Source organism: Rhodanobacter sp. K2T2, assembly GCF_013408815.1.
GTDB lineage: Bacteria > Pseudomonadota > Gammaproteobacteria > Xanthomonadales > Rhodanobacteraceae > Rhodanobacter.
Map to the genome: position 1 here is coordinate 1 of NZ_JACCCA010000020.1, position 40,382 is coordinate 40,382.

General features: G+C 61.3%; 34 protein-coding genes and 2 pseudogenes. 12 read left to right on the top strand and 24 right to left on the bottom strand.

What is annotated here, in order from left to right:
- The 13 genes and pseudogenes from HDE78_RS20375 to HDE78_RS20435 form a co-directional block, all read right to left on the bottom strand.
- Nucleotides 1-893, bottom strand: a pseudogene (locus tag HDE78_RS20375) (hypothetical protein); the annotation flags it as partial.
- 59 nt (nt 894-952) lie between these two features.
- The gene (locus tag HDE78_RS20380; RefSeq protein WP_179482972.1) at nt 953-3,802 is read right to left on the bottom strand and encodes an RHS repeat protein; all 2,850 of its coding nucleotides are present in this window, start codon (nt 3,800-3,802) and stop codon (nt 953-955) included.
- Nucleotides 3,803-3,843: 41 nt separating this feature from the next.
- Nucleotides 3,844-5,124: a hypothetical protein gene (locus HDE78_RS20385; RefSeq protein ID WP_179482973.1), complete on the bottom strand. Its 1,281-nt coding sequence runs from the start codon at nt 5,122-5,124 to the stop codon at nt 3,844-3,846.
- Between the two features lie 754 nt (nt 5,125-5,878).
- The gene (locus HDE78_RS20390; RefSeq protein WP_179482975.1) at nt 5,879-7,162 is read right to left on the bottom strand and encodes an RNA polymerase sigma factor; all 1,284 of its coding nucleotides are present in this window, start codon (nt 7,160-7,162) and stop codon (nt 5,879-5,881) included.
- A gap of 43 nt (nt 7,163-7,205) precedes the next feature.
- On the bottom strand, nt 7,206-7,643 hold the full coding sequence (locus HDE78_RS20395; protein WP_179482977.1) for a YciI family protein: 438 nt from the start codon (nt 7,641-7,643) through the stop codon (nt 7,206-7,208).
- 628 nt (nt 7,644-8,271) lie between these two features.
- Entirely contained in the window at nt 8,272-8,550 is a 279-nt protein-coding gene (locus tag HDE78_RS20400; protein WP_179482979.1) for a hypothetical protein, read from the bottom strand.
- Between the two features lie 408 nt (nt 8,551-8,958).
- A complete protein-coding gene (locus HDE78_RS20405; RefSeq protein WP_179482981.1) occupies nt 8,959-9,186 on the bottom strand; it encodes a hypothetical protein in 228 nt (75 codons plus the stop codon).
- Nucleotides 9,187-9,475: 289 nt separating this feature from the next.
- Complete coding sequence (locus HDE78_RS20410; protein WP_179482982.1) at nt 9,476-9,943, bottom strand: hypothetical protein; 468 nt, start codon at nt 9,941-9,943, stop codon at nt 9,476-9,478.
- Nucleotides 9,944-10,002: 59 nt separating this feature from the next.
- On the bottom strand, nt 10,003-10,359 hold the full coding sequence (locus tag HDE78_RS20415) for a hypothetical protein (protein WP_345776087.1): 357 nt from the start codon (nt 10,357-10,359) through the stop codon (nt 10,003-10,005).
- Nucleotides 10,349-10,810, bottom strand: coding sequence for a DUF4265 domain-containing protein (locus tag HDE78_RS20420; protein ID WP_179482986.1), 462 nt, complete (start codon nt 10,808-10,810; stop codon nt 10,349-10,351). Before HDE78_RS20420 ends, HDE78_RS20415 begins: the two co-directional genes overlap by 11 nt.
- Before the next feature lie 189 nt (nt 10,811-10,999).
- A complete protein-coding gene (locus tag HDE78_RS20425; protein WP_179482988.1) occupies nt 11,000-11,194 on the bottom strand; it encodes a hypothetical protein in 195 nt (64 codons plus the stop codon).
- A gap of 153 nt (nt 11,195-11,347) precedes the next feature.
- Nucleotides 11,348-11,779, bottom strand: a complete 432-nt coding sequence (locus HDE78_RS20430; protein ID WP_343205701.1) for a BLUF domain-containing protein — start codon at nt 11,777-11,779, stop codon at nt 11,348-11,350.
- 175 nt (nt 11,780-11,954) lie between these two features.
- Complete coding sequence (locus HDE78_RS20435) at nt 11,955-12,524, bottom strand: TetR/AcrR family transcriptional regulator (protein WP_179482991.1); 570 nt, start codon at nt 12,522-12,524, stop codon at nt 11,955-11,957.
- Between the two features lie 99 nt (nt 12,525-12,623).
- Here HDE78_RS20435 and HDE78_RS20440 point away from each other — a divergent pair, with 99 nt between their 5' ends.
- The 4 genes from HDE78_RS20440 (at nt 12,624) to HDE78_RS20455 (ending at nt 14,509) form a co-directional block, all read left to right on the top strand.
- On the top strand, nt 12,624-13,007 hold the full coding sequence (locus tag HDE78_RS20440) for a DUF4267 domain-containing protein (protein WP_179482993.1): 384 nt from the start codon (nt 12,624-12,626) through the stop codon (nt 13,005-13,007).
- A 41-nt stretch (nt 13,008-13,048) separates the two neighbouring features.
- Nucleotides 13,049-13,483, top strand: a complete 435-nt coding sequence (locus HDE78_RS20445) for an ester cyclase (RefSeq protein WP_218862619.1) — start codon at nt 13,049-13,051, stop codon at nt 13,481-13,483.
- 67 nt (nt 13,484-13,550) lie between these two features.
- On the top strand, nt 13,551-14,030 hold the full coding sequence (locus HDE78_RS20450; protein ID WP_179482995.1) for an NIPSNAP family protein: 480 nt from the start codon (nt 13,551-13,553) through the stop codon (nt 14,028-14,030).
- Nucleotides 14,031-14,218: 188 nt separating this feature from the next.
- Nucleotides 14,219-14,509 (top strand): ferredoxin family protein, encoded by a 291-nt coding sequence (locus HDE78_RS20455; protein WP_179482997.1) that lies wholly within the window; start codon nt 14,219-14,221, stop codon nt 14,507-14,509.
- Between the two features lie 36 nt (nt 14,510-14,545).
- Here HDE78_RS20455 and HDE78_RS21175 read toward each other — a convergent pair whose 3' ends face one another.
- The 6 genes from HDE78_RS21175 to HDE78_RS20485 all read right to left on the bottom strand — a co-directional run bounded on the left by HDE78_RS21175 (nt 14,546) and on the right by HDE78_RS20485 (nt 19,691).
- Nucleotides 14,546-15,073 carry an AAA family ATPase gene (locus tag HDE78_RS21175; RefSeq protein ID WP_179482999.1) on the bottom strand — a complete coding sequence of 176 codons (528 nt, stop codon included), beginning with the start codon at nt 15,071-15,073 and terminating at the stop codon, nt 14,546-14,548.
- Nucleotides 15,074-15,258: 185 nt separating this feature from the next.
- Nucleotides 15,259-15,714 carry a hypothetical protein gene (locus HDE78_RS20465; RefSeq protein WP_218862621.1) on the bottom strand — a complete coding sequence of 152 codons (456 nt, stop codon included), beginning with the start codon at nt 15,712-15,714 and terminating at the stop codon, nt 15,259-15,261.
- A 52-nt stretch (nt 15,715-15,766) separates the two neighbouring features.
- The gene (locus HDE78_RS20470; protein ID WP_179483001.1) at nt 15,767-16,174 is read right to left on the bottom strand and encodes a GFA family protein; all 408 of its coding nucleotides are present in this window, start codon (nt 16,172-16,174) and stop codon (nt 15,767-15,769) included.
- 71 nt (nt 16,175-16,245) lie between these two features.
- A complete protein-coding gene (locus tag HDE78_RS20475) occupies nt 16,246-17,064 on the bottom strand; it encodes a hypothetical protein (RefSeq protein ID WP_179483003.1) in 819 nt (272 codons plus the stop codon).
- 339 nt (nt 17,065-17,403) lie between these two features.
- A complete protein-coding gene (locus HDE78_RS20480) occupies nt 17,404-18,894 on the bottom strand; it encodes a hypothetical protein (protein ID WP_179483005.1) in 1,491 nt (496 codons plus the stop codon).
- A 182-nt stretch (nt 18,895-19,076) separates the two neighbouring features.
- The gene (locus HDE78_RS20485) at nt 19,077-19,691 is read right to left on the bottom strand and encodes a hypothetical protein (RefSeq protein ID WP_179483007.1); all 615 of its coding nucleotides are present in this window, start codon (nt 19,689-19,691) and stop codon (nt 19,077-19,079) included.
- 139 nt (nt 19,692-19,830) lie between these two features.
- Between HDE78_RS20485 and HDE78_RS20490 the strand changes: the two are divergent.
- Nucleotides 19,831-20,016 (top strand): annotated as a pseudogene (locus HDE78_RS20490) (IS4 family transposase); the annotation flags it as partial.
- 295 nt (nt 20,017-20,311) lie between these two features.
- On the opposite strand, the gene HDE78_RS20495 reads toward HDE78_RS20490, so the two are convergent.
- The 5 genes from HDE78_RS20495 to HDE78_RS20515 form a co-directional block, all read right to left on the bottom strand.
- Nucleotides 20,312-20,824, bottom strand: a complete 513-nt coding sequence (locus HDE78_RS20495; protein WP_179483009.1) for a DUF4411 family protein — start codon at nt 20,822-20,824, stop codon at nt 20,312-20,314.
- A 2-nt stretch (nt 20,825-20,826) separates the two neighbouring features.
- Nucleotides 20,827-22,032: an XRE family transcriptional regulator gene (locus HDE78_RS20500; protein ID WP_179483011.1), complete on the bottom strand. Its 1,206-nt coding sequence runs from the start codon at nt 22,030-22,032 to the stop codon at nt 20,827-20,829.
- Nucleotides 22,033-22,245: 213 nt separating this feature from the next.
- Nucleotides 22,246-23,022: an NrdJb gene (locus tag HDE78_RS20505; RefSeq protein ID WP_179483013.1), complete on the bottom strand. Its 777-nt coding sequence runs from the start codon at nt 23,020-23,022 to the stop codon at nt 22,246-22,248.
- Nucleotides 23,023-23,189: 167 nt separating this feature from the next.
- Nucleotides 23,190-23,975, bottom strand: a complete 786-nt coding sequence (locus tag HDE78_RS20510; RefSeq protein WP_179483015.1) for a hypothetical protein — start codon at nt 23,973-23,975, stop codon at nt 23,190-23,192.
- Between the two features lie 59 nt (nt 23,976-24,034).
- Nucleotides 24,035-27,319 (bottom strand): LAGLIDADG family homing endonuclease, encoded by a 3,285-nt coding sequence (locus HDE78_RS20515; protein ID WP_179483017.1) that lies wholly within the window; start codon nt 27,317-27,319, stop codon nt 24,035-24,037.
- 443 nt (nt 27,320-27,762) lie between these two features.
- Between HDE78_RS20515 and HDE78_RS20520 the strand changes: the two genes are divergently transcribed.
- The 7 genes from HDE78_RS20520 (at nt 27,763) to HDE78_RS20550 (ending at nt 40,250) form a co-directional block, all read left to right on the top strand.
- Complete coding sequence (locus tag HDE78_RS20520) at nt 27,763-29,163, top strand: Do family serine endopeptidase (protein WP_179483019.1); 1,401 nt, start codon at nt 27,763-27,765, stop codon at nt 29,161-29,163.
- A 236-nt stretch (nt 29,164-29,399) separates the two neighbouring features.
- On the top strand, nt 29,400-30,821 hold the full coding sequence (locus HDE78_RS20525) for a substrate-binding domain-containing protein (protein ID WP_179483021.1): 1,422 nt from the start codon (nt 29,400-29,402) through the stop codon (nt 30,819-30,821).
- 39 nt (nt 30,822-30,860) lie between these two features.
- Nucleotides 30,861-31,562 (top strand): HAD family hydrolase, encoded by a 702-nt coding sequence (locus HDE78_RS20530; protein ID WP_179483023.1) that lies wholly within the window; start codon nt 30,861-30,863, stop codon nt 31,560-31,562.
- An 86-nt stretch (nt 31,563-31,648) separates the two neighbouring features.
- On the top strand, nt 31,649-33,028 hold the full coding sequence (locus HDE78_RS20535; protein ID WP_179483025.1) for a leucyl aminopeptidase family protein: 1,380 nt from the start codon (nt 31,649-31,651) through the stop codon (nt 33,026-33,028).
- Nucleotides 33,029-33,514: 486 nt separating this feature from the next.
- On the top strand, nt 33,515-36,409 hold the full coding sequence (locus HDE78_RS20540; protein ID WP_179483027.1) for a TonB-dependent receptor: 2,895 nt from the start codon (nt 33,515-33,517) through the stop codon (nt 36,407-36,409).
- 123 nt (nt 36,410-36,532) lie between these two features.
- Nucleotides 36,533-38,395 carry a sulfotransferase family protein gene (locus tag HDE78_RS20545; protein ID WP_179483029.1) on the top strand — a complete coding sequence of 621 codons (1,863 nt, stop codon included), beginning with the start codon at nt 36,533-36,535 and terminating at the stop codon, nt 38,393-38,395.
- A 115-nt stretch (nt 38,396-38,510) separates the two neighbouring features.
- Nucleotides 38,511-40,250, top strand: a complete 1,740-nt coding sequence (locus HDE78_RS20550) for a M1 family metallopeptidase (protein ID WP_179483031.1) — start codon at nt 38,511-38,513, stop codon at nt 40,248-40,250.
- Nucleotides 40,251-40,382: the final 132 nt, after the last annotated feature.

Genomic DNA, 40,382 nt, shown 5'->3' on the forward strand with positions numbered 1-40,382 from the left:
TCGTTTTCTACACTGGAATACACCGACGTCAGACGCGACACGTAGTCGTAGCCGAAATTCTGCGTCAGCGTGTTGTCGATGCCGTTGGTGATCTGTGTGATGCGATCGGCCGCGTCGTAGGTAAAGCCGAGGCTTTGCTTGCCCGGTACGCTGATGCCCGTCAGCCGCCCGTCCGTATCGTAGCTCAGGGTATTGGTGAGGCCATTGCTGGAGGTCCAGGCGGACATCGCCATGTCCATGGGCCGATACGTAATCGCCGATGCGCCATTGATCGGTGAGGCGCTGCCGATCTTCAAGGAAACGCCGGAGACGACGCCATTGGTGTAGGCGTAAACGGCCTGGTTGCTGTCGGGGTAATTCACCACGGTCACGCGACCCATGGCGTCGTAACTAAAGCCCAGCGCGTACGTCGTGCTGCCCATGGTAAAGCCACGCCCGCCGGTCCAGCCTTCCGGCGTATAGCTATACGACGTGGCCCCCGTGGCGTCGCTATCCGAACACAGGCGACCCAGGCCGTTGGTGCAGTTGTCGTAGGCGTAGGTCTGGGTCAGCCCCCCGGCGCTCACGGTGGTAAGGCGGTTGATGCCGTCATAGCCGTAGGTGGTCTGCACTCCGTCCGCGCGCGTCATGCTGGACGGTCGTCCGTATCCGTCGTAGGCGTAATTGACGGTGCCCGTGTCCGGGCTCACTTGTTGCAGCAGGTGGCCCAGACCGTCGTGCGTATAGCTCGTGACCAGACCGCGTGGGTCGGTGACGCTCGTCACGTTACCGCCGACGTCGTAGGTCATCACCGTGGTGACGCTCTGGGCCAGAAGCGCGGGTGAGTAAAGCGTCATCAGCAACGCAGCTGGCAATAGCTTGAGAGCGAGTAGCGATGTCTTCGGGGCGTCCATGGTTTCCTTCCTTGAGCATGCGGTGCCGGGCACGGTCGGTGTGTTGAGACGTCGTTTCATCAGTTCGTCCCCACCACTTTCGCCGTGAGCGTGCAGGTCGAGCTGGACACGTTGGCCCCAGCTGCATTGAAGAAAGTCACCGTGAACTGATATTGCTCACCGTTGCCGTTGGACGACGCGGTGTACAAACTGGTGACATAGTTACTGGAAGGATTGCTCGTAATCGCTACTGGTGAAGCAGCAGGATTGACCAACGTACCTGTGGACGCCGAATCACCCGCAGGCGGCCCTATAAGCGTCCAGACGTACTGGACGGTGACCGCCGTAGCTGGTACGGCGCCCGATATCAGCACGGCATGCGTTGCATTGGGCTTAGATCCCCAAACATCCCATGTGGTACCGCTCACGATTTCGAAACCGATCGACGCACTTCCGCTGGCTTTAGAAATGGCATAGCTCTCGGTGTACGACTGACCGTTGATCGCGAGAGGTACGGGAATGGTCACCACGGTTGTCGCCGTGCCACTGAACGGCCCGCAGCCAACGGCGTCGCAGGCCTGTACCCGATAGCCATAACTGCCATTCGTTTCGCCACTGACCGCCAGACTGGCCGCCGCCGAGTTCTGCAGGGTTGTCCAGCCGCCGCCGTTGACCTGCTGCTGCAGGAGGTAAGAACTCGCGCCGGTCACGCCGCCCCAGCTCACGGTGTAGCTGCCGGTGGCATTGCTGGCTGGCGCGCTCAGACCGGGAGCGGCGGCAGGCGCCGTAACGGTCACCGTACCGGTACCACTCCAGGGGCCGCAACCGCTGACATTGCAGGCCTGTACCCGATAGCCATAACTGCCGGCGCCCCGACTGGCCGTGCTCCAGCTGGCCGATGCGCTCGCTTGCACCGTGCTCCATCCGCCGCCGTTGACCTGCTCCTGCAAGGTGTAGCTGGTCGCCGCGCTCACGCCGCCCCAGCTGATCGTGTAGCCGCCGGTGTAGCTGACGCTTGGTACGCTGAGCGCCGGCGCGCTGGCCGGTATCGGCGGAATGGCGACCGTGACGGAGGCCGTGACACTCCACGCACCACAGCCAGAGCTGTTGCACGCTTGCACGCGGTAGCCATAGGTGTTGTTGCTCTTGCCCGTGGCCGCCCAGCTGGTCGCTGCGCTGTTCTGCACCGTAGCCCACGCGCCACCGTTCACCTGTTCCTGCAAGGTGTAACTGGTGGCGCCGCTCACGGCACTCCAGCTCACGGTGTAGTAGCTCACATTGGCGCTGGCCGGGACACTGAGGGTCGGCGCGCCGGCGGGCTCGTTCACCGGCACTTGGAAACTACCCGCGTTGGCCAGGGCGAGGTTGGCGGCCCCTATCGGCGAAATACCGTAGAGATAGATCGCCTGACCGGCGTATTGGCTGCGGGTAGCGACGGATAGTGGAATGCTGTAGCGGTAGCTGCCGCTGCTCACATCGCAGGCACTGGCGACCGCCGGCTCGCTGGTTTGGTTGGCGGTGTAGCGCCCGATATCGGTACCCGTGCCGGCCGGTCCACCCAGATACAGATCCACGCTGATCGACTGCGCTATCCCTGTGGAACACGCCCAGCCCGTCACGGTGGCATTGCCCGAGCCATCGATGGAGACGCCGTCAATGCTACCGGTCACCTGCGTCACGATCACGCTGCCGACGTTGCTCCATGGACCACAGCCGCTGCTGGTACAGGCTTGGGCGCGGTAACCAAAGGTGGCCGGGCTCTTGCCGCTGAGCGCCACGCTGGTGGCACTGCTGTTCTGGATTGTCGTCCATGCGCCGGCGTTGGCCTGCTCCTGCAGGATATAACTCGTGGCGCCGCTCACGGCCGTCCAGCTGACGGTATAACTGCCGTTGCTGCTGTTCGCTGGCGCACTGAGCGTCGGCGCTGCCGTGGGTATCGAAGGGCTCGCGCCGCCGCTTTCCACGGTCTGCGTGAGGCGATCGAGGTGATCGTACTGGTAGTTGATCACATGCCCAACGGCGTTGGTTGTCGAAAGCACATTGCCGTTGCCGTCATAAGCGTACGTCAGCGTCTGGCCGTTGTTACCGGTCTTTTGATACAGCCGACCCAGAGCGTCGTAGGTGGCAGATTCCTTGAGGCCGACGTCGCTGCCGCGCGTCACGATATGGCTGGTGACATCCCCGTTAGGATCGTACCCAAACGTCTCGGTCGACGTACCGTCCTTATCGTTGTGTGTGATGGTCTGCACCATCATTTCCGCATTGCGATTCCACGTGGTCACCTCATTATCGGGCGTGGTGAGCGTGTAGAGCAGCCCAAAACCGTCGTAGGTATAGGTCCATGTTGCGGCGGTGCCATTGGGATGCGTCGTTTTGGTGCTGATGCGACCACGCGCGTCGTACACGAAATCAGTAGCGTCCCCGTTCGGACCGACGACGTGCTGCGGCTCTCCCAGACCGTTGTAATTGCTATACGTTGTGGTGTGACCTAAGCCATCGGCAAACGAGCTGACGTTACCCAGCGTGTCATAGGTCGTCACATCGGTATCGCTGTTGTTCGGTGACGGGTGGGTCACCGACATCGTTTGCACCATGCCGTTGGCGTAAAGCGTGTAGTTGTACTGCGTCGTGAGCGTCTGATTGGCGGTGCCGTTGGCCGACAGGTTGGTGACCGACACGGAGGCCAAGCGGTTCTGAGCGTTGTAGGTGTAGGCCGTCTTCGACCAGCCTTCGACCGTCGCACTCGTCAGGCGGTTAAGTTGCGCGTTGGGATCCCACACGTAATCGGTGGTCCGCGCCTGCGTCGTACCTGACGCTTCGGTCTCTGTCTGCAGCTGACCGTTCGCCGCGTACGTGTAAGTGTGCACGTTGCCGTTGTTGTCGACCGTCTGCGACAGATTGCCGTTGTTGTCGTACTGGCGCGAGTTCACCGTCGCGCCACAGTCGGCTACCGCATTATTGCTGACCGAACTCAATTGGCCATTATAGAACTCAATTGGCCATTATAGCTGCCGCCCGTGCCATAGGTGCCATCATAGGTTTGCACGGCCTGATGACCTAAAGGATTGGTGACCGTCGCCTGGACGTTGCCGGCGCTGTCGGTCGCATAATTGATGCTGATGTTCTGACTGCTATCCGCGAGATAGGTACTGGTTGCCCATCCATTGAAGGGGCTGTTATCCGTTCGATACGACGTGTACGCGTAGGGCGTGCCGTTGTAGTCGACTTCGCTGAGACCGCCGTAGAAGCTAGTAGCGTTGTACTCAAAGTTTATCGTGGTCGCTGGCGAGCCCGGAAACGCAATGGAATCGTAGTTCGCTTGCGTTTGGTGCAGCGTGTAGGCATTGCCCGCGGGGTCAGTGACTACGACTGGCGACGTAAAAACGGACTTGCCGTTGACGACTGTCGTTGCACCCGGCCCCTGCGCGATCGTCATGGACTGACCGTTGGTGTGTGTAATCGTCAGTGTCGAGATGCCGTTGGCCTGAGCGCGGCTAAACGTCCAACCAATGCCGGAGGCATCCTTCGTCGACATCAGCGCGCCAGTGCTACTAAAAATCTTGGTGGTAGCATCCTCATCCTGCAGTGTGTATGTAGCCGAGGCGCTGTTGTAGGCCAGCGTCGCCAGGTTACCGCCACCGCTCTCGGTAAACGGGCCCTTACCTGCCGTCCCATTGAAAAGGATGGTCGATCCATCGGCACGATAAAACTTGACGCCTGGGCAAGGACCGCCGTTGTAATTGGGGTCATAGGCACAGGCCGTGTCCAGCGAATAGTAGGAATCGTCCGACCAAGGATTGATCCCCCGATTATGATAATAAAGCTCGTATTTCAACCCCATCTCACCAGGCAATGAAAAGAGGGTGTACGTCTCCAGTTTGGTGCCTTTGCTTACATCAATCGGAGCTCCTTGATAATTTCCGCTACAAGGACCGCCATTCGGGTCCTTCTTAGGGTCGGTGGAAGAGTTGCTGGGATTGTTGAAGGAAAATAGGTGGCCATTGGTCCAGCTGATTGGGCCACCGGAGCCTTGCGTTAGGGAAAAACCTTGTCCCCAAGTGGAAGATATATCAAACGGTTTGTAGGCCTGCGCAGTTACAACTACTGGTGGCAAGGGAGTAGCAGTAGGAGGAGGGCCATTAATTTGCTCGGAGGAGTGCGGGCCATCCAATTGTTGCGCCATCGCGATTTGCGACACGCCAATAAATACGCACGCTGTTATCAGGACTGCTTTGAAGCGAGGTTTAAACACGGGGTCCCTCCCATTCGGGGCTTTGAGCATAGAAAGGCGTTGCGTGGTCACACGGCAACGTAAAAAGATGAACTGATCCTTCGCCCACAAACAATTCACCCGGCCAACGACGAGTTACAAACAAGCGATATTCCGTATGAGCCAGATCGGTGGCCGCTGTCGAAGCAACGCAGCAGGGCAAATTCAGCCTGTCGAGTTACGTGCCCCAATGACAACGTCCCTATCATCACGACTCCCTTTGATCCCCTTTGGATGAATCGCTGCTGCAGCGATAAGTCATCGTCCAATTCTGCTCCCGCCAGGCGGGTCGTTGTCAACACCATTTATCCGATGCCACCGCCCCTCGCCCGAATCGAAGATCCCGGCACAGGCTTTTATCGGCTTATCGTTGCGGACCATGGTTCGTGCCGCCGAACCGACCCATAGGCTTAATCCAACGAAACATGACGTCCCGCATCCCTTCTCGTTATTGCCGCGACCAGGTTAGCTAGCTGATCCGCGCCGTTAGCTATGCTCCATATTTCTGCGATGAACCGCAGCGATATCCTCCGGCACATGGCGCACACCGAGATATTCGATCAGTAGAAGCCACCGATCAAGATCAGCACGTCGGCATCCCGTCCAGCGCAGGGCCATCGGCCAGCGACAGCCGGTTGCAAGCAGCCATTGCATGCCGCAAAGCGCTCCCCGAGAGGGACAGCAATGGCAGCGTTGCGACGAAAACGGCCGGGAGGCAGGAGGAATGAACGGTTGGCTATTTTTCCTGAGGGTCGGTTGGTTCCATCTCGCAGGATACGGCGCGGGCGAGCAGAAGGCTGCTTTCGCGGGTGTTGCGGGTAAGGGCGGCGGCGCGTTCAAACTCGACGCGGGCTTCGGACCGGCGGCCTAGTTTGTAGAGCAGATCGGCGCGGACGCTGGGCAAAAGATGGTAGCGCGCCAGTGATGGCTCGCCGGCCAAGGCATCGACGAGTACGAGGCCCGCCTCGGGGCCGTCGGCCATGGAAACGGCGACGGCACGATTGAGTTCGATGACGGGAGAGGGATGGACCTGAGCGAGCTCGGTGTAGAGGACGACAATGCGACGCCAGTCGGTTTCCGCTGGTGCGCGCGCGCGGGCGTGGCAGGCGGCGATCTCGGCTTGAAGCAGATAGCTGCCGCGGTTGGCGTCGATTCGGCGAGCGCGCTGGATGGCGCTCAGTCCTCGACGGATGAGCAACGGATCCCAGTGGCTGCGGTTTTGCTCCAGCAGCAGTACCGCCTCGCCGGTTGCCGTGACGCGGGCGCGCGTCCGCGACGCCTGAATCTCCATCAGGGCGACCAGTCCGTGGACTTCGGGTTCGGCGGGCATGAGTTCGGCGAGGATGCGACCGAGGCGGAGCGCGTCCTCGCAGAGCGAGGGGCGCATGAGGTCGTCGCCGCTGGTGGCCGAGTAGCCCTCGTTGAAGATCAGGTAGATGACTTCGAGCACGGAGGAAAGTCGGGTAGCGAGCTCCGGGCCGTGGGGCACCTCGAACGGGATGTGCTTGTCGGCGAGGGTGCGTTTGGCGCGCACGATGCGCTGGGCGATGGTGGGTTCGGGCGTCAGGAAGGCACGCGCGATTTCCTCGGTGGTGAGACCACCAAGGAGACGCAGCGTGAGTGCTGCACGCGACTCGGCGGGCAGCACGGGATGACAGGCGACGAAGACGAGGCGCAGGAGATCGTCGCCGATGCTGTTGTCGAGCGCGGCGTCGAGATCGGGCGAGGTTTGCTCGAGCACGTCGAGTTCGCGCGCAAGCGCTTCGTGCTTGCACCTGGCGACGGCGTTATGGCGGAAGAGATCGATGGCGCGGCGTTTGGCGGTGGCGGTGAGCCAAGCGCCGGGATTGTCGGGCACGCCGGATTGCGGCCACTGTACGAGTGCGGCGAGAAGCGCCTCCTGCGCAAGGTCTTCGGCCAGACCGACGTCGCGGGTAAAGCGGGTCAGGCCCGCGATGACGCGGGCGGACTCGATGCGCCAGACAGCTTCGACAATGCGATGGTGATCGGTAGCAGACACGGCTACCGATCACATCAGCTTTAAACCGGGCGCGCAAGCGCGGTTACGTGTTCGATGTCTGATCCGGCAGCTCGGCGCGACGATCTACCTTGTACTGAATCTCTTCTTTGGAAAGCAGCGGGGCGAAATCTTCCATCTCGAAAATTTGGCGGATCTCGATTTCGGACTCCCCGTGGTGGGGATTGGGGCAGCGCTTGACCCATTCGATGGCCTCCGCGAGGGACTTCAGCTGCCAGATCCAGAAGCCGGCGACGAGCTCCTTGGTCTCGGCGAACGGGCCGTCGATGACGGTCCGCGATTTACCGGAAAATTTGACGCGCGCCCCTTTGCCGCTGGGGTGGAGTCCATCCATGGCCAGCACGACGCCGGCCTTGATCAGCTCTTCGTTGAACTTGCTCATGTCGGCCATGAGCTGCGGATCGGGCAGTGCGCCTTCTTTTTCGGACTCGGCGGTTGCTTTGACGATAACCATGAATCGCATGGGAAATCTCCTGTGGTTGTTCGTGATAGGGGCGCTCTAGGCGTTGGCCATTTGTTTACAACGGTGAACTCAGATGGATAGCGGCATGGACTGGCTGTCGCTCGCTTTCGAACGGGCTCACTGTTGATACGTCGAACGACGCAGGGGCTAATCGACACGAGATTCGAATTTAAATCGATTATTTTTAGGCAAGGCGGAGCATGGCCCCATTTCGGCGTCGATGGAGGCTGGCTTAACCGCTTAACCAGGTTGGGCACTTCGTCCCCTTTGATCGGCCTCGATTTTGATCGGCCGCGATGCGAGCCATGTCAAAGCGGCCTCTGGCGATACCGGCACGGCACATGCAGCGCCGTGCGGATTACCTGCGAAGGCCAGGCGGCGGCGGCGCGAGAGAATCAGGCAGACAGGCGCGTCACGCCCAGCCCCGACGCAAACAGGCCGACAGCCGCCAACGGCGTGGCTGCGGCGGCAGACACTTGTGCGGCGGACGGCACAACCGCCGCACAAGCAGCGAACAACGCCCGAATCAGTACGCCATGAACAACGTCACGAATCCGCCAAGCCCCGACCGACGTTGCTCAGCCACATAGTCGATTTCGCCAGCCGGTGTTCCATGGCGGGGTGACGACTAGACCGGCTCGAACGTCTCGATGGCACGCGGTCGCATGGGCACGCGTTCCCCGGGCGCCAACGCCGCCGGGGCGGTGGGCTGCGTCGGATGGGTTCGACCCAGCGTGATGTTTTTCCCGGCTCGCACGTAACGGTTGGCGAACGTCCAGATCTCGCCCGTTTCGGTGATCAGCACCACCCAGTAAAGGTCGGATTCCGGGCCGTAGTCCAGCATCACGTGTGCAAAGCCCTCGCCTTTGGGTGTGTTCATGGGCAGGGGCGGATTGAGCTGGATCATTGGAGGGTCTCCCTAATGTGTCCTTACGTTGGCTTTCGGGCGGTGAATGCGCCGAGAAACAATTGCATAGGCTCACTTCATTCTTCTCGCCGGCTGACATGGCAAAACCGAAGAGACCGAACCAGAGAGACCCGGCGCGCGTCGCCTTGGCCTTTTCGTCTTCGTTACCGACCGTTCGACGCCGTGTGCAACCTACGCGGCGATAAGTTCAAGGCGATGGACGCGCATCGATGGCGTGTGTCATTCGCCAAAGCGTGCGCATCCCATCCGGGACGGCGGCAAGGCGTGAGGTGCATTTTCCAGCCGCCGAAAACGTGCATTCGAGCGGACCCGCTTATTGGGGAGCAAGAAACTTGGACCCGGCAAACTCCGTCGCAGCGCCCCGTCAACGAGCGATAAAGGTACTGATCAGCCGACCGGCATCAAATCGGCCGTAAACAGCCGCCAGTGCTTATCGCCACCTTCAACGCAGAGATAGTTGTTTGTGCGTTGGCTTATGGATTCGTCTTTAGCGAGCATTTGAGCGAAAGCGAGGGCATCTGTGCGCGACACGAACCGCTTTTCTCCGTCTCGCGGAATGGGCACAGTCCAACCATGCGCGGCATCCGGATTGAAGGGAATGTCGAAAATCTCCATCGGCGGTTCCTCGGGCAAGTATCTTCGACGCTAGGCTCGCTACGGTGAATAGCCTGTGCAGAGAGACACGTAACGGGTGTCTTCGGGCCAGCGCTCTGCCATGTGCTGCCACGCGTCAGCATCCTCATCGGGGTGTGCGGCACGCAGTCGGTTTCATAGCCTTCGGCGATGCCCGACGTCGTTGCTGCACGCCTCGAGATCGCATCGCAGCAAAACCCTCCATGTCGGCTGTCATAAGGGACAGGTTGCCTTTCAGCTGAAGTCGTCCGCCTGAATGACCAAAAACTTGCTATGACGCAGGCTGACTATGCTCGAACGCTAAAGCCAACGACTGGCCGACCGCAAGGGATTGCCACTGCTGCGTCAGCGCCAGGATTCGCTGGCGCACGGCGTCGACGTCATCCGCGTCCAAGGCCAAAGGCGCGCATTGGCGAGCGCGACAAGTGACCCGATACAAGTCGAGCATGTCGGTCGGGGAGCTGCTCCACCCCGACCAGCCGTCCGCCTGAAATACTTCGACCAGACGCTCCACCCCATCGCTCTCGGCATCGGCCTGCATCTGGAACGAGGCCGCCTCACCGTCGAGCACGCGACCGACAAAGCCCCGCTTGTGCAGTGTGTGCTCGACTGCGTAGTGGACCATGTCATGCGGAATGATGCCTTGCTTGGGGCAAGCCATGCTTTCGACGACAGCGCCATCCCGGATCACGTCCATCGTGTCGTGTTTTCCCGATCCCTTGGTAAAGATGAGTTGCATGATGGGCGCTCTATCGCGGAAATGGAGCGGCGGGCAAGCCGTCCGCTTTGAACGAAATATCAGAACTCAACGACACGTACATCGCCGGCGAGCTCACCTGAAAGTTGCCCTGCAAGAAGGATAGCGTCTTGAAGCGTCTCGTCTGAGCCGTGGGATGCCGTGAGCATGGCATAGGGTTTCGATCCGTCCCCGATGCACAGCTCATCAATGATGTCCTCGATCCTCGAGGCATCGATGCCGACCACCCCGACATAACTGACCCGCTCTTGGATCCATTGCGCCACGATCGCATCGAGTTCCGAGCGATAGCCGTGCAGTGAGTGAAGAATAATCTTGGACGAAGTGGCCATTGAGTGACAACGCGCGAATGGAGCGGCGGCCAAGCCGTCCGCTTTGAAGAAGTGGTCACGCCTCACGCGGGAAACGTGATTCGTACGGTGGATCGGCTTGCTCCCATTGCGCATCCACGTCGATGAGGTACGCATGGACATCCTGCAGATCTACGGAAGGCGGAATGTCGACCGATATGTAGCCGCCAGTGGCGCCCTCGTAGCTGCATCCCATTGCGACGAGACGTTGCAGCAACAGCTCTGAAGCGTTGCCGTAGGAAACCGGCGGATCGACGATGATGCGGATGGTTCGATGGCCAGACCGCGTCACCACGGATTGGAACGTCGCCATGCCTTCGCGTGCGTCGAACGGCGCCCATACCGTGTCCTGCCAGGAGACGCCGTAGGCGTAGAACGGGGAGTTGTCCAGTTTGTAATGGTCGTTGCCGATCGGCGTTGCCCAAAGCGTCTCGACGTTGGCGCATCCCTCATGGTCTGGGACACGAAACAAGATTTTCGCTGTCGGTTCGCCGCTCATCGAGTGAAGCCGACTCGGCGACTTTTCGCTTGGTCAATCATCATGCTGCACCGGCCAAAGAGTGACGACAAGAAAACCACGATATCTTCTGAAAGCGTCATGCAGGGGGCCGGTATCGAGTTCTGGCGATGAATCCAGGTTTGAAGACCCACCCAGTAACGGCTGTTGTCACCGCACAGCTCATTCACCCTACGGCTCATTGACGACGGCGCGCTTTCCATGAAACTCGAACGCGGCACTGTCGTCGTTGAACCATTGGCGACGAACATCGGCAACTGTCGGCGTTGCGCGCAGAAGCTGCACAAGACCGAGCGTAAGCCACGCGCTCGCAATCTCGAAACCACGAAAAGAACCCTCCTCTCTGCGTAGGGGATAGGTCTTCATGATGACTGGCGATTTATGCCTACTCGAGTTGCCCTGTAACCACGGCGAGCGGAAGAGGAATGACAACGCAGGCGCCGAACACTACAACCGACAGAAACCATTGACGCCGATACGGCGGCAAGGCGAGTGCCGAGGCGCCTGACCGCTTTCGCTTTACGCCTCGTCGGTCGAGGCGGAGTCGAGAAACGCCATAAGCTGTTGCATCCCCGGGGAGGCGGCCGAGTGATCCTGGGCCCACGGCATCTCACGCTTCCACTGCTCCTGGCTCAGCTTCTGGATGACGCTGGCGGGCGCGTCTCGAAAACCCATGAACCACTTGCGGAAGAACCGTTGCGGCACCCGACGGCGCTCCAGCTCGACCAGCTCGTGGTGGAGGGTGGAGCGGCGAATGCGCTCGTAAACGTCCTCCACATCGGCCGGGTGGCCTTCGAAGTACTGGAAAAACTGGCTGTCGCCATATAGCAGCACGCCAGTCACGTCTTTCTCCGCATTGTGAGTGCGCGCGTCCATCAGGAGCCGGTCGAGATCGGCCGGCTGCATCGGCCGGGCCGAGCGGCTCATGTATACAACGCCAATCATGTCCATCGATTGCGGCCCTTGAAGATCGGTAGCCGCCTATATTGACCGGTGCTCGGGGCCGCTGCAAATTCACAGTGTGTTCCGGCCATCCCCGAAACACGACATGCCACGCTCGGCAGATTTCGAGGGCATCGATGATCGAAACCCTGCCGGACATGGCCGCACAACGGTGCGACCCACGCTAATCGCGACGGAATTTTTGCACGAGAATGTCGAGTCGAGCCTCTGCGCCGGCAGCCGGAATGCGCTCGGATTTTGCAAAAACGACCAGGCCGTGCAGCGCGCTCCAAAGCACTTCGGCTAAAAATACCGGCTGCTGTCGATCGGGCCCCAGCGCAGCGACCAGCTCGGCAAAGGACGCACGCAGAGCGGGCGGCGTGTGCTCGCTGGCGAATTGGATCTGGGTCGGCAAGACGAACATGGCCTCGTAAACGACCGCGTTGGAGCGAGCGAAATCGAGGTAGGCGGCACACACATTGCGCAGGACATCCGGCTTGCCTTTCTTTTTCGCCGTTTCCTTCTGCAAGCGCGCCGCGAGCTCCTCGAACCCTTTCGTCGCCACGGCGGCCATGATGTCGGCCTTGCCTTTGAAGTGGCTGTAGAGAACCGGCTGACTGTAGTCGATCAGCGCGGCAAGCCGCCGTGTGGTCACGGCGTCCCACCCTTCGGCTTCGGCCAATTGGCGCGCTGCCGCCAGAATGAGTTCGTAGCGCTCCATGCGCTGGTTTTTTCTGCGTTCGGCGATGGTCATTCGCCCAGCCTATCGGCAGAAGAATAATTGTCAACGCTAGATTAGTGTTGACATGTTTTCTGTCAGTGCTAGTATTTCTGCAACTGACAGGAGATTCCAATGCTACATATCGGGTACGTGCTCTCCGGCCTCATCGCGGCCGGCATTCTTTTTCTCGGATCGCGCTTTTGGTGGAGCCCTGCCGCCGCGTCGGCAGAGTTCGGCATCGCCCATTCGCCACCGCCGTCGACCGGGCTGACCGCGTGGCTGTCCGTCAAGGGCACGCGGGATATCGCTGCCGGACTTTTTGTCGTGCTGCTCATGACGAATGGATCGCCGCGGCTGCTCGGCGAATTCATGCTGGTGGCGAGCCTCATCGCCTTTGGCGACATGGCGACCGTGCTTCGATCGGGCGGAAGCAAAGGCTTAGCCCTGGGCATGCATGGCTTTACGGGCATTGTCATCGTCGCCACCGGCGCATGCCTGATCTTCGGCGCGAAGTAAAAAACTCATCCCCTCACTGACAACTGAAAAGGACCAAAACAATGACGAACGCAATGACAACGGATCTGGTCAAGCTCGGGCATCTCTTTGCCGACATCATGACCAGCCACGATCTGTCGCGCCTCGACGAGATCAAGGCACCCGACTACGTAAACCACAACGCCTTCGCCGAACCGGGACTGGAGGGTTCGAAGAAAGTGTTGGGAGCCATCATCGCGGGCGTGCCCGACCTCAAAGTCACGGCGGAAGACGTCTTCGCGTCGGCGGATGGCTCGCGCGTCGTCGGCCGTTACCGGTACGAAGGCACGCATACCGGAAACCTCCTCGGCTACCCCGCCACGGGCAACCCCTTCGTCATGCGCTCGATCGATATCTGGCGGGTCGAGAACGGCCGTTTTGTCGAGCATTGGGACGAGCTCAACACCCTCGACGTCTTCATTCAGATGGGCGCCGTGCAGCCGCCTCGCCAGCCGTAACTCTATACGTCCGCAGCGAGGCGATGCCGGGACAGTAGCGAAGCGCATCGTTGTCGGGCGTCCAGTAATGCTCAGCGTCGTGACCATCGGAGCCGGCAGATCAGTTTTGTCGGCGCCGTATCGGTTCGTCCGCTGTCGCACACGCGATGCCTGCTGCGACCTGCACGTACCCGGGGTTGCCGACGGCACCCTCGCCCTCTTCTATCCGCCACAGGAATTCATGATGCGAACCTTTGAGCTTCGGGTCTACACGATGCGCACGAAAGAGGCGCTCGATTTTTACATCGGTACCGTCTTTCCTCGCCACCTTCACAATTTTTCCTCGTTCGGCGTCGAGGCTCACGGCGTATGGACGGCCAAGGCCGATGTCACGCCCCGAGCCTTCGTGCTGGTTTCTTACGCGGAGGGCGACGATCCTGGCGAGGTCGCGCAGCGCTACATACAAAGCCCGGAGGCGGCGAACGACGCGCGCGGCTTCGATGTCGCCGACATCCTGGGCGTCGAATCGACGGTCTTGATGCCGGCGGCGGGTTCGCCATTCGGATAATCGCAATCGTATGGCCGAAAAGTACACGCGTTATCGTCGTCTGACTCGCCAGTAGGCAGGCTCGCCGAAGGCAACGCTCTGGATAAAGAACGCCTGCCGAACCATCGGGGATCGAGCGGCGGAGCCAACACTCACCATGGCGAATTTCGGGCGAGCTACTCGTGGCCGCCTTCCGCTGGAGATGCGATATGCACGATGAAGTCTGCAAACAGCCTTCGGGCAAATTTATCCCCGTCGTCGATTTTTCTCGCTGCGAAGCCAAAGGGCCTTGCGTGGAGGTATGCCCTTACGATGTGTTCGCCATTCGCAGCATCGAACCCGCCGACTACGCCAAGCTGGGATTTTTATCGAAGCTTAAAAATCGCGTTCACGGCGGAAGAGTCGCCTACACGCCCAACGCGGATCAATGCCGCGCGTGCGGCCTGTGCGTCAAGGCGTGTCCGGAGCACGCCATCAAGCTCGTCAAAGCAATTGCCTGATTTTTGCGTGCGCGCTGCCGCGAGTGCGTAAGGCGGTTAGCGGCCGAGCCGTTCGGACCGATAGAAACGCTCGAGTTCGCGCGTCGTTGCCAGCCTGATCTTCGGCAAGCTGATACGGTCGAATAGTTCTTTGTAGCGCCGGCGGTTCTCTCGGGTAACGATCGCGATGTGGCGGATCATCGCCCATCGGACGCTGTTTCGGCTCCCCTCGAGATCGCCGGGCCGATCGCGCTCGAACCACGATCGGCGGACGTAGCGTAAAAGGCTGGTTGCGGTTGCGGCGTCCAGCAGGATGAATCCGGTTGCCCGTGCCAGCCGCTGCGGCAGGCAGCGAGAATAGTTGCCCTCCATGACCCAGCTCGCGCCCACAATCGCCTCATCGTGCAGGGCGATGAACTCTTCGGGCGGCCGAGGCTGCCAATTCGTTTGCGGCAAATGGTAAAGCTGGTCCAGGTGGATGGGTGTCAGCCCGCGCGCCCGCCCGATGGCGGCCGCCAAAGTCGACTTGCCGCTGTTCGACGGCCCCATCACGCAGATACGCGGTCCGAGAGAATCAAGAATCATAAGTACGGGCTCGATACTCGGTCATACATTGGGGACGAAAGGCATGCCGCGACGATGGCCACTGTTCCATCGAATCACCTGATGGAACAGCCAGGACATCCCTCACCATCGCGCATGGACCCGCTCGGTGGGTTCGCGTGAAAACGTAAGGAAACCCCAACTCTGCCCCACTTCCGGATCGGATGTTACTTCGATGTCGCTGCCGACTTGATGAACTCGACGCGCCTGAAACGCAGCGCCGACCAATCCTCATCGATGGCGACCGCGCGAACGGTATCAAATCCCAAACGGCGAATGACGCGCCACCCCGTATCCCGGTTGAAATCGCACGTGTACTTTTTGGACGTGCCCTTCGGATAGGCGAACCACAGCAACGCGTCAGCCTTGAGTTTGTCGGCAAGGGCCGGGGAAATAGCGTCGACCTCGCTCTGCCGCGTGGCGAACACGAGCGCAAAAGAAACGGCCGCTACCTTCTGAAGATCGCGCAACACGGCGACACCGGCAAGCGCGGCCAGCTCGGCCTCGAAAGACGCCGGCGCGTTGACCACCACGATCTCCCCGCGGTCTTTAAGGTTTAGTTTCTCGAAGACCGAACCCATGCCGAGCCCCTGAGATGGCTTGATGCCGAAATTGCTGTGCAAGGCAATGTCCGCCCTGCACGAATCACCACGCAGTAACTGCCAGCGATCGACATCAGGGAACCCGAGGATAATGCGGAATGGCCTGACTCAGGCAAACCCACGGCTGTGCACTGGCCGTCCAGATGTCCAGCATCGGCTGAAACGCCGACGCGTCATCCAGGCTAGCAAAGCGCACAGACTGGAATCCCGGGTTGGCATCGCCGCGCGTGAACAACGGCGAGCCGCACTCGGGGCAGAAGCTGCGCGTCGCGAGCGCGCCGCTGCCAGCGCGCACCGAATACGTTTTCGGCGTGCCGATTATCTCCATATCCGCGGCCGCCACGATAAAACCCGACGCGAACGGCGCACCGCTGGCACGCTGACAATCCAGACAGTGGCAATTGAGCATGGCGACAGGCGCGCGTGAGCACACATAGCGAATCGACCCACAGGCGCATCCGCCGGAAAAGGGAGCCGTCATACCGAAGTTTCCTTGCTGCCTGACGCTTCAAAAAAGATATCAGGAAAAACTCGACTCGGTCAGTGACGCACTCAATTTGTCCCTGACACTTTATCCGCCTCTGCCAGGTTGTCCTTAACCGCAAGGGTACCCGGAGGCTGCCGCTCCTGCGAAGCGAACGCTGCTTCTTTCCACACTCTCTTGAAGATGCCCTTGAGTGCCGGCTTGAGATGCGCCAGCGTCTGCTCCTGGGGCGCGCCCATCGCGATGGAAACGATAGCCTGCATATGCAGCACTTCCGGCTCGGAGACATAGCCTTGCTGGCGCCAACGCCAGCCGCTGGTGCGGCCATCGGAGAAGTGACTGAAGTGGAAGCGCGTATTGGCAAGGAATACGCCGAAGCCCAGATAGACGGCCGCGAGGTCGGTGGCGATTTCCCACACGTCCCAACCACCCGGCGGCGGCTCCGGAAAACGTGCCGTGCGGTAGTGCGCCAGCTCGTGAGCGAAGGTCGCCACCAGCGCGGCCGGGTCGGCCAACTGGTCCGGATGATAGGTGATCAACGCCCCCTCGTCGCCCAGTGCGCGATACGTCCCCGCGGGCGACTGCGGTGCACCCTGCACGAACGCATATGTCGAGACCTTCGGATCAGGATCGCCCTCCTGCACCTGCAACTCGCACGGCCAGTCGGCCATGCCCGCATGCACTTTGACCTGCGCGAAGACCGCTTCGGCAAAAGCCGCGTCGTGCCTTCCTCGCTGGGGAAAGAACTCCCGCGTCGGCAGAATGAGCCTGCGCGAACGCAAAGCTTCCAGTCCACCCGTATGCCGCACCAACCAGTCGAAGCAGTCAAACTGCCATGCCGTCAACTCGGCATCAAGCAACGCTTCCTTGCGAAACCATCCGAACATGGAACCCCCGAGCGTCAATGTAAAGCACTTTAGCCTGAAGCAAGATTCGAGCGTAGAAGAGAGGCGTCACGACCCACATCTTCTGATCTTCTTCTAAATTTCCCCAACATTTTTCACTAAGTAGAAAAGTCTACTCTGACCCCGGTTTTCGATCTGTAGAAAAAGCCATAACGTGATCCCGTGCAGCGATATCTCACGGTAAAAGTCATGACAACTAATAGTCGCGATACAAAAGCACTAGACGAACTAGTGCAGCCGCTTTTCACAAAGTGGAAAAAGCCGACTCTGGTCGCGGTTTAGTGGTGACCGTCACCATTCGTCGTTGCACGCTGCTTTGGGTTAGCCGCCACCGAGGCGGTGCAAGCACGTGGATTGGTGCTGCGGGGTGAGGCCAGTGGCAATCTGAGCCGACTGCACCAGCCCGAAACCGGGCTTGCGCTCGCGAATCATGGTCAGGCAGCCGCCAAGGAGATCATACGGAAGCACCATCTGCTCGCCGCGATCGATATAGCGAACGAGCCAGCGGCGAATGTCGCCCCCACCCATATCCGCATAGCTGCGTACGAGGTTTTCCCGCACGCCCAAGGTCGGGTTATCCCGGAATCGGTCGCGCATGTGGCGCATGACATCGTCCAGCGAGTGTTTGCCGTCTGTTCGGTCAATCAGTCGCGCATCCAGCAGGTAAGCGAAGATGGCACCCCGGTTGTACGGAAGTCGCTGTACGTCCGGGTTACTCCAGAAGTCGTCCACGATGCGTGCGTTGGGCGATCTGCGCACAGTCGACATGTCATAACCAACGGAAATGGCATTGAAGGAATCTTGAAAGCCTCTCAGGCTCAAGCGTCCATCTCGCAGCTCCGCGCGATTGGTGTAGAAAACTGTGAAGCCCTCCGAGAACCAGTAGGCCAACGGCTCACGCTTGTCCTTGGGCATTTTCCCTGTGCGCGTGGGAATCCATGCATGGGTGTACTCGTGCATGGCCAGGTCCGCCAGCTCTTGCGGCGTCAGATTCGCATGGACCTGCGCCATGAAGCCGCCATCGCGCCCAATGCCGGCAGAGCCTGCGGAACCCGCTTCCAGAACACGCATAGTGACGACAAAGTCGCCCGTCGTATCGCCCCAGAAGCTGCGCAGCCCGTTGACCACAGGCACCATTGCATCAGCAAACGAGGCCAAGGTCGTCGGCGCTCCAACGCTGGCAACCTGCATCGTTCCGCCCAGGATCGGTCGCCGTATTTCACTCATTCCCCGGCCACCGACGAAACTGCTTTGCACCAGATGCTCGACCGTCAATCCCGTGGCGCCGAAGCTACTCAGGGTTGTCGCCAACGACCATCCCGATGGCGCTTGCCAGTTGAATCCCAGCGGAGCGTCGACATACTTGATCGGCGTCGCGAACAAGTCGTTGCCCAAGGCCTCGAATTGCTGATGCTCTACCCAAATGCCTTGATAAATGTCGCCATCGGCATGCGCCCCGCCAGTCGCGGGCTTCACGAGATAATCCATCGTTACACGCGCACCGGCCCTGCCACGCACGATCCACAAACCATCCGCCGTACGCCTCAACGACGCCCCATGCATTACCGGCACTGACACGAACCGGGACGGTTCACGAGCAGCGATCCCTTTCGGTGGATTCCAGCGAAGCTCGCCGTCAGGCGGCAGGTCGAACGCTACATCTACCCGCAGGCCCTGCAGCCGGATTGAATCGAAAGCCGGCGCCAATCGATAGCTCAAATGCATTGAGGACTGGGTGCCTGTCGCATGTGCGGTATTCAACGCAGCAAGCAAGATCAGACCAACAGCAAACCAGGAAGCAAAACGATTCATTCGGCATCCGGGAGTGGTTGGCACTCCTCGGCTGAGCAATAGCTGTGCCAGCCCTTAGCGCACGAAAGACGGCCATTCAACCGCTGCACCGGAAGACGTCCGCGTGTCCGCGGACACCTGCAAGCGGACACGGCGGACGAATGTCGCAGCCCTAACTTCCTCCGTCCCGGTATTTACGACGTTCATACCGAAATCCCGTTGTCTGCAAGCCACGAAAGAGCAGCAGCTATCGCAATGAGGATGCAGCCAAACGCTAGCGCGTACATCAAGCGGCGCGCGCTCTCGAGTGCAAGGCGAGGAGCCTCGTACGGCACCCAGTGTGAGTCGCCTGCAACCTGCATTTCCCAAGGACCGAAGTTCACGCGCCGATAAAAAAGTACGTTATAGGGTTGTAACGCTTTCCCTAGGTTGATTAGGAGCGTTTCGAATCCGACGAGGCCTCCGTCAATCTTCGCGATGACAGCATCGCTCCCATCTACCAACCAAGCGTCTGTGCCGCTGCGTGGCGCGGTAGCAGTGACCACCTGCTTTATGATCAATAAAGGAATCGTTCGTACACGAAACGCGCTGGTGACAATCAAGCCATCAGCACCGAGCTGGATGCCATAGCGTCTTACGTATAAGTAGCCCCATGCCAGTAGTGGCATCAAGCAAGCACCTACTACGCAGTAAGCAATGGCCTCACCGCTGCTAGGCCGCGCTGCAAGTGAACCAATGGCGTAAACCTCCGCCGCAATTACCAACACGATAAAACCTAGAAGAACGTGAGAGAGCCATCTAGGGAAACGGTATTCCATATTTCCTCGGTCGCCGCTAGCTCGGCTGAGTAATCGCCATTCGAAAATGGCGTCAGAGTGCCAGTGTTAGTACGCCGATTAAAAAAGTCGACTCTGACCCCAGTTTCTCACGGGTTACGAAGCCAGAGGAGACCACACCATGCGCGCGACCGAAGTATTGCAAAAGTGTCTGCGCGACGCACTCGGTTCGATGCATGCGTTGCGTAGCCGCGTGCTGTTGCGCGCCGTCGAAGCGATGATCCAGCGCAGCCGCCTGACGCTGATCGATCTGGCGCGCCCATGGCCTGACTCGGAGCGCGTCCGTGCACCACTGAAGGCGCTCGATTGACTGTTGGGCAACCGTCATCTGCATATCCAACAAAGGGGTCAGATTCAATTACCGCGACGGAGATAATGAACCCGACCCCTTTTTTGCTGCGGGCAGAAGCTTTGGCCGGCATGGGAATCCATCCATTTGTCGCGACAACGAAACCGATGAAGCCCTTCCCTTCGCGCGCTTTCTCGCAACGCCGAGCAGAAAAGTCGACTCTGACCCCGGTTTCTGAAACTTGGGTCAGTGTGCACTTGTTTTTTCCGCACAGGAGGAAGGTCGACTCTGACTCCGGTTCCCCGCTCATCCATCAACGGCGATTCCAATCAGTTCGGAACTGCAACTCACGATTCATCTGAAATGCGTCAATACAGCGAATGCCCAAGCCTTTACATATATCCGGCACCTTACGATTAGCTCGTTTCTTACTAGGCGCGGATATTTCAGCGCTAACAACGACGCGAGTGCCAACGTCAGCTAAACCATGCGCAATTAGAAACGGATCTTTGCCAACCTCCGCAACTTCAATATCCGTTAGGTCGGAGGCGTACTCTCGGAGAACACGACGAACTAAGCCGACCTCAGCCGTTCCAGGCAAACGAAGAATAGGAGCGACTTCTGCGTCATTTGCCCAACCACGAAGCACATCTCGTTCGGCATCCCCGCCTTTTAGCTCGTCAAATGTTTCAGACGGCATCTTCACGATGTGCTGACCAGCCAAATTTGCAAGCCAAGACCAATACTCAGGAACAGCTTCCACGGGGTAATAATCCCGATTCGCATTGATCAATATATTTGCATCCAGCAAATAGAGAGTAGCCATATCTAAGCGGCCCCTCTTTCGCTAATGTTGACGAGCTGATAAACGCTGGTAGCTTTTACGCCAAGCACTTGCCCTGCACGTGTAGGGCTAAGCTCGCCGTTGCTTATAGACCTACGCACAAGGCTGATAAGCGCATTACCTAGATGAAACCTTTGAACGACATAATAGTTTGGACCACCGGGCTTATCAGATCGCCGGATCTTTGATTCTTCCTTTTGTCTCTTCCGATCCTCCCGCCATTCCTGAAAAATTCGATCCGTCACGGAACGCCAAACTTTTTCGCTTATCGTACCTCTACGAAAAAGACGATAAAAAACCAGTGCACGACTAACATTTGCATTTCTCGCAACTTTTCCAGCAAAGCTAATCAGATCTGCTTCGTCAGCGAAACTATCGGCATCAATCTCGTCCTCAGAAAGAAGAATTGCAGTCGCAACATCATTGCAGTATTTCTCGATCCCTGACTCAATCGGGCCGCCACTAATCCCAGACTGACCAAGCCAAATGTGCGCGAGTTCGTGTAGCAGTGTAAAAGACCAAGCTGCACGAGCATCTTGATCATTAATTACGACAAACGGCGCAATGGCATCGGATATAGCAAAACCGCGAAAGACCTTTGGATCAATATTCGTATGATGTGTGCCGAGATTTCCCAAAAGAAGAACATAGACACCGGCACCTTCTACGCATGAGCGCAAATAGCGGAATGCATCATCAATTTCACCTTTGCGAAATGTCGCTCTGTCGAAAGCGATACTTTGAATAATGATATCTGCCAACTCCAAGGGTGGCGTCTTCATTGTCTCGCTGGCGACAAAACCAAGAGGCTTAACGTCTTCGTCATCTTCCAATACGCTTCTCACAAGCGACTGACGACTCCGCACGTTCCGAACCAATGCATCAATGGTTGGAGCGTCCTCCCGACGCTGATCTTCCGGAAGAGTTCGAAAGTCGCTACCCCTCTCGCCGGTGCGAGGAGGCTCAGCTAAGTAGAAGGACAAGAGAGGACGATGGTATTGCTGGCTCATCTTCGCTAGCAACGCATCGCTCGGCTCTTTCTGCCCAGACTCGAAGCACTCAAGCTTTTCAACTGCAGAAACTGACTTTCCACTGCTTAGCCCCAGCTTTCGGGCAGCCGTAGCTAGATCTAGGCCCGCAGTTTCACGCGCCCAAACAAGAACTCTTGGATTGACTACTTCTCGGTCCATGGGAACCAAATTACCCCATATGCACAGGGAAGCCTAACGATGGGCAGAACGTGGGCAAGAATACTTTTACGTCGTCTCAAGAGCTGAGCGACCTCTGCTCTTGATTTGATCAAATCTTAGTTCATCACCTAAGCGAGCTATCTCGATCTTATGCAGAAAAAGCGAGAGCGGCATCGCTGCCGCTCTCAACAAGTCAACGAGGTGCTTCACTATTCACCCGCACTTCGAATACCCACAATTCAAACAAGTCTGACACCCATCCATCAGCACCAGCGCCTGCGTATTGCACTTGGCACACAGCGTGGCGCCCGGCGGAAAACCGGCAGCGTTCAGCTTCGGCTTGTTGTCGCTGGTGCTGGCTGACGCAGCAGCGGTGGCGGCCGGCGCCACAACTACCTCAGCGTTTTTTTTTGCGCTGGCCGCCTCGTAGGCGGCGCGCTTGTCGGCGATGAGCTGGCGGGTGGATTCGTCCATCTCGGGGTCGTGGATCATGCCGATGTTTTTCATGTGCTGCTCCACCACCGAGCCGATCTCGGCGACGATGCTGGGCATGTAGACGCCGCCGGACTTGAAGTAGCCGCCGCGCGGGTCGAAGACGGCCTTCATCTCTTCGACCAGGAAAGTGACGTCGCCGCCCTTGCGGAACACGGCGGACATGATGCGGGTGAGCGCCACGATCCACTGGAAATGGTCCATGTTTTTCGAGTTGATGAAGATCTCGAACGGGCGGCGCTGCTCGTGCGGCGTGCCGGCATTGAGCACGATGTCGTTGATGGTGACGTAGAGCGCGTGCTCGAACAGCGGCGACTTGATCTTGAAGGTGGAACCGACAAGGGTGTCGGGACGCTCCACGCTTTCGTGCATCTGGATCACTTCGGCCATCGGCGGCTCTTTGGCAGCGGCCGGCGCAGCAACCGCTGGCGCGGCAACCTTGTCTTCGGGTTTGACCACGTTGTAGCCGGTGATCTTTTTGTCGATTTTGGTCGCCATGATGTTCTTCTGTATTGGGGCGTTATGGAGATAGATATGGTGCTTGCGGGCAGCCAATGAAAGGCGCCTGGCGGTGTTGCTGGCTCACGCGGCGCGGTGGCGCGGAGGGTGTGGCCTGGTGAAAAAGCACCCGGCCCGGCGGGCGGCCGGACCGGATGCGGTAGGGCTTACTTCTTTTTTGCAGCGGCTTTCTTGGCGGCGGACTTTTTTGGAGCTGTCTTGGCTGCCTTGACGGCCACTTTCTTGTTTACACCTTTTACGGTGCTGGCAGTGGACCTTTTCACCGTCTTGGCGACGGCTTTCTTACTGGCACCTTTCTTGGTGCTTGCACCTTTCTTGGTGCTGGCGGCTTTCTTGACGGCCACCTTCTTTGGCGCGGCTTTCTTGCTAGCCGACTTTTTGCTGCTGACCTTCTTTACGACCTTGGCGGCGAACTTCTTGACCGCCTTGGCTGCTTTCTTTTCCGCGGCCGTGACTTTCTTGACGACCTTGGCGAGGGTTTTCTTGACCGACGACTTTTTCGCGGCGGATTTTTTCGCCGGGGCCTTTTTGGCGGCGGCTTTCTTGGCGACCTTTTTCACTGCGACTTTCTTGGCCACTTTCTTTACGGCCTTCTTCACCACTTTCTTGGTGGCGACTTTTTTGGCCGCAGCCTTCTTGGCGACTTTCTTTACCGCTTTTTTGGCAGCGGCTTTCTTCGGCGCAACCTTTTTGGCAGCCGCCTTTTTCGGGGCGGCTTTCTTGGCCGCAGGCTTTGCAGGCGCGGCTTCTTTCACAACGGCCTTGGCCGCTTTCTTGGCCGGCGCCTTTTTGGCTTTCGGCTTTTCGACAGCGACCGCCGGAGCCGGTGTGGGCTCGGGTGCGGGCGCCGGTGCTGGCATCTCGACGACAACCGGTGCTTCCGTGACGGGCGGTGTGAGTGTGTTGGTTTCTACTTCGGTGTCGATGGACATGGTGGGTTCCCCTCCGATAAACGACGTTGATTTATCGCACGCAGGACGCGTGCGATGTGTCAGAACTTGCCGTAATAACCTTCCTTCAAGGCATCGAAGAGGTTGGCGGCGGAATGCATTTCGCCGTCGTACTCCACTTGCTCGTTGCCTTTCAGTTCGACAACGCTACCGTCTTCCAACTCGAAGCGGTAGAGGGTGTTTTCCAGATCGGCTTCCTTGACCAGCACACCCTGGAAAGCGGCGGGGTTGAAGCGGAAGGTGGTGCATCCTTTCAGGCCTTGTTTATAGGCGTAGAAATAGATGTCCTTGAAATCTTCGTAGGGATAATCGGTGGGCACGTTGGCGGTTTTGGAGATCGACGAGTCGATCCACTTTTGCGACGCGGCCTGGATGTCGACGTGCTCTTTCGGGCTGATGTCGTCGGCGGCAACGAAGTACTCGGGCAGCTTGTTGGCCGGCTCGTCGGTGAAGGGCAGCGCGTCGGCGTTGATGAGCGCGCGATAGGCGAGCAGCTCGTAGCTGTACACCTCGACCTTCTCTTTCGACTTTTTGCCTTCGCGGATCACGTTGCGCGAGTAGTGGTGCGCAAAGCTCGGCTCGATACCGTTGCTGGCGTTGTTGGCCAGCGACAGCGAGATGGTGCCTGTGGGCGCGATGGAGCTGTGGTGGGTGAAGCGCGCGCCGGTGTCGGCCAGCTCGGCGACCAGGTGCGGCGCCACTTCGGCAATGCGCTGCATGTAGCGGCTGTACCTGGCGTGCAGCACGCGGCCGGGGATGCTGTCGCCGACCTTGTAGCCGTCGGCGGCCATCTCGGGGCGCTTGCGCAGCATCTCGCCGGTGACGGTGAAGTCCTTGGCCAGAATCGGCGCGGGGCCTTTTTCCTTGGCGAGTTCCAGCGCGACTTCCCAGCCGGCCACGGCCATTTCGCGCGAGACGTCTTCAGTGAAGGCAACCGCTTCGGCCGTGCCGTAGCGATGCTTGAGCATGGTCAGCGTGGAGCCCAGACCGAGGAAACCCATGCCGTGGCGGCGCTTGGATTCGATTTCGTTGCGCTGCTGCGGCAGCGGCAGGCCGTTGATCTCGACCACGTTGTCGAGCATGCGGGTGAACACCTTCACCACCTCGCGATACTCGTCCCAGTCGAAGCGCGCCTTGGGGCCGAACGGATCGCGCACGAAGGTGGTGAGGTTGATCGAGCCGAGCAGGCAGGAGCCGTACGGCGGTAACGGTTGCTCACCACACTGCCCGGTGACCAGACCATTGAAGATCACTGCGTTATGGTCGGGCTGAGTGGTGTCATAGACGGCTTCTTCACCGACGAACTCGATGCTGGCAATGCGCGAAGTAAACCGCTGCGTCTTGAGCAGTGCCTTGCCTTCGCGCCAATCGAGGTAGCGCTGATTCTTGGTAGGTAACAAAAAGCCTACTTCATCCATGAAGTGCTCGCGCGATTCGCCGTCGATGATCAGCTCGTGGTCGGCGGCGCATTCGTAATTGCGCAGACCACCATCACCATCGGGCAGCTTGCGCATTCCCGCGGCACGACGCTTCTTGATGCGACAGAACACGCCGAGGTTGGCCAGCAGCATCTGCACGTCCTTGAGCAGATCGGGCTGGCTGGACGCCAAGCGCACCGAGCAGCTCAAGCTGGCGCCGGACACATTGACCGTGCCATCGCACTGGAACAGGGCGCGCAGATAGGTTTTGACGCACTGCTCGCTGCCACGCCAGATCACTTCCGGCACACGCAGCTTGGTGGCTGCGCTGAAACCGTAATGCTCAAGCTGCCGTGCCAGCAGCACGGAACGGATAAAGACCTGGTTGCGCTCGGGAACCGCCACTGGCGACACCTTGTACTGGCGCAGATCGCCCTGTGCGGTGTGCGCAATCAAGCCGTTGATGACAGTCGCGACGCGGTCGGCCAGCGCACGCTCCTCACCCCACAGGCTGATGATGGCGGCCTGCTGATCTTTGCCGCGATTGGTGAAGTGGCCGTCTCCGGCAATCAGGCCCAATAACAAACCGAGATCTTCACTACCCTGATTGCCGAACTGACCCTTGCCGGATTGCACCAGCAAACGATCGCCAACGGCGAGTTCGCGCAGCTTGATCTTGCCGCGCTCGGTGTAGAAATCGTGCCACTCGGTGGCCTTGATTTCGTAGCCGTCTTCCGTCACCACGCGATATACCGGCGCGCGCGGCGCCGTCATGAAGGCGGGTTTGGCCGGTCGCGTCTCAACGCCGCGGCCTTCGAGTTCCAGCGAACGGCGATCGACCGACACTTCAAGCGGCGCGCGATTGGCATAAAGCTCGCCGATCGGCACCATGCCGAACTGGGTGGCTAGTCGCGTGTCGGCAGTGACGCACGGGTTGGTCGCGCGGATGTGCTCGCACCACCAGTTGTTGTTCATCTCGTTGACCTTGTCGATCAGGATGAAACCCGGCTCGGCGAAGTCGTAGGTGGACACCATGATCATGTCCCACAGGTGCCGCGCGCGCATGGTGCTGTAAATCTTGCAGGCGACCAGGCCGTCTTCGCGATCGATGTAGTTTTCGTGCGTGGGCCACTCGCGCCAGACGACCTTGCTCGGGTCGTCGAGATCGATCTCGTTCTTTTCCTTGACGTGGACCGGATAGACCAGCGGCCAGTCCTGGTCTTTTTCTACCGCGTCCATGAAGCCGTCGGTGATCAGCAGCGACAAATTGAACTGGCGCAGGCGGCCGTCCTCGCGCTTGGCGCGGATGAACTCTTTCGCGTCCGGATGGCTGATGTCGAACGTGCCCATCTGCGCGCCGCGACGGCCGCCGGCGGAGGACACGGTGAAACACATCTTGTCGTAGATATCCATGAACGACAGCGGGCCGCTGGTGTATGCACCGGCGCCCGACACATACGCACCGCGCGGACGCAGCGTGGAAAATTCATAGCCGATGCCGCAGCCGGCCTTCAGCGTGAGGCCGGCTTCGTGCACCTTCTCCAGGATGTCGTCCATCGAATCGCGGATGGTGCCGGAGACGGTGCAGTTGATCGTGCTGGTGGCCGGCTTGTGCGCGAGCGCGCCGGCGTTGGAGGTGATGCGGCCGGCGGGAATCGCCCCGCGGCGCAGGGCCCACAAAAATTTTTCGTACCAGAGGCCGCGCAGCTCGTCGCTGACCTCGACGTCGGACAGCGCGCGGGCGACGCGCTGGTAGGTCTCGTCGATGGTGCCATCGACCGGCTCGCCGGACTTGGCCTTGAGGCGATACTTTTTGTCCCAGATGTCCAGCGAGGCTGGCTGCAGCGGAATCTCCACGGCATCGCGGCCGCTGGATGGGTTTGTGGCTGGGGCACGCACTGTGCTCATCGGCTTGCTTACTCCGGTCATGGCCTTGGCGGCGCGGTGACTTTTATTCGAATGATTTGTCGTGCTGCGGCGGCGAATATCCGGGCGCCAGCCACAGCGTATGGCTGCGGTTCTACGACGGCGGCAGCGTCGGAAGGATTGCCCTGCAACCCGCCCGACGCTAGCGTTCCACGACAACGACTCCCCCAAACCGTTTGACGTTCGACACCACAACTTGTTTTAACCTTGGAGGCGGAACACAAGATGTTGTGGTCGCCATCGTCGAGTGAAGTTACCCCCGACGCCGGTCGATGTAAAGTGTTTGTGCACGTAATTTCACAACTCCGTCGCCGCAAGGAACCGCCGCCGCCAGCGTGGGTCGAAGCTGGGCTGCGCTCCGCGCGGTGTTTCACGTTTTCGCTGATTTTTATCGCTGCCCTGCCACGCTACTTTGAGGAGGAACCATGTCGCTGCGCCCGTCCCGCTTTCTGTTTCTGCTGACCGCGACATTTGCCGCCGCTGCCCTGGGCGGCGTACCCGCCGCCGCGCGCGCCGCGATGCCGCCGGCAGTCGACGGCCAGGCGATGCCTTCGCTGGCGCCGATGCTGCAGCGGGTGACACCGGCGGTGGTGAACATCTCCACCAAAAAGCGCGTGCGCGTGCAGAGCCCGTATTTCGACGACCCGGTGGTGCGCCAGCTGTTCGGTCTGCCCGGCGGCTCTGACGAGCGCGTGGAGCAGAGCCTGGGCTCAGGCGTGATCGTGAATGCGGCCAAGGGTTACGTGCTGACCAACAACCATGTCGTCGGCGGCGCCGACGACATCAGCGTGACGCTGCAGGACGGACGCACGTTCAAGGGCAAACGCGTCGGCACCGATCCGGATACCGACGTGGCGGTGGTGCAGATTCCGGCCGATCATCTGCAGGCGCTGCCGCTGGCCGATTCCAACCAGCTGCGCGTGGGCGACTATGTGGTGGCGGTGGGCAACCCGTTCGGCCTGGGGCAGACGGTGACCTCGGGCATCGTCTCGGCACTGGGCCGCTCGGGCCTGGGCAGCAGCAGTTCGGGCGGCTCGGGCTTTCAGAATTTCATCCAGACCGACGCCTCGATCAACCCGGGCAACTCCGGCGGCGCACTGGTAAACCTGCGCGGCGAGCTGGTCGGCATCAACACGATGATTTTTTCGCCGTCGGGCGGCAACGTCGGCATCGGCTTTGCGGTGCCCACGGCGATCACCAGCGAGGTGATGGCGCAGTTGCTGGCGCACGGCAAGGTGGAGCGCGGCAACCTCGGCCTGCAGACGCAGGCGATCACGCCGCGCATCGCCAAGCTGCTTTCGCTCAAGGACACCAACGGCGTGGTGGTGACCGGCGTCAGCGCCGGCTCGGCCGCCGAACAGGCCGGTCTGCAGCCGGGCGACGTGCTGACCACGCTGGACGGCAAGCCGCTGCGCAGCGTGGAAGAGCTGCGCAATACCGAAGGCCTGCTGCCGCTGGGCAGCAGCGTGCGGCTCGGCGTAGTGCGCGACGGCCAGAGCAGCGTCGTCACCGCCACGCTGCGCGCCGAAAAACTCAGCAGCGTCGAAGGCGGCCAGCTCGATGCGCGGCTGGCCGGCGTCAGCTTCAGCGACCTCACCGACAGTCAGCGCGAGCAAGGCATGTTCGGCGCCGCAGTGGCCGCGGTGCAGCCAGGCAGCCGCGCCGCGCGCGCCGGATTGACCACCGACGATATCGTGGTCGGTATCGGCAATCAGCGCATTCCCAGCGTGAGCGTGCTGCGCGGGCTGGCGAAGGTGCGGCTGCGCCAGCTGGTGCTGATCGTGGCGCACGCCGACGGCAGCAATCGCTATGTGGTCATCGATTAAGACGATCGGCCCGATGCGGTACCGCCGACACACGGCCGTACCGCATCGACGATCGCGCGCGTCGCGCCGGGCTCTTCACCTATCGAACGGGTGCTGGATGCCTTATCTGAACATAAACTCATGAAAGCGCTTGATGTTTAGCGTTCAGGCCGATGAAATACCCTGTCAGTTGTACACCTATACGCGCCGGCAAGGCGCCATACTCTCGCCACTTATCTATCGGGGTTGTCCACCACATGTCATTTCGTCTTGCCCGCCTGCTGTCGGTCACCCTGATCGGGGCCTGCCTAGCCACCTCCGCCTTTGCCGCCAAGACCACGCATACGAAGTCGCATGCCAAAGCCGCCGCCGCGAAAGGCCCGAGCCTGATCTGGCGCGGCGACGTCGCCACGGCGCAGGGCGTGGTCGATGAAGTGGCGCAGGCATGGGAGAAAGCCGGCCACGGCACGATCGAGCTGCAGCCGTTCAATACGGCCTCCGGCATCGATGCGGTGGCGACCGGCACGGCGGATCTCGCCGGCAGCGCGCGCCCCAGCGACGGCAGCTCGCAGAACACCGATCTGGTCTTTACCCCGGTCGCCTGGGACGCGCTGGTGATGGTGACCAACCCGGCCAACCCGGTGCACAGCCTTACGCTGAAGCAGCTGCACGATATCTACTTCGGCAAGATCACCAACTGGAGCGACGTGGGCGGCAGCAACGCGCCGATCGATCTGTACGCGGTGGCCAGCCCCGGCGACGGCGTGGAATACAGCCTGCGCACGCTGCTGTTCGGTCGCGGCAACCAGCCGGTGGCCGCGCCGCGCCTGTACGTCAACACGCACAAGCTGGAAGAAGGCGTGGGCCTGAACCCGAACGGCCTGGGCGTAGCGACGATGGCCGATGCGGCATCGAACCCCAAGCTGAAGATGATTCCGATCAACGGCATCGCGCCGACGGCATCCACCGTGGGCAACGGCAGCTACGTGCTGTTCACTCCGCTGTACCTGGTGACCAACCCGCGCAATCCGAAAGCCGCCGACGTCACCGCGTTCATCGACTTTCTTTCGACCGATGCGGCCAAGGCCGCGATGCGTCGCCACGGCGTGGTGCCGTTCAGCGACGGGTCCGCACTCGCCGCGGTGGACGTGAGCCGCCGCAGCGCGATTCTCGCCGAGACCGGCGGTCACGCCAGCCACATTGCGCCGGTTACCGTGCCGAGCTCGACGCCGGCCGCCAGCGAAGCCTCGCGCGTGGCCGTGGCCTCGGCCGTTGCGGGAACGCTCGTTGCCGGCAAGGGCAAGGAAGTTGCCGCCGCCAGCGACAAGAGCCAGATCACCGGCGTCAAGGGCAGCGTCGCCGCGGTGGCCGTCACCAGTTTTGCGCACGTCAAGGGTTCGGTGCTGGCATCGAAGAAATCGAAGGCCGAAAAGCACGCCGCCAAGACCGCCGACGAAGCCGCACCGGCCAAGAGCAGTGCGAAGAAAGAAAGCGTGGCGCAGGCCAAGAGCACGAAGAGCGCGGGCGAAACCGGCAAGACCTATACCGTGGCCAAGGGCGACACGCTGTTCTCGATCGCCAGAAAGCATTCGGTCGAAGTGGCGCAGCTGCGCGACTGGAATCATCTGAAAGACAACAACGTCAAGCTCGGCCAGACGCTGCGCGTCGGCAGCCGCTGATCGTCTCGCGCCTGATCGCATCGCCCTGAATCCAGCAACGTGCGGATACTCGCCCTCACGCTGGATCTCGACGACACGCTGTGGCCGGTGCTGCCCGCACTGGAGCGCGCCGACCACGCCGTCGACGCGTGGCTGCAGCAGCATCACCCCGATGTCGCTCGCGCATGGCCGGTACCGGCCATGCGCGAGCTGCGGGCCAAGGTCGCTGTCGATCGACCCGACCTGGCGCACGATTTCAGTACACAGCGTCAGCTCACGCTGGAACACGCGTTCGCCAGCTGCGGTATCGCCAGCGCACCGGTCGACACGCTGTGGGAAATCTATTTCGCCGCGCGCAACAGCGTGGAATTTTATCCGGACAGCCTGGCGGCGCTCGCGCGGCTCAACGCGCGCTGGCCGATCGCCAGCCTGACCAACGGCAATGCCGACCTGGAACGCGTCGGCATCCATAAACATTTCGACCACCACGTCAGCGCGCGCAACACCGGTGCCGCCAAACCCGATCCGCGCATTTTTCTCGCCGCCGCCAAGCTGTTGGGCGTGGCGCCGGAAAACATTCTGCACATCGGCGACGACGCGCAGCTCGACGTGGTCGGCGCGCGCGAGGCCGGCATGCGCACCGCCTGGATCAATCGCCATCGCCTGCCGTGGCCAGCGAATCTGGGCGACGCACCCGACCTGGATTTGCCTGACATGACGGCGCTGGCGCACTGGCTGGAAACACGCCATCCCACCGCATAGTCAGCGCGGCGCAAAGCGGGCATGATGGGCGGTGGACTGAGGTGGAAACGGCGCGGTCCGCTCCCACGAGAGACAGAGGAAATCGCATGCCAGCCCTGATCGAACGCAACGCCAGCGCACGCCACAGCATCGCCCTTGAAACCGTCGACGCGACACATCTGGCCGCCGTGCGCAAACGCCTGACCGCGCCGCAGCGCCGCGCGCTGGACGACAGCGGATTCATCGCCGCCCCCGGCACGTTCGCCTTGATCAACGACGCCAGCGGCAAGCTGGTGCGCGTACTGGCCGGCGTGTCGGCCGGCGATTCCTTCGGCGCGCTGAGCGGACTGCCGGTCACCCTGCCTGAAGCGACCTATCACCTGGCCGACGAAAGCGTGCTGGCCGATCCTCGGCAGGCGGCGCTGGGCTGGGCCTTCGGCGCTTATCAGTTCACCCGCTATCGCCGGGCCAAACGCGCGCCGGCGACGCTCGCGGTGGCGGCGGACGATCTGAAAAAACTGCAGCCGCTGATCGAGGCCACCGCGCTGGTGCGCGACCTGGTCAACACGCCGACCGAGGACATGGGCCCGCCGCATCTCGCCGCGGCGATCAAGCAGCTCGGCAAGACGCACAAGGCCAGCGTGCGCGAGTGGGTCGGCGACGAGCTGCTGAAGGCCAACTTCCCCACCCTGCACGCGGCCGGTCGCGCCAGCTATCGCGAGCCAAGGCTGATCGAACTGTCGTGGGGCAAGGCATCGCATCCGAAAATCGTGGTGGTCGGCAAGGGCGTGTGTTTCGACACCGGCGGGCTGAACATCAAGACCGGCGACGGCATGCGCTGGATGAAAAAAGACATGGGCGGCGCCGCGCACGCGATCGCGCTGGCCGGCCTGATCATGCAGGCGAAACTGCCGGTGCGTCTGACCCTGCTGGTATCGGCGGTGGAGAATGCGGTATCCGGCAGCGCGATTCGCCCGGGCGACGTGATTACCACGCGCTCCGGCATCACCGTGGAGATCGACAATACCGATGCCGAGGGCCGGCTCGTGCTGTGCGACGCACTCACCTACGGTGCGGAACAGAAGCCCGACCTGATGCTGAATTTCGCCACGCTCACGGGTGCCGCGCGCGTCGCGCTGGGCCCCGATCTGCCGGCGCTGTTTGCCAACGACGACGCACTGTCGGCCGACATGGTGAAAGCCAGCCGCGCAGTGAACGATCCGGTGTGGCCGATGCCGCTGTGGGCGCCGTACCGCAAGCTGCTCGATTCGCACGTGGCCGATCTGGTCAACTCCGCGCCGTCGCGACATGCCGGCGCGATTACCGCCGCGCTGTATCTGGAGCGCTTCGTACCCAGCGCCATTCCCTGGATGCATCTGGATACCTACGCGTGGAACGACGCGGACCGCCCGGGTCGTCCGCGCGGCGGCGAGGCGATGGGGCTGCGCGCCGTGTTCGAGGTATTGCAACAACGCTATCCCCGCTAAACGAACCTTGATGCAATAACAGAACGGCGCCTTTCGGCGCCGTTTTTTGTGGCGGCTGACACCTGCAATATCATGCGTTTTTAGACCGCCGCCCCGGCGCCGATCGCGCCGACCCACATTGTCGCTTCGCGGCAATTTTCCGCACCTATCGGGTCAAGCCTCTTAGTCATACAGCGTTTCTTTTTTGGCCCACGAATGCTGCGGCGCAAAATTAATTTGGCGAATGGTCTTTTCTTGCGATCATCTTTCTGTAACAGTCGGGGCGTAGGCAAGGTCTTGCGACGCTGAGCTGGCGAGGCTCCCTATCGGGCAGCGACGGCCGACGCCGTTTTCGCAGGGGGCGCAGGGAGCCCACACGAATGGCTGGGCAACAACGGCAGTAGCAGGCACGGGGGTGTCTGCGCTGGGTAAACGGATGCTTTTTCGCATCAAGCGCTGAGGATCGGGAGGTAGCGACGCAGCGCTCTACTTCAAAGGGGAAAACACATGAAGAACGACTTGAATCATCTGTCCATGGCAGTGCGTCTGGCTTTGACGGTAGGTGTTTTCTCGATGGCCGGTGCGGTCAATGCGCAGGATGCCGCCGCCAGCACCGCTACGTCGACCAGCAGCAGCCAGACGCCGCCCGAGGCGGCATCCAAGGACAAGGCGAAGAACCTGCAGGCGGTGTCGGTGACCGGCTCGCTGATTCGCCGCGTCGATAGCGAAACCGCCAGCCCGGTGGTGACGATCGATCGGACCAATATCGCGGCCTCCGGCAAGCTCACCCTGGGCGACGTGCTGCAGCAGCTGCCGAGCATTTCGGGCAACGCCACCAACACCCAGAACAACAGCAACGGCGGCGGCGGCGCCAGCCCCACGCTGGAAGGCGGCGACGGCGCGGCACGCGTGTCGCTGCGCGGCCTCGGGGTGAACCGCACGCTGGTATTGATCGACGGCCAGCGCATGGCCAACCAGGATCTCAACATGATCCCGCAGAGCATGATCGAGCGCGTCGAGGTGCTGGCCGAGGGCGCGTCGACCGTCTACGGCTCCGATGCGATCGCCGGCGTGGTCAACTTTATTCTGCGCAAGGACTACAAGGGCGCCGAGGTCAGCGTCAACGATGGCATTTCCAGCCACGGCGACGGCCAGCGGCACGGTTTCAACCTCACCGGCGGCCTGACCGGCGACAACTACTCGCTCTCCGGCGGCATCGACTACAACAAGTACGACGCCGTGCTCACCACCCGACGCGGGTTCTCGGCGCAGCAGCTGTATCTGTCCAGCGGCGCCGTGTCGGCCGCCGGCTCCAGCAGCGTGCCGACCGGCAAGATCCAGCTGCCGGCGTCGATCATTGCGGCCAACGGCTACGGCTGTGCGATCAATTCCTCCGGCACCGCCCTGGTCACGCGCGATCAGGGCAACGGCTCGAGCGCAGGCGACTACCGTTGTTACCGCGGCGCCCCCGATTCGTACAATTACAACGCCTTCAATGAAATTTCCACGGCACAGGAGCGCACCGACGCCTTCGTGCTGGGCAGCTACAAGTTCACCGACAACCTCACCGGTTTCGTCAACGCGTTCTACAACCACACCCACTCCAGCGGCCAGGATGCACCGGCGCCGACCGGCGTGGGCGACGGCTGGTATGTGCTGGCGAGCAATCCGATCAATCCGTTCGGCGTGACCTTCAGCTCCGGCACCATCGGCGACCCGGCCACCAGCGGCTACGGTTTCAACACGCGACTCACCGGCCTGGGCGCACGCGTGCACACCTTCACCACCGATAACGAACAGATCAACACCGGCCTGCGCGGTGCCTTCGGCGGCAGCAGCTGGACCTGGGACGCCACGCTCGACTACGGCCACGTCAACCGTCAGCAGGTCGACGTCAACGAGGTCAACGTGGCGGACTTCCAGACGGCCATCAACAACGGCGTGAACATTTTTCAGCAGGACGATCCCACGGTGACGGCAGCGTTGAAATCCGGCGTGGATTCGCCGACCTACACCTACGTCAGTACGCTGAAGCAGGCGCAGTTCGACACCAGCGGCGACCTGTGGGATCTGCCCGCCGGCACCATGCAGCTATCGGCCGGCGCGCTGTATCGCCAGCAATCGCTGAACTACACGGTGACCAGCGACGCCGTGCTCGACCCGGCCACCGGCACCTGCCAGGTGCTGGCCGAGGCCTGCGGTTCGCCCGGCCGCGGCAGCTTCAACGTAAAGGAGCTGTACGCCGAATCACTGATTCCGCTGCTCTCGCAGCAGCCGTGGGCGTACTCGTTGAACCTCGATCTGGGCATCCGCTCGTCCGACTACAGCACCACCGGCACCACCACCAACAAGAAGATCGCGATCGAGTACAAGCCGATCCCCGACCTGCTGTTGCGCGGCACGATTTCGCAGGTGTTCCGTGCGCCCAACCTGGACGAACTGTACGACGGCCAGACCATCGGCGGTCCGGTATTGAACGATCCCTGCGTGCATCTCAACGCGGCCGAGCTGGCGTCGCATCCATCGGCCTGTCAGAACGTACCGGTGCAGTGGGCCGGCAACTCGAATGCGCAGGTGACGTCGTACTCCTCCGGCGCGGCGGCGATCGGCTCCTCGCTGAAACCCGAGCAGGGCAAGTCGATCGACTTCGGCCTGGTCTACGATCCCAGCTGGGCACCGGGCCTGTCGACCAGCGTCGACTTCTGGCATATCTACCTGAGCAACCTGCTCACCGCGATTACTGCGCAGACGGTGGTGAACTCGTGCTTCGACAACGCGAGCAGCCCGTACTGCTCGTACATCCATCGCTACGACAACACCAGCCAGCAGCCGGGCCAGGTGCTCTACATCAGCACGCCGGTGGTCAACCTGGGCAACCTCAGCACCAGCGGCATCGACTTCACGCTGAACTACAAAGTCCCGCACTTCGATCTGGGCAGCTACAACCCCGGCAACTTCAAGCTCGGCCTCAACACCACCTACGTGTCCACTTACAACAACAACGCCACGCCGGGGCAGCCGGGCGCGCAGACGGTCAACTACGCCGGAACCTACACGCTGCAGTTCGGCAATATTTCGCACTGGCGCGGCACGCTGACGGCCAACTGGGCGAAGGGCGACTGGAGCGCGCAGTGGCAGGCGCGCTATATCGGCAAGGCGACCAACCGGAACGCAGACGCGGTGACCGGCGCCGATGCGCCACTCGCCTCGATCATCTACCAGTCGCTGCAGCTCGGTTACGAGATACCGTCGATCCACACCAAGTTCGACGTGGGCGTGGACAACCTGTTCGGCAAGATTCCCCCGCTGGTCTATCAGAACGGCGCCAACTACAACGTCGACACCGCGACCTACGACACGCTCGGCCGCTATTACTGGGCGCGCGCTACGGTCAAGTTCTGATGCGGATGCCGTTTATCGGACCGCAGGCTCGGGCCTGACTTTCCATCCCGGCATGCAGAGGGCCGCGAAGACCATCGCGGCCCTCTGCATAATGGGCCCACGAGAGCCATCGATCGAGCACGCATGTCCAACCCAAGCGATGAACTGGCCGCACGCATGGCCGCGGCCTACAACGCCGGCGAGATGGCGCAGGTCGTCGCGCTCGGCGAACAGGCCGCGGCAGGCGATTCGACCGGCGAATTCATCGCACTGCTGCTGGGTTCCGCACAGCAGGCGACGGGCCGTATGGATGAGGCCATCGAGACGTTTAGCCGGCTATCGCAGCAGCACCCTGCCGTGTCGGCGTACTGGAACAATCTGGCGGTGGTCCGCCGGCAGCGCGGCGATCTGGACGCCGCCGAACAGGCTTTTCTGACGGCACAATCGCTGGCGCCGGACGATGCCGACGTGCGCTACAACCTCGGCCTGCTCTACACCCAGCAGCGACGCTGGCCGTTCGCACGCCAGAGCCTGATGGATGCGGTGGCGCTGGCGCCGGCGTTTATCGAAGCCCGACTGCAGGCCGCGCACGCGTGCTACGTGTGCGGCGACAACACAGGCCAGGAAGCGATGCTGGCCGGAGCGGCGCACTGGCCGGCGCAGCCGGCCGAACAGGCGCTGATGCTGGCGGCGATGCTGTCGGTGCAGGGCGATCTGCCGGCCGCGTTCGACGCACTGGCACGCGCGCAGCTGCCGGACGGACTCGACGGTCATGCGATGCGGCTGCGTATTGTCGCGCGACGGATCGCGCTGCTCGAACGCAGCAATCAGATGCCCGTCGCGCTGCGCGAACTGCAGCAGTTGCCGCTGGCCACACTCGATGCCTTGCCGCCCGACGATGCGCGCACGCGCGCGGAAGGCTGGGCGGCGCACGCTGCATTGGCCTTGCGCGCGGCCGACTACGCCGAGGCCGCCGATTTTTATCGGCGCATCGCTGCGCTTCGCGTCGACGACGAAAGCGTGGCCGCGGCGAACTTCGGCCTGGCCGCGGCGTACGACAAGGTCGGCATGTCGCGCGAATCGTGGGCGGCGGCGTCTGCGGCACACGCCGCGCAGCTGAGCATCGCGCGCGACGTCGTACCGGAACTGCTGGCGCCGGACAGCCAGCCGCTGGCGATGAGCGGCCACATCGTCAGCCGCGCCACGTACGAGGCATGGACGCCGCTGGCCGCGCCGCCCGCCGAACGCAGCCCGATTTTCGTGGTCGGCTTTCCGCGTTCGGGCACTACGCTGCTGGAGCAGATGATCGACGCGCATGCGGACTTTCGTTCGATGGACGAGCGCGCGTTTATTCACGAGCTGACCGAAGGCATGGCGCTGGTCGGCCAGCGCTATCCGGAGGATCTGGCCCGTCTTGACCAGACGGACGCGGACCATCTGCGTGCGGCGTATTTCCGCATGGTCGCCGACGTGTTGCCCGATCTCGGCACGCGCCGGCTGGTCGACAAGAATCCGCTGAACATGCTGTGCCTGCCGATGATCATGCGGCTGTTTCCCGAGGCGCGCATCATTCTCTGCCTGCGCCACCCGTGCGATGTGCTGCTGAGCTGCAGCATGCAGCCGTTCCGCTCGCCGGCCTTTATGCTGCTGTGCTCGTCGCTGCAGCGACTGGCACACGGCTACGTGCAGGCGTTCGAGCAGTGGCACCGGCACGTCGAGACGTTCTCGCCGCGCGTGCTGGAATGGCGCTACGAATCCGTGGTCAGCCAGTTCGACGATCACGTCGCGCGGCTGGGTCGGTTTCTCGACGTCGCCGACGCGTCGTCGATGGCGCGCTTCGCCGAGCACGCGCGCGCCAAGCGCTACATCAGCACGCCGAGCTACGCGCAGGTGACCCAGGGCATCCACCGCAAGGCAGTCGACCGCTGGCACGCCTACCGGGAGGCTTTCGCGCCCGTGCTGCCGATGCTGCGACCGATGATGGAAAAACTCGGCTACGACGATTAGCGCGTCGCCTCCGCTTTCGGAGGTATTGGCACAGACATGTGGCATGACTTCCGGCGTTTTCCCAAAACATTTCGATCTTGCATGCTGCCGTTTCGACCTGACGGAGAAAACCACCATGGCGCATCGCCTGACACCGCTGGCCTTCGGTCTACTGCTGGGCCTGGCAGGCTGCAGCAGCCTGCCGCCTGCCAAACCGACGCCAGCGCCGGCATTGACGCCGCAAACCCTGAGCTCCGGCGGCATCATGCCGGTCGAGCAGTCGCGCATGAACTTCGATCACGCGCAGCTGCACTTTACGGTGAACCCGGCGCAGCAGAGCATCGATGCGAATGCCGTACTGACGTTCACCGCGAAGTCGAACATCGACACGCTGCTGCTGGATCTGGACCGCAATCTGCCGATCAGCCGCATCACGCTGGACGGCCGCGCGGTCGCTGCAGCCGACTGGAGCAATCCGGACGGGCGGTTGCGCATCCACCTGCCGGCCACCGTTGCTGCCGGCGGCCGCGTGCAGGTGGCGATTGCCTATGGCGGTAAACCGCACGTGGCGAAGAAGGCGCCGTGGGATGGCGGCTTCGTGTGGAGTCACACGCCCGACGGCAAGCCGTGGGTGGCCAGCGCGGTGGAAGGCGAAGGCTGCGACCTGTTCTGGCCGTGCATCGATCAGACCGAAGGCGAACCCGATCTGGTGGATACCTACATCACCGTGTCGAAGGATCTGGTCGCGCCCGGCAACGGCAGGCTGATCGGCATCACCGACGAGGGCGACAAGCACACCTATCACTGGCGCGCCAAGCATCCCAACACCTACGCCATCTCGATCAACGTCGGCCCGTTCAAGCTGCTGCAGGCCAATTACGCCAGCCGCTACGGCAACACCATTGCGATGCAGTTCTGGTATCTGCCCGGCCAGGAAAAGCAGGCACAGACGCTGTTCGAGGAATTTCCGCACATGCTGGATTTCTTCGAGCAGCAGATCGGACCCTACCCCTTCGGCGATGAAAAAATGGGCGTGGTGGAAACGCCGCATCTGGGCATGGAGCATCAGACCATCAACGCCTACGGCAACGGCTTTGCGAAGGACGGCTACGGCTTCGACTGGCTGCTGCAGCACGAGTTTTCGCACGAGTGGTTCGGCAACCAGGTAACCAACGCCGACTGGGACGACATGTGGCTGCACGAGGGCTTCGGCACTTACATGCAGCCGCTGTACGGCCACTACCTCTACGGCGACATGCCGTACTTCGCCATGCTGCAGACCGAGCGCCAGGCGCTGAAGAACACGTACCCGATCGTGGCCGGCCACAGCCAGACCGAGGACCAGGTCTATGACGACGCGCACGGGCCCGGCAACGACATCTACTTCAAGGGTTCGCTGATGCTGCACTCGCTGCGCCAGCTGATCGGCGACCGCGATTTTTTCGCCAGCATCCGCCTGCTGGTGTACGGGCGCAGCGATCCGAAACCCGGCAACTTCAGCCCGCGCTATGCCAGCACCAAGGACTATATCGACATCGTCAACAAGGTCACCGGCCGCAACCTAAGCTGGTTCTTCAAGGTCTATCTCTACGACGCGGCGCTGCCGCGGCTGGAGGTCGATCGCCATGGCAATATGCTCGATCTGCGCTGGGTCACCGAGCACAACGAGGATTTTCCGATGCCGGTCGAAGTCCAGGTCGGCGAAACATTCCAGACCGTGCCGATGGACGCGCACGGCGCCGGACACCTGGCCGTGCCGGCCGACAGCCTGCTGATCGTCGACCCGCATTCCAAACTGCTGCGCGAGATGCCTCATATCGAGGCGTATCAGGAGTGGATGAAGCAGCAGAAGGCGAGGCACAAGCCGTCGACGTAAACGCTGGTCGCATCGCCAACAAAAAGCCCGGCAAATGCCGTAATGCTGTTCACTTAAGCATTGCATCGTAGCCAAGGCGTCCCAAGAATCCGGCCTTCACCTGTTGAAGGCCGGATTTTTTTGTGTCCCTGC

Excerpts from the sequence above, each read along its gene's own strand:
- HDE78_RS20440 (WP_179482993.1), top strand. The coding sequence starts at position 12,624 with ATGCTACATATCGGGTACGTGCTCTCCGGCCTCATCGCGGCCGGCATT.
- HDE78_RS20395 (WP_179482977.1), bottom strand. The coding sequence starts at position 7,643 with ATGCGATTCATGGTTATCGTCAAAGCAACCGCCGAGTCCGAAAAAGAA.
- HDE78_RS20500 (WP_179483011.1), bottom strand. The coding sequence starts at position 22,032 with ATGGACCGAGAAGTAGTCAATCCAAGAGTTCTTGTTTGGGCGCGTGAA.
- HDE78_RS20515 (WP_179483017.1), bottom strand. The coding sequence starts at position 27,319 with ATGAGCACAGTGCGTGCCCCAGCCACAAACCCATCCAGCGGCCGCGAT.
- HDE78_RS20410 (WP_179482982.1), bottom strand. The coding sequence starts at position 9,943 with ATGCAACTCATCTTTACCAAGGGATCGGGAAAACACGACACGATGGAC.
- HDE78_RS20505 (WP_179483013.1), bottom strand. The coding sequence starts at position 23,022 with ATGGCGACCAAAATCGACAAAAAGATCACCGGCTACAACGTGGTCAAA.
- HDE78_RS20495 (WP_179483009.1), bottom strand. The coding sequence starts at position 20,824 with ATGGCTACTCTCTATTTGCTGGATGCAAATATATTGATCAATGCGAAT.
- HDE78_RS20540 (WP_179483027.1), top strand. The coding sequence starts at position 33,515 with ATGAAGAACGACTTGAATCATCTGTCCATGGCAGTGCGTCTGGCTTTG.
- HDE78_RS20470 (WP_179483001.1), bottom strand. The coding sequence starts at position 16,174 with ATGACGGCTCCCTTTTCCGGCGGATGCGCCTGTGGGTCGATTCGCTAT.
- HDE78_RS20520 (WP_179483019.1), top strand. The coding sequence starts at position 27,763 with ATGTCGCTGCGCCCGTCCCGCTTTCTGTTTCTGCTGACCGCGACATTT.
- HDE78_RS20510 (WP_179483015.1), bottom strand. The coding sequence starts at position 23,975 with ATGTCCATCGACACCGAAGTAGAAACCAACACACTCACACCGCCCGTC.
- HDE78_RS20420 (WP_179482986.1), bottom strand. The coding sequence starts at position 10,810 with ATGAGCGGCGAACCGACAGCGAAAATCTTGTTTCGTGTCCCAGACCAT.
- HDE78_RS20430 (WP_343205701.1), bottom strand. The coding sequence starts at position 11,779 with ATGGACATGATTGGCGTTGTATACATGAGCCGCTCGGCCCGGCCGATG.
- HDE78_RS20405 (WP_179482981.1), bottom strand. The coding sequence starts at position 9,186 with ATGGAGATTTTCGACATTCCCTTCAATCCGGATGCCGCGCATGGTTGG.
- HDE78_RS20425 (WP_179482988.1), bottom strand. The coding sequence starts at position 11,194 with ATGAAGACCTATCCCCTACGCAGAGAGGAGGGTTCTTTTCGTGGTTTC.
- HDE78_RS20485 (WP_179483007.1), bottom strand. The coding sequence starts at position 19,691 with ATGGAATACCGTTTCCCTAGATGGCTCTCTCACGTTCTTCTAGGTTTT.
- HDE78_RS20525 (WP_179483021.1), top strand. The coding sequence starts at position 29,400 with ATGTCATTTCGTCTTGCCCGCCTGCTGTCGGTCACCCTGATCGGGGCC.
- HDE78_RS21175 (WP_179482999.1), bottom strand. The coding sequence starts at position 15,073 with ATGATTCTTGATTCTCTCGGACCGCGTATCTGCGTGATGGGGCCGTCG.
- HDE78_RS20550 (WP_179483031.1), top strand. The coding sequence starts at position 38,511 with ATGGCGCATCGCCTGACACCGCTGGCCTTCGGTCTACTGCTGGGCCTG.
- HDE78_RS20450 (WP_179482995.1), top strand. The coding sequence starts at position 13,551 with ATGCTCAGCGTCGTGACCATCGGAGCCGGCAGATCAGTTTTGTCGGCG.
- HDE78_RS20535 (WP_179483025.1), top strand. The coding sequence starts at position 31,649 with ATGCCAGCCCTGATCGAACGCAACGCCAGCGCACGCCACAGCATCGCC.
- HDE78_RS20545 (WP_179483029.1), top strand. The coding sequence starts at position 36,533 with ATGTCCAACCCAAGCGATGAACTGGCCGCACGCATGGCCGCGGCCTAC.
- HDE78_RS20455 (WP_179482997.1), top strand. The coding sequence starts at position 14,219 with ATGCACGATGAAGTCTGCAAACAGCCTTCGGGCAAATTTATCCCCGTC.
- HDE78_RS20475 (WP_179483003.1), bottom strand. The coding sequence starts at position 17,064 with ATGTTCGGATGGTTTCGCAAGGAAGCGTTGCTTGATGCCGAGTTGACG.
- HDE78_RS20435 (WP_179482991.1), bottom strand. The coding sequence starts at position 12,524 with ATGACCATCGCCGAACGCAGAAAAAACCAGCGCATGGAGCGCTACGAA.
- HDE78_RS20445 (WP_218862619.1), top strand. The coding sequence starts at position 13,049 with ATGACGAACGCAATGACAACGGATCTGGTCAAGCTCGGGCATCTCTTT.
- HDE78_RS20480 (WP_179483005.1), bottom strand. The coding sequence starts at position 18,894 with ATGAATCGTTTTGCTTCCTGGTTTGCTGTTGGTCTGATCTTGCTTGCT.
- HDE78_RS20400 (WP_179482979.1), bottom strand. The coding sequence starts at position 8,550 with ATGATCCAGCTCAATCCGCCCCTGCCCATGAACACACCCAAAGGCGAG.